General features: G+C 61.3%; 52 protein-coding genes and 1 pseudogene (1 of these 53 running past the window's edge). 18 read left to right on the forward strand and 35 right to left on the reverse strand.

Features of this window, described 5'->3' with window-relative positions:
- Positions 1-1,765: the 3' portion of a SurA N-terminal domain-containing protein gene (locus BLT00_RS00300; protein ID WP_092145413.1), read on the forward strand. The gene continues 107 nt to the left of window position 1, outside the view; the window shows 1,765 of its 1,872 coding nt (coding positions 108-1,872); its start codon lies beyond the left edge, outside the window; its stop codon occupies positions 1,763-1,765.
- Between the two features lie 376 nt (positions 1,766-2,141).
- Positions 2,142-3,020, forward strand: coding sequence for a DUF2242 domain-containing protein (locus tag BLT00_RS00305; RefSeq protein ID WP_092145415.1), 879 nt, complete (start codon positions 2,142-2,144; stop codon positions 3,018-3,020).
- Between the two features lie 303 nt (positions 3,021-3,323).
- On the opposite strand, the gene BLT00_RS00310 is transcribed toward BLT00_RS00305, so the two are convergent.
- From BLT00_RS00310 to BLT00_RS00320, 3 genes are all read right to left on the reverse strand, one after another.
- A complete protein-coding gene (locus tag BLT00_RS00310; protein ID WP_092145417.1) occupies positions 3,324-4,361 on the reverse strand; it encodes an AraC family transcriptional regulator in 1,038 nt (345 codons plus the stop codon).
- Positions 4,362-4,363: 2 nt separating this feature from the next.
- Positions 4,364-5,494 carry a carbon-nitrogen hydrolase family protein gene (locus tag BLT00_RS00315; RefSeq protein ID WP_092145419.1) on the reverse strand — a complete coding sequence of 377 codons (1,131 nt, stop codon included), beginning with the start codon at positions 5,492-5,494 and terminating at the stop codon, positions 4,364-4,366.
- Positions 5,495-5,666: 172 nt separating this feature from the next.
- The gene (locus tag BLT00_RS00320) at positions 5,667-6,884 is read right to left on the reverse strand and encodes a DUF3422 domain-containing protein (protein ID WP_092145421.1); all 1,218 of its coding nucleotides are present in this window, start codon (positions 6,882-6,884) and stop codon (positions 5,667-5,669) included.
- Between the two features lie 240 nt (positions 6,885-7,124).
- Here BLT00_RS00320 and BLT00_RS00325 point away from each other — a divergent pair, with 240 nt between their 5' ends.
- The gene (locus tag BLT00_RS00325) at positions 7,125-9,164 is read left to right on the forward strand and encodes an oxidoreductase (RefSeq protein WP_092145423.1); all 2,040 of its coding nucleotides are present in this window, start codon (positions 7,125-7,127) and stop codon (positions 9,162-9,164) included.
- 133 nt (positions 9,165-9,297) lie between these two features.
- Entirely contained in the window at positions 9,298-10,206 is a 909-nt protein-coding gene (locus BLT00_RS00330; protein WP_092145425.1) for a 1-aminocyclopropane-1-carboxylate deaminase/D-cysteine desulfhydrase, read from the forward strand.
- A gap of 6 nt (positions 10,207-10,212) precedes the next feature.
- On the opposite strand, the gene BLT00_RS00335 is transcribed toward BLT00_RS00330, so the two are convergent.
- The gene (locus BLT00_RS00335) at positions 10,213-10,761 is read right to left on the reverse strand and encodes a cytochrome b (protein WP_063322121.1); all 549 of its coding nucleotides are present in this window, start codon (positions 10,759-10,761) and stop codon (positions 10,213-10,215) included.
- Positions 10,762-10,887: 126 nt separating this feature from the next.
- A complete protein-coding gene (locus tag BLT00_RS00340; protein WP_092145427.1) occupies positions 10,888-12,294 on the reverse strand; it encodes a type VI secretion system Vgr family protein in 1,407 nt (468 codons plus the stop codon).
- A gap of 219 nt (positions 12,295-12,513) precedes the next feature.
- Between BLT00_RS00340 and BLT00_RS00345 the strand changes: the two genes are divergently transcribed.
- Positions 12,514-13,218, forward strand: coding sequence for a YebC/PmpR family DNA-binding transcriptional regulator (locus BLT00_RS00345; RefSeq protein ID WP_003199952.1), 705 nt, complete (start codon positions 12,514-12,516; stop codon positions 13,216-13,218).
- A gap of 209 nt (positions 13,219-13,427) precedes the next feature.
- Here the strand turns inward: BLT00_RS00345 and BLT00_RS00350 are convergent, their stop codons facing one another.
- Positions 13,428-14,741 carry a leucine-rich repeat-containing protein kinase family protein gene (locus BLT00_RS00350; RefSeq protein WP_092145429.1) on the reverse strand — a complete coding sequence of 438 codons (1,314 nt, stop codon included), beginning with the start codon at positions 14,739-14,741 and terminating at the stop codon, positions 13,428-13,430.
- Between the two features lie 320 nt (positions 14,742-15,061).
- Here BLT00_RS00350 and BLT00_RS00360 point away from each other — a divergent pair.
- Positions 15,062-15,253: pseudogene (locus BLT00_RS00360) on the forward strand (IclR family transcriptional regulator); the annotation flags it as partial.
- Between the two features lie 24 nt (positions 15,254-15,277).
- Here the strand turns inward: BLT00_RS00360 and BLT00_RS00365 are convergent.
- Positions 15,278-16,030 carry an anti-sigma factor family protein gene (locus tag BLT00_RS00365; RefSeq protein WP_092145434.1) on the reverse strand — a complete coding sequence of 251 codons (753 nt, stop codon included), beginning with the start codon at positions 16,028-16,030 and terminating at the stop codon, positions 15,278-15,280.
- Positions 16,027-16,533, reverse strand: a complete 507-nt coding sequence (locus tag BLT00_RS00370) for a sigma-70 family RNA polymerase sigma factor (RefSeq protein ID WP_072346608.1) — start codon at positions 16,531-16,533, stop codon at positions 16,027-16,029. The genes BLT00_RS00365 and BLT00_RS00370 overlap by 4 nt, the downstream gene beginning before the upstream one ends.
- Positions 16,534-16,701: 168 nt before the next feature.
- Here BLT00_RS00370 and BLT00_RS00375 point away from each other — a divergent pair, with 168 nt between their 5' ends.
- Both BLT00_RS00375 and BLT00_RS00380 read left to right on the forward strand, forming a co-directional pair.
- Positions 16,702-17,784: a catalase family peroxidase gene (locus BLT00_RS00375; RefSeq protein ID WP_092145436.1), complete on the forward strand. Its 1,083-nt coding sequence runs from the start codon at positions 16,702-16,704 to the stop codon at positions 17,782-17,784.
- The gene (locus BLT00_RS00380) at positions 17,781-18,317 is read left to right on the forward strand and encodes a cytochrome b (protein ID WP_092145438.1); all 537 of its coding nucleotides are present in this window, start codon (positions 17,781-17,783) and stop codon (positions 18,315-18,317) included. The genes BLT00_RS00375 and BLT00_RS00380 overlap by 4 nt, the downstream gene beginning before the upstream one ends.
- A gap of 57 nt (positions 18,318-18,374) precedes the next feature.
- Here BLT00_RS00380 and BLT00_RS00385 read toward each other — a convergent pair whose 3' ends face one another.
- Both BLT00_RS00385 and BLT00_RS00390 read right to left on the reverse strand, forming a co-directional pair.
- Positions 18,375-19,526 carry a M14 family metallopeptidase gene (locus tag BLT00_RS00385; protein WP_063322113.1) on the reverse strand — a complete coding sequence of 384 codons (1,152 nt, stop codon included), beginning with the start codon at positions 19,524-19,526 and terminating at the stop codon, positions 18,375-18,377.
- Between the two features lie 493 nt (positions 19,527-20,019).
- Positions 20,020-20,361: a DUF6124 family protein gene (locus tag BLT00_RS00390; RefSeq protein WP_063322112.1), complete on the reverse strand. Its 342-nt coding sequence runs from the start codon at positions 20,359-20,361 to the stop codon at positions 20,020-20,022.
- 131 nt (positions 20,362-20,492) lie between these two features.
- On the opposite strand from BLT00_RS00390, the gene BLT00_RS00395 reads away from it, so the two are divergent.
- Positions 20,493-21,140, forward strand: a complete 648-nt coding sequence (locus BLT00_RS00395) for a LexA family protein (RefSeq protein ID WP_046064773.1) — start codon at positions 20,493-20,495, stop codon at positions 21,138-21,140.
- Between the two features lie 29 nt (positions 21,141-21,169).
- Here the strand turns inward: BLT00_RS00395 and BLT00_RS00400 are convergent, their stop codons facing one another.
- The 4 genes from BLT00_RS00400 to BLT00_RS00415 form a co-directional block, all read right to left on the reverse strand.
- Entirely contained in the window at positions 21,170-23,119 is a 1,950-nt protein-coding gene (locus BLT00_RS00400; RefSeq protein WP_092145440.1) for an acetyl/propionyl/methylcrotonyl-CoA carboxylase subunit alpha, read from the reverse strand.
- On the reverse strand, positions 23,116-23,934 hold the full coding sequence (locus BLT00_RS00405; protein WP_063322110.1) for a gamma-carboxygeranoyl-CoA hydratase: 819 nt from the start codon (positions 23,932-23,934) through the stop codon (positions 23,116-23,118). Before BLT00_RS00405 ends, BLT00_RS00400 begins: the two co-directional genes overlap by 4 nt.
- A gap of 13 nt (positions 23,935-23,947) precedes the next feature.
- Positions 23,948-25,552 (reverse strand): carboxyl transferase domain-containing protein, encoded by a 1,605-nt coding sequence (locus BLT00_RS00410; protein ID WP_092145442.1) that lies wholly within the window; start codon positions 25,550-25,552, stop codon positions 23,948-23,950.
- A gap of 98 nt (positions 25,553-25,650) precedes the next feature.
- Positions 25,651-26,814 (reverse strand): isovaleryl-CoA dehydrogenase, encoded by a 1,164-nt coding sequence (locus tag BLT00_RS00415; RefSeq protein WP_092145444.1) that lies wholly within the window; start codon positions 26,812-26,814, stop codon positions 25,651-25,653.
- Between the two features lie 198 nt (positions 26,815-27,012).
- On the opposite strand from BLT00_RS00415, the gene BLT00_RS00420 reads away from it, so the two are divergent.
- On the forward strand, positions 27,013-28,710 hold the full coding sequence (locus tag BLT00_RS00420; RefSeq protein ID WP_092145446.1) for an AMP-binding protein: 1,698 nt from the start codon (positions 27,013-27,015) through the stop codon (positions 28,708-28,710).
- A 654-nt stretch (positions 28,711-29,364) separates the two neighbouring features.
- On the opposite strand, the gene BLT00_RS00425 is transcribed toward BLT00_RS00420, so the two are convergent.
- The 3 genes from BLT00_RS00425 to BLT00_RS00435 all read right to left on the reverse strand — a co-directional run bounded on the left by BLT00_RS00425 (position 29,365) and on the right by BLT00_RS00435 (position 31,943).
- Complete coding sequence (locus tag BLT00_RS00425) at positions 29,365-30,264, reverse strand: hydroxymethylglutaryl-CoA lyase (RefSeq protein ID WP_092145448.1); 900 nt, start codon at positions 30,262-30,264, stop codon at positions 29,365-29,367.
- A 151-nt stretch (positions 30,265-30,415) separates the two neighbouring features.
- On the reverse strand, positions 30,416-30,817 hold the full coding sequence (locus BLT00_RS00430; protein WP_072346631.1) for a MerR family transcriptional regulator: 402 nt from the start codon (positions 30,815-30,817) through the stop codon (positions 30,416-30,418).
- Between the two features lie 196 nt (positions 30,818-31,013).
- Positions 31,014-31,943 (reverse strand): LysR family transcriptional regulator, encoded by a 930-nt coding sequence (locus BLT00_RS00435; protein WP_063322104.1) that lies wholly within the window; start codon positions 31,941-31,943, stop codon positions 31,014-31,016.
- A 177-nt stretch (positions 31,944-32,120) separates the two neighbouring features.
- Here BLT00_RS00435 and BLT00_RS00440 point away from each other — a divergent pair, with 177 nt between their 5' ends.
- A complete protein-coding gene (locus BLT00_RS00440) occupies positions 32,121-33,350 on the forward strand; it encodes an acyl-CoA dehydrogenase (RefSeq protein ID WP_072346633.1) in 1,230 nt (409 codons plus the stop codon).
- A 156-nt stretch (positions 33,351-33,506) separates the two neighbouring features.
- On the opposite strand, the gene BLT00_RS00445 is transcribed toward BLT00_RS00440, so the two are convergent.
- The 11 genes from BLT00_RS00445 to BLT00_RS00495 all read right to left on the reverse strand — a co-directional run bounded on the left by BLT00_RS00445 (position 33,507) and on the right by BLT00_RS00495 (position 43,547).
- Complete coding sequence (locus tag BLT00_RS00445) at positions 33,507-34,376, reverse strand: isocitrate lyase/PEP mutase family protein (protein WP_063322102.1); 870 nt, start codon at positions 34,374-34,376, stop codon at positions 33,507-33,509.
- A gap of 177 nt (positions 34,377-34,553) precedes the next feature.
- Positions 34,554-34,745, reverse strand: coding sequence for a hypothetical protein (locus tag BLT00_RS00450; RefSeq protein ID WP_063322101.1), 192 nt, complete (start codon positions 34,743-34,745; stop codon positions 34,554-34,556).
- The gene (locus BLT00_RS00455; RefSeq protein WP_092145450.1) at positions 34,742-35,422 is read right to left on the reverse strand and encodes a transposase; all 681 of its coding nucleotides are present in this window, start codon (positions 35,420-35,422) and stop codon (positions 34,742-34,744) included. The genes BLT00_RS00450 and BLT00_RS00455 overlap by 4 nt, the downstream gene beginning before the upstream one ends.
- Positions 35,419-36,192 carry a hypothetical protein gene (locus tag BLT00_RS00460; RefSeq protein WP_256572732.1) on the reverse strand — a complete coding sequence of 258 codons (774 nt, stop codon included), beginning with the start codon at positions 36,190-36,192 and terminating at the stop codon, positions 35,419-35,421. The genes BLT00_RS00455 and BLT00_RS00460 overlap by 4 nt, the downstream gene beginning before the upstream one ends.
- Before the next feature lie 139 nt (positions 36,193-36,331).
- Positions 36,332-37,366 (reverse strand): arginine N-succinyltransferase, encoded by a 1,035-nt coding sequence (gene astA, locus BLT00_RS00465; protein WP_063322099.1) that lies wholly within the window; start codon positions 37,364-37,366, stop codon positions 36,332-36,334.
- Positions 37,367-37,427: 61 nt separating this feature from the next.
- Positions 37,428-38,444 (reverse strand): arginine N-succinyltransferase, encoded by a 1,017-nt coding sequence (locus tag BLT00_RS00470; protein WP_092145454.1) that lies wholly within the window; start codon positions 38,442-38,444, stop codon positions 37,428-37,430.
- Between the two features lie 110 nt (positions 38,445-38,554).
- Positions 38,555-39,904, reverse strand: a complete 1,350-nt coding sequence (locus tag BLT00_RS00475; protein WP_092145456.1) for an APC family permease — start codon at positions 39,902-39,904, stop codon at positions 38,555-38,557.
- 56 nt (positions 39,905-39,960) lie between these two features.
- The gene (locus BLT00_RS00480; RefSeq protein WP_092145458.1) at positions 39,961-40,713 is read right to left on the reverse strand and encodes an N-formylglutamate amidohydrolase; all 753 of its coding nucleotides are present in this window, start codon (positions 40,711-40,713) and stop codon (positions 39,961-39,963) included.
- Positions 40,697-42,049: a type I glutamate--ammonia ligase gene (locus tag BLT00_RS00485; RefSeq protein ID WP_092145460.1), complete on the reverse strand. Its 1,353-nt coding sequence runs from the start codon at positions 42,047-42,049 to the stop codon at positions 40,697-40,699. The genes BLT00_RS00480 and BLT00_RS00485 overlap by 17 nt, the downstream gene beginning before the upstream one ends.
- Positions 42,046-42,690: a cysteine hydrolase family protein gene (locus BLT00_RS00490; RefSeq protein WP_092145462.1), complete on the reverse strand. Its 645-nt coding sequence runs from the start codon at positions 42,688-42,690 to the stop codon at positions 42,046-42,048. The genes BLT00_RS00485 and BLT00_RS00490 overlap by 4 nt, the downstream gene beginning before the upstream one ends.
- Before the next feature lie 2 nt (positions 42,691-42,692).
- Positions 42,693-43,547, reverse strand: a complete 855-nt coding sequence (locus BLT00_RS00495; RefSeq protein ID WP_057447774.1) for a MurR/RpiR family transcriptional regulator — start codon at positions 43,545-43,547, stop codon at positions 42,693-42,695.
- A gap of 299 nt (positions 43,548-43,846) precedes the next feature.
- Here BLT00_RS00495 and BLT00_RS00500 point away from each other — a divergent pair, with 299 nt between their 5' ends.
- Both BLT00_RS00500 and cobF read left to right on the forward strand, forming a co-directional pair.
- Complete coding sequence (locus BLT00_RS00500) at positions 43,847-44,425, forward strand: histidine phosphatase family protein (RefSeq protein WP_092145464.1); 579 nt, start codon at positions 43,847-43,849, stop codon at positions 44,423-44,425.
- Positions 44,422-45,180, forward strand: a complete 759-nt coding sequence (cobF, locus tag BLT00_RS00505; RefSeq protein WP_092145466.1) for a precorrin-6A synthase (deacetylating) — start codon at positions 44,422-44,424, stop codon at positions 45,178-45,180. Before BLT00_RS00500 ends, cobF begins: the two co-directional genes overlap by 4 nt.
- Before the next feature lie 169 nt (positions 45,181-45,349).
- Here cobF and ftrA read toward each other — a convergent pair whose 3' ends face one another.
- Entirely contained in the window at positions 45,350-46,309 is a 960-nt protein-coding gene (ftrA, locus tag BLT00_RS00510) for a transcriptional regulator FtrA (RefSeq protein WP_092145468.1), read from the reverse strand.
- A gap of 101 nt (positions 46,310-46,410) precedes the next feature.
- Between ftrA and BLT00_RS00515 the strand changes: the two genes are divergently transcribed.
- A complete protein-coding gene (locus BLT00_RS00515) occupies positions 46,411-46,845 on the forward strand; it encodes a rhodanese-like domain-containing protein (protein WP_092145470.1) in 435 nt (144 codons plus the stop codon).
- Between the two features lie 376 nt (positions 46,846-47,221).
- On the opposite strand, the gene BLT00_RS00520 is transcribed toward BLT00_RS00515, so the two are convergent.
- Entirely contained in the window at positions 47,222-47,506 is a 285-nt protein-coding gene (locus BLT00_RS00520) for a fructose-bisphosphate aldolase (protein WP_092145472.1), read from the reverse strand.
- Positions 47,507-48,363: 857 nt separating this feature from the next.
- Here BLT00_RS00520 and BLT00_RS00525 point away from each other — a divergent pair.
- From BLT00_RS00525 to BLT00_RS00535, 3 genes are all read left to right on the forward strand, one after another.
- Entirely contained in the window at positions 48,364-49,143 is a 780-nt protein-coding gene (locus tag BLT00_RS00525) for an ABC transporter substrate-binding protein (RefSeq protein ID WP_014339257.1), read from the forward strand.
- 108 nt (positions 49,144-49,251) lie between these two features.
- Positions 49,252-50,364 (forward strand): succinylglutamate desuccinylase/aspartoacylase family protein, encoded by a 1,113-nt coding sequence (locus BLT00_RS00530; protein ID WP_092145474.1) that lies wholly within the window; start codon positions 49,252-49,254, stop codon positions 50,362-50,364.
- Between the two features lie 64 nt (positions 50,365-50,428).
- Complete coding sequence (locus tag BLT00_RS00535) at positions 50,429-51,145, forward strand: alpha/beta hydrolase (RefSeq protein ID WP_092145476.1); 717 nt, start codon at positions 50,429-50,431, stop codon at positions 51,143-51,145.
- A 137-nt stretch (positions 51,146-51,282) separates the two neighbouring features.
- Here the strand turns inward: BLT00_RS00535 and BLT00_RS00540 are convergent, their stop codons facing one another.
- Together BLT00_RS00540 and BLT00_RS00545 are read right to left on the reverse strand one after the other, a co-directional pair.
- Complete coding sequence (locus tag BLT00_RS00540; protein WP_092145478.1) at positions 51,283-51,870, reverse strand: DcrB/PsbP domain-containing protein; 588 nt, start codon at positions 51,868-51,870, stop codon at positions 51,283-51,285.
- A 139-nt stretch (positions 51,871-52,009) separates the two neighbouring features.
- A complete protein-coding gene (locus BLT00_RS00545; RefSeq protein WP_092145480.1) occupies positions 52,010-52,939 on the reverse strand; it encodes a LysR family transcriptional regulator in 930 nt (309 codons plus the stop codon).
- Positions 52,940-53,081: 142 nt separating this feature from the next.
- Between BLT00_RS00545 and BLT00_RS00550 the strand changes: the two genes are divergently transcribed.
- The gene (locus BLT00_RS00550) at positions 53,082-53,684 is read left to right on the forward strand and encodes an NADPH-dependent F420 reductase (RefSeq protein ID WP_092145707.1); all 603 of its coding nucleotides are present in this window, start codon (positions 53,082-53,084) and stop codon (positions 53,682-53,684) included.
- Positions 53,685-53,743: 59 nt separating this feature from the next.
- Here BLT00_RS00550 and BLT00_RS00555 read toward each other — a convergent pair whose 3' ends face one another.
- From BLT00_RS00555 to BLT00_RS00565, 3 genes are all read right to left on the reverse strand, one after another.
- Positions 53,744-54,028 (reverse strand): hypothetical protein, encoded by a 285-nt coding sequence (locus BLT00_RS00555; RefSeq protein ID WP_063322077.1) that lies wholly within the window; start codon positions 54,026-54,028, stop codon positions 53,744-53,746.
- 238 nt (positions 54,029-54,266) lie between these two features.
- Positions 54,267-55,292 (reverse strand): purine-nucleoside phosphorylase, encoded by a 1,026-nt coding sequence (locus BLT00_RS00560; RefSeq protein WP_092145482.1) that lies wholly within the window; start codon positions 55,290-55,292, stop codon positions 54,267-54,269.
- Between the two features lie 46 nt (positions 55,293-55,338).
- Positions 55,339-56,289: a nucleoside-specific channel-forming protein Tsx gene (locus BLT00_RS00565; protein ID WP_003200049.1), complete on the reverse strand. Its 951-nt coding sequence runs from the start codon at positions 56,287-56,289 to the stop codon at positions 55,339-55,341.
- Positions 56,290-56,357: the final 68 nt, after the last annotated feature.

Consider the following 56,357-nt stretch of genomic DNA (forward strand, 5'->3'; position numbering starts at 1 on the left):
CACCACCAACAGCAATGACGCGGCCAAGGTCAACGGCGAAAAAATCAGCCAGAACGAGCTGAGCCAGGCGGTCGACATGCAACGCCGTCAGCTCATGCAACAGCTGGGCAAGGATTTTGACGCCTCCCTGCTGGACGAAAAAATGCTGCGCGATTCGGCGCTCAAGGGCCTGATCGACCGCAAGTTGCTGCTGCAAGGTGCACACGATGCGAAATTCGCTTTCTCGGAAGCTGCGCTTGATCAAGTCATCCTGCAGACGCCTGAGTTCCAGGTGGATGGTAAATTCAGCGCCGAGCGTTTCGATCAGGTGATCCGCCAGCTGGGTTATAGCCGTATGCAGTTCCGCCAGATGCTGGCTCAGGAAATGCTGATCGGTCAGTTGCGCGCCGGCCTGGCGGGCAGCGGTTTCGTCACAGATGCCCAAGTGCTGGCATTTGCACGCCTGGAAAAACAGACGCGTGATTTCGCCACCTTGAACATCAAGGCCGATCCTGCGTCGGTAAAGCTGACCGACGATGAGGTCAAGGCTTACTACGACCAACACGCCAAGGAATTCATGACGCCTGACCAGGTGGTCATCGATTATCTCGAGCTGAAGAAAGCCTCTTTCTTCGATCAGGTCAGCGTCAAGGACGAAGACCTGCAAGCGGCCTATCAGAAAGAAATCGCCAACCTGTCCGAACAGCGTCGCGCTGCGCACATCCTGATCGAAGTGAACGACAAGGTGACCGAAGCCCAGGCCAAGGCGAAGATCGAAGAGATCCAGGCTCGCTTGGCCAAAGGTGAGTCGTTTGAAGCGTTGGCGAAGGAGTTTTCCCAGGACCCGGGTTCGGCGAACAACGGCGGCGATCTCGGCTATGCCGGCCCAGGTGTCTACGATCCGGAGTTCGAAAAGGCCTTGTACGCCTTGAACAAGGACCAGGTCTCGGCACCGGTCCGTACCGATTTCGGTCTGCACCTGATCAAGCTGCTGGGGGTCGAAGCGCCTGAAGTGCCGACCTTCGCCAGTCTCAAGGACAAACTGACCCGCGAGCTGAAGACTCAGCAGGTGGAGCAGCGTTTCGTGGAGGCGACCAAGCAACTGGAAGATGCCTCGTTCGAAGCGTCCGACCTGGCGCAGCCGGCCCAGGACCTGAAGCTGACCATTCATACATCGGCCCCGTTCGGTCGTGAAGGCGGTGAAGGGATTGCGGCCAATCGCGCCGTGGTCACTGCGGCGTTCAGCCCGGAAGTGCTGGATGAAGGTGCCAACAGCACCGCCATCGAACTGGACCCGGAAACCGTCGTAGTGCTGCGTGCCAAGGAGCACCGCAAGCCTGAGCAACTGCCGCTGGAAAGCGTGGCAGGGCCGATTCGTGCTCAATTGACCAAGGAACATGCCAGCGCAGCGGCCAAGACCCGCGCCGACGAGCTGATCGCCAGCCTGCGCGACGGCAAGACGGCACTGGATAAACCGGTTGACGGCCAAGGCTGGAAAGCCATCGAGGCGGCCACCCGCAACCAGGAAGGCATCGACCCGGCGGTGCTGCAAGCACTGTTCCGCATGCCTAAGCCTGAGTCCAAGGACAAACCGACGTTCACCAGTGTGACCTTGCCTGATGGCAGCCTGATGGTCGTGCGTTTGAATGGCGTGAACGAAGCAGCGGCACCGACTGACGAAGAGAAGGCGGAATATCGCCGCTACCTCGCGTCCCGTGTTGGTCAGCAGGACTTTGCGGCGTATCGCAAGCAGTTGGAGAGCCAGGCGGATATCAAGCGTTTCTAATTGCTTGAGGTTTGGCCAAGCCTGATTGTAATGCTGTTCGCTTTAGAGAAAACGGCGCTTCTCCAGAAATGGGAAGCGCCGTTTTTTTTGGCTTGGGTTTTGGATTTTGGGTGTATGTCCAAATAAAACCACGTCTCTGGAAACGGAATAAAAAACTTCATTGACCGCTGAAGTGAACAGCATTAGCCCGAACCGTCAGTTTTTTGTATCTGCTTGTTGCCTGGAAAGCGGGTGTTCGTCGATCTATCCGGTTGGCGTCTTTTTCCTGCAAACAACCCCCAGTAAACTTGTAACCCCCTTGAAACAAGATTAGCCACGCTGCCGAGCCGCGTTCTGTTGCACAATACGCCCCGGACCGTTTTTCTCAGGATGTTCAATGTTCAAATCATTTCCCATGCGCACCGTCGGGCTTGCACTGTTGCTGGCCGCCGCAGCCGGTTGCTCGTCGAAGAAAGCAGCCATTTACGAGCACGAGAATTTCGACGACTCCGGCACGTTCTCGCGCACTTATCCAGTGAACGACGCGGCGACCTGCGAGGCCGGGCGTCGGGCGTTGCTCAGCCAGGGCTACATCATCACCAGCAGCGATCCGAAGCTGGTCAGCGGTCACAAGAGCTTCCAGCAGACCGGCGACACCCACATGGAAATCAGCTTCAACCTGGTCTGTGCCGAAGACGGCGGTACTGGCCACCGTGCGACGATGTTCGCCAACGCCTTGCAGGACCGTTATGCCCTCAAGAAGATCAACAACTCCGCCAGCCTGGGCGTGGGTGTGTTGGGTTCGGTATCGATGCCGATCGGCTCCTCGGATGATTCGATGGTCAAGGTCGCCAGCGAAACCGTGTCGGCGTCCAAGTTCTATGAGCGCTTCTTTGCCCTGGTGGAGCTGTTCCTGCCTCCCGAGGCGAAGAAAGCGGCTGATAACGCCGAGAAACCGAAAACTGAACTGGGCATTCCGGAAACCAAGGTCGAACCGGCTGCCCTGATGCCTGCTCCAGCGCCTGCTCCAGCGCCTGCGCCGGAGCCGGAGCCGATTGCCCCGGCGCCAGCCACCCCGGTGGAAGAGGCCGCGCCGGCCCCCGTCGAAACCACTCCCACGGTCTCGGAGCCCGTCGCACCGCCGAGCGAGCCAGCGCCGATTGCACCCGAGTCGTTCGAGTCTGCGCCGACGACGCAAACCGTTACACCACCGCCACCACCGTCCAGCTCGTTACCGGCACCGACCGAGCCGATCCAGCCGCTTCCGTCATCCTGAGGTTCAGTGGCAGGGAGTAACGCCCTGTCACTCTTTACACAGTAATTTCCCGACCCTGTGCTACGTTTAATTCATGAAGCCTTTGCTTCATGTTTTATTCATAAAGCAGCTTTATGCTGATGCCAGCGCCATAAGGCATCGGTTTCAATGACAGGGGAAGGACACGTAATGGATGATTATCAGGAAGAGCTGCTGGAATACCAGGCGTATGAACTGGACCCGTTGGAACCCGCCGAAGATGCGACGGAGTTGTAAGGATCGCGACAAGCTACAAATGGTAAGCACCAGCCAGGTTCTTGAAGCTCAAACCCCTCGGTGACTACGACGAAACTCTCCGGGTGTCTGGTTGTTCCAGCGCTTGAAGGCTCGTTGAAATGCCTCGGCTGAGGCGAATCCCAATAGATAAGCGATTTCGCCAAACGCCAGTTCGGTATCGCGTATGTAGGTCATGGCCAGGTCGCGGCGGGTGTCGTTGAGGATGGCGCGAAACTGCGTGCCTTCCTCGGCCAGCTTGCGACGCAGGGTCCAGGTTGGCAGCTTCAGGCGAGCCGCCACTTCTTCCAGGTCGGGTTCCCGGCCGCCGTTGAGCAACGGTCCCAGCAGTTGGATGATGCGCTCGCGCAGGCTGCGGGTGCGGGTCAGTTGTTCCAGTTCCCGTTCACACAATTGAAGCAGATGGTGCCAGGTGCTGGGGCAATGCTGTGGGTTGCGCTGGGCGAGGCTGTCCAGGCCCAGTCGCAGTTGATTCTGTTCGGCGCCAAATTGGATCGGGCAGTCACCGAGCGTGCGGTAGGCCTCCACGTATGCCGGCTCCTCGAATTCGATTTCGATGCGTTCTGGCCGCAGCGCGATGCCGCTGACGCTGGACAGTTGCGCAAGCCAGCCGGCAATGATCGAGTCCACGACAAAGCGGTTGTAGGCGTTATACGGGCTGATGGAATAGAACCGTAGCCAAGCGCCTCGGGCATCTTCATGGAAACTCGATTGGCCGCGATAGTTGGAGCCGTACAGCGGCTCGAAGCGGATCATGCAGCGGGCGGCCTCGCGCACGGTTGGCGCCTGGGCCGCGGTAACGCCCGCCAGCCCGGCCTGGCTCAAGCGGCCGAGTTGGCCCATGCGCAGGCCCAAGGCTGGGTCCTGAGTTTGTTGAATCGCGGCGTGGCCCAGACGCATGTAGCGCGGGATCGACAATCGTGCCCCGGGCTCTGCCAGGCGCGCGGCATCGAGACCGTACTGTTCAAGCAGAGGTTGAGGGTCTTGCCCATGGCTGGCGACGGCGTCAGCCAAGCTATGGACAAAGCCCACAGACAGGTCGCCCAGGCGCATCGGCTGCGGTTTCATGTTCACAACCACAGGTTCAGCAGGCGGGCGCCGCGGGCGTTGCCATCGGGGAAGTGTTGGCCGTTGTGGCTGATGAAACTCTGGCCGGCGCTGCCGTTGTCCCAGAACTGGCCCCGCAGGAACACGCTGACGCCGCCCTGGGCCTGGCTGATGGGCAATTGGCCGGTCAGTGTCAGGCGATGCCAGGCTTGGCCCTCGCTCACTTCACCTGGCTTGAGGCTCACCTCGCTCGGCGTGGACAGGCCTTTATAACCGCTCCAGGGTTTGTCCCATGTGTCGCGACCGAGGATGAAGGCGGGCACCGCAATCAGTTGCGCGCCCTGGTCGTTGAGTTGCCGGTAGTGGAGCGGGTACCAACTGTCGCTGCCGATCAGCACGCCCAGGCGCCCGGCGGGGGTGTCGATGACTTGGACAGCGGTCGGGCGGTCGGCCCCAAGCACGTCGCGCTGTTCAAACACCGGATGTCGTTGGCGTTGTGGCTGGCCGATCGGCCGGCCATCGCTGCCGAACACCAGGCTGCTGTTGTACAGCGCACCGCGACCGATCTTCAGTTCACCGTCACTGACACTGGGCTCGGGAAGCACGATGGAGCCGGCCACCAGGGTGATACCGAACTCCTTGGCCAGCCCACCGAACAGCGCTTGATAGTCATGGGCCATGCGCTCGGCTTTCATGCGCAGGTGGGCATCGTCCAGTCGGCTATCGCCTTGAGCGCTGATCAATGCCTGGATAAACGCCAGCGGATTACTGATCGCCAGCCAGTTCATGGCTTCCTTCAGGCTGCTGGCCTGGTATAACTCGTCTTTTTCGCCGCCGACCATCAACCAGGTGCCGATGTGCTCGGGCAGGACCACCACGGTCTTGGCATTGAGAAAGCCCTGGTCGCGAGCCGTCTGCAGATAGGCTGCCAGTTTGCGATGCAGGCGTTCGGGGCTCTGGTAGTCGGTGGGGAACAGTTCGGGTTGGATGCCCAGCAGGTTACCGCGGTCGGCGGGTGTGCCCTGATCGACCGCCAGGCTGATGCGCAGGTCCGACAGGTAATGACCCGTCGGACGATCCGTCGTCCACAGTGCGTAGGTGATCAGGGCGGCAATCAAGGCCAGGGAAAACAGCAGGTACAGAAATTTGCGCATGGGAGAACAGTCAGCGGCCGTGTGCAGGTTCGTGATTTTTCATCAGGAGCTACGGGGCAGGGTACGGTAAAACAAGGGATTAGCGAAGGGCGGGCGCTGATTTGTACTTGCGCCAGGCCTGCGCCAAGGCGTCCATGGAATCCTTGGACACCCTCCGCGCGAGCAAGGCGCATTAATGACTTTTGGCCTTCCTGATGCGGATCAGAATCAGCATCATGATCAACAGCACTGGTGGCGTCATGCCCAGCAGTGCCTCGCGGGCCGAGAGGCTTGCGCCCAAGGTGTGCAGCCCGCTATAGACCAGTTTGAACAGATTGATCAGGTAGTAGGTGATGGCAATGATCGACAGGCCTTCCACCGCGCGCTGGATCTTTATCTGTGCATCGGCGCGTGCATTGAGGCTGCGCAGGATCTCGGCGTTCTGATCCTCCATTTCGACCTGTACGCGTGCTTGCAACAAGTCACCCAGGTTGGCGACGCTCATGGCTAGTTGCTCGAGGCGCTGTTCGGTGGCTGCGCAATAACGCACCGTGGGTTTGAAACGCCGTTCGATGAACACGCCCAGCCGCTGGCAATCCCCCAGGTGACTTTCACGCAACTCCCCCAGGCGCTCGAACACCAGTTGGGCATAGGCGCGGGTGGCGCTGAAACGGTGGCGATTCTTGACCGTGCTGCTGACAACCTGGCGAGACAGCAGGGCGATGTCCTCCAGCAGGGCCTTGGCATGCACGCCGCTGGCATTGGCGTTGCGTTCGGACAGGCTCACCAGGGTGCGATCGAATTCGTTCAGTTGCGGGTCCAGTGCCTTGGCGGTATTGAGCGACAAGGACGCCATCATGCGATAGGTCTCGATTTCCAGCAGGCGCCGGATCATGCGGCCCTGACGATAAGCGTTGAGCCGTCGGTTGATGAACAGCAGGCGGTTGGTGCCGTCCTCGGTCAGGCGAAAATCGCTCCAGACCACCGCATCGCCACCGCCCACGCAAGAACCGCAGGGGTCCTTGAAACCGTAGCTGGGCAGGTCGAGACCGGCTTCGGCGCGCACCACCACCTGAACGGCATTGATGAGGTGCTGGGAATGGCCTTCGATACCCTGGGCAAGGCATTCGGGCAGCGTTGTCCAGTGCGGTTCGTTGGTGCTGGCGGGAACGACCAGGGTCAGGGTGAAGAACTCGGCGTGGCGCTCCCACTTGAGTGGATGGCCTTCAAGGCGGGTGATGCCTTGTGCGGCCTCTGCTGCGACGGTTTCCGGGCACAGTCGCTCGAGCAGCGCGTTGCACTGGGCATTGTCGCCAAGAAACGCCAGGTGGAAGACGTGGGCCGGCTCGTCGAAGTACAGCGACGGGCGGGCGTGCAACTCGTTGTGCAGCATTTTTCGTTGGGGATGCATGCGAGGGCGACCGTGTTATTAAGGTTATTTTAGGGTTGAGCACCTGGAACAGCGTTGATAGGACTGGTGCATTCCAGCGAGAGTCACGCGCAGCTGATCGGTGCGCTGCACATTTGGATCATTAACTTGTCAGTTACGGTCATTGAGCGCCCGCATCCGGACTCTTACGCTGTGGGTCATGACAGACGCAAGCCGCAGAGCTTGCGCTTTTCCCCGTGATCGCCCGTTGTGGAGTTACCGATGACCGCCTCTCATTACCCGCACCTGCTGGCCCCGCTGGACCTGGGTTTCACCACGTTGCGCAACCGTACCCTGATGGGCTCGATGCACACCGGCCTGGAAGAGAAACCCGGCGGTTTCGAACGCATGGCGGCGTATTTTGCCGAGCGCGCCCGGGGCGGCGTGGGCCTGATGGTCACCGGTGGGATCGGGCCGAATGACGAGGGCGGCGTGTACTCCGGGGCGGCCAAGCTGACCACCGAGGAAGAAGCGCTCAAGCACCAGATCGTGACCCGGGCCGTACACGAGGCCGGTGGCAAGATCTGCATGCAGATTCTCCATGCCGGTCGCTACGCCTACAGCCCCAAGCAGGTCGCACCGAGCGCGATCCAGGCACCGATCAACCCGTTCAAGCCCAAGGAACTGGACGAGGAGGGTATTGAGAAACAGATCAGCGATTTCGTCACCTGTTCGGTCCTGGCCCAGAAGGCCGAATACGACGGCGTCGAGATTATGGGCTCGGAAGGTTATTTCATTAACCAGTTCCTGGCGGCCCACACCAACCACCGTACCGACCGTTGGGGCGGCAGCTATGAAAACCGCATGCGCCTGCCGGTGGAAATCGTGCGTCGGGTGCGTGAGGCAGTAGGCCCGAACTTCATCATCATCTTTCGCCTGTCGATGCTCGATCTGGTGGAAGGTGGCAGTTCGTGGGACGAAATCGTCCAGTTGGCCAAGGCCATCGAGCAGGCCGGCGCAACGATCATCAACACCGGTATCGGTTGGCACGAAGCGCGGATTCCCACCATTGCCACCAAGGTTCCACGGGCGGCGTTCAGCAAGGTCACGGCCAAGCTGCGTGGTTCGGTAAGCATCCCGCTGATCACTACCAATCGCATCAACACCCCGGAAGTGGCCGAGCAGATCCTCGCTGAGGGCGATGCCGATATGGTCTCCATGGCCCGGCCATTCCTGGCCGATCCGGAGTTCGTCAACAAGGCCGCTGCCGGTCGCAGTGACGAAATCAACACCTGCATCGGCTGCAACCAGGCGTGCCTGGACCACACCTTTGGCGGCAAGCTCACCAGTTGCCTGGTCAACCCACGGGCTTGCCATGAAACCGAGCTGAACTACCTGCCGGTGACCCAGGTGAAGAAAATCGCCGTGGTCGGTGCCGGCCCCGCCGGGTTGTCCGCGGCCACGGTGGCGGCCGAGCGTGGGCACCAGGTGACGCTGTTCGATTCGGCCAGTGAAATCGGCGGTCAGTTCAACATTGCCAAGCGCGTGCCGGGCAAGGAAGAGTTCTTCGAAACACTGCGCTACTTCAAGCGCAAATTGCAGACCAGCCATGTCGAGCTGTGCCTCGATACCCGGGTGGATGTGGCGCAATTGGTGGCCGGCGGCTACGACGAGATCATCCTTGCCACCGGCATCGCGCCGCGCGTGCCGGCGATTCCCGGGGTGGAGCATGCCAAGGTGTTGAGCTACCTGGACGTGATCCTCGAGCGCAAGCCGGTGGGCCGTAGCGTCGCGGTGATCGGTGCCGGCGGTATCGGCTTCGACGTGTCGGAGTTCCTGGTGCATCAGGGCGTCGCCACCAGCCAGGATCGTGAGGCGTTCTGGAGGGAGTGGGGCATCGACATCCACCTCGAGGCTCGCGGCGGTGTGGCCGGGATCAAGGCTGAACCCCATGCACCGGCGCGCCAGGTGTTCCTGCTGCAACGCAAGACCTCGAAGGTCGGTGACGGCCTGGGCAAGACCACCGGCTGGATTCACCGTACGGGCCTGAAGAACAAGCAGGTGCAGATGCTCAACAGCGTCGAATACCTGAAGATCGACGATGACGGACTGCACATTCGCATCGGCGAAACCGGCGAGCCGCAAGTGCTGGCCGTGGATAACATCGTGATCTGCGCCGGCCAGGATCCGCTGCGCGAGTTGCAGGAAGGCCTGGAAGCGGCGGGGCAGACCGTCCACCTCATTGGCGGCGCCGACGTGGCAGCGGAACTGGATGCCAAGCGGGCGATCAACCAGGGGTCGCGGTTGGCGGCGCAGTTGTAACTCACACGCTCTGTAGAACCCGGATCCCCTGTGGGAGCGAGCTCGCTCCCACAGGAGGCGGTGAACTCCGATCCTGAAGTCTCTCAACACCGAGCTGTTAAGATGCCGGTATCTTCCCCTCCGGCCCGCCGCAATGCTGCTTCCCGCCCTCGACTGGCATCCCCAACCCCGACTCGAACCCCTTCACCTGGACTGGCTCGCCCGTGCCGGTGTCGAAGTGGCGGTGTTGCGCCTGGACCGGATCGATCCGCTGATCAGCGGCAACAAGTGGTTCAAGCTGGTCCCTCATCTGCGCACCGCCCATGAGGCCGGAGCCGAAGGGGTCATGAGCCTGGGCGGTGCCTATTCCAACCATTTGCATGCGCTGGCGGCGGCCGGCAGGCGCTTCGGCTTTTCCACGGCCGGGCTATTGCGCGGTCATCCCCAGGACACGCCGACGGTGCGCGACCTGAAAGCATTTGGCATGGACCTGCACTGGTTGGGTTATGGCGGATACCGAGAGCGGCACGCAGCGGATTTCTGGGAACCGTGGCAGATTCGCTATCCACATTTGCATCCGGTGCCCGAGGGCGGTTCGGGATTGCCTGGGGCGCAAGGCTGCATGACGTGGGTGGCCAGTGTCCGTGAACAATTGGCGGCGCTGGGATGGGCGGATTATCACGGCTGGTGGTTGGCTTGCGGTACTGGAACATCGCTGGCCGGACTGGTGCTGGCCGAAGCGGGCGAGCGCCCGGTCTACGGCGTGCTGGCCGTGCCTCCGGACCATGGCGTGGCCCGGCAGGTCGAGCGCATCGTGGGAGAAGCCGGGCTTTCCAGCCCGCGTCATGAGTTCTTCGACGGCAGCCGTGGCGGGTTCGCCCGGGTCGATGCCGAACTCACCGAGTTCATCGAAACCACGACGGCCATCGAACTGGAGCCGTTGTACACCGGCAAAGCCTTGATGTTGCTCAAGACGCAAGTCGAGGCCGGACGATTTGCCCCGGATACCCGTCTGGTCTTCGTCCACACCGGCGGTTTGCAAGGCCGCCGGGGGTTCGAGTAACGACGGTCAGCCGCGTTTGGGCATCATCCGCAGCAGCGTGTTGTCCCGTACCACATAGTGGTGGTACAGCCCCGCCAAGGCATGCAGGCCAATCAGCCAATAGCCGATGGTGCCGCCCAGCACGTGCCAGCCTTCCAGTTGCTTGGCGAAATCCTTGTCTTGATTGATGAGCAACGGCAGATCGAAACCGTAGAACATCACCTGGTGCCCTTCGGCGCTGGTGATCAGCCAGCCCAGCAGCGGCATGGCGATCATGAACAGGTACAGCGCCCAATGCATCAGGCGAGCGAGAACGGTTTGCCATGCAGGCGACGCCGGGAAAATCGCCGGAGCCTTACCCATGCTGCGGGCGAACAGGCGTAGCCAGACCAGCAGGAACACCGTCAGGCCGAGCATGAAGTGCGCTTCCTTGATCAGGGTGCGACCGCCACTGCCCTTGGGGAAAATCCCGCGGAACTCGATGCAGGCGTAAACCACGGCCAGCAGAACCAGCATCAGCCAATGCAAGGTGACCGTGACGGTACTGTAGCGGCTTTCTGAGTTTTTCCAGGGCATTGCAGGCCTCTCCAACGATCAGGGTAGAGCGCCGTCTAGAGCGGCGTTATCCGTTTACTGTAAGCCCGTTTCGCTGGGTTTGCTTGAGCCAGATCACTTTTGCCGGCATGAAGCCACAGGGTTGAGTCAGGGAGTCAAATCCGGCGGATTCAGCAGCCAGTCCAACAGCAGCCCTGCATCATGGTCCCCACGGGGCGATTTCGGGGACGTGGCGGTATGGCCTGCGCCGGTATCGACAGCCCCTGGGCACAGCACCGGTCGATCAGGGTCGCCATCGAGAAAACTCACCAGCACTTCGCTGCCGGCCATCAGGCTGGGGCTGCCATCCAGCGTCAGCCGCGACACGGGCAGCGTGATGCCGTCCTGGTCCGGCGCCCATAGGCTGACACTCACCTGGCCACGTTCATCGGCGCTGGCCGGCTGGCCGGTGCTGCCGAGTACATGGGCCAGGTGGTACCCGGGGACGGGGGGCTTGGGGTGCTTGAGGGCTGGCCTGAACGTGGTGGACCAGGGAATGGCGGTGAACCGGTTGCGGTAGTCACGGGCCGACGGTGCGGCGGGCAGGTCCGGCTCCAGGATCGAGAACTGCCGTCCGCGATGCTGGACCTCGGTGATCAACCATTGATCGTTGAAGGTGGAAACCGGGTGTTCGCAGACCTGCACGATGTCGCCGCCGTGCAGGGCCGGTTGGGTACTGTGGCCATGGATTTCCCGTTGCCGGCAGCGCAGCCGTTCAAGGTGGCGGCGACCGGCCTGGTAACGGTGAGCCAAGGCCGGGTTGCCGTGCATGGCTTCGTGATCGAGCCGCTCAAGGGGTTGATTCGCCGCCGAGGCCTCGGCTTCGGGCGGGGCCCGGTCACTGAACCCGACGGGCAGCCCAGGCATCATCGGATGGTGACGCAAATACAAGCGTCTGATGGCCGGCTGCAGGCTGTCGTTCGGGCGCAGGGGCAGCTCGATGGGGCGCGCGGGAAAGCTCTTCGGGTCTTCGGCAAACACCAGGACATGGCCCTGGGGAGCATGTTCGAAGTGGTAATGAATGCCTTCTTCCTCACACAGTCGTTGCAGGAGGGTCAGGTCGCTTTCGTCGTACTGGATGCAAAACGGGCGACACGGATACAGCCCATGGGGCAGTTCGAAACGGTAGCTGTCGACGGGTAGCGCGTGTTCTTCCAGCAGGCGTTGCAGCAGCTGCACCACGCTGAGCCGATGGAAAACCCGGCGCTGTGGGCCTTGCTCCAGTTGCTGGAGGTAGGGAACCAACGTCACACGATAGCCGATACGCCGCGGCGCCAGGGCACTGAGGCTAACGCTGTGGACAATCCCATGGACGCCCGATTCGCCTTCCAGGCGCAGGAAGGCCGGATGCCCCAAGAGCAGTTGGAGATCTATCGGCGGGGCCAGGCCGATCAGTTCGAGGTCAAAGCGGTATGGCTGGTTGAGGGCTTCGCGGCCACTGAACCGCAAGACTTGCAGTTGCAAGCCGCTTTGCGTGAGCGTCAGGCTGAAGGGACTTTCCGTGTCGTTGCGCATCGCAGCTCCTACTGGCAGGGAGAGAGGCGCAGAGGGTACGAAACCGCAGGGGAAAACGGTGCTTGTGAGTCGCTATTTCAGAAACGCCCTACAACACGCTGTGAAAATGTCGATCCGGCAGGGTGAATTTTTTGGTCGATCAGCCGGTTTAGGCCGTATAAACTTGCGCCACAGCGCCGGCCGGCAGATGTCTCGGCGCGTCAGACAAGAGAGTGAGTAATGGGCGCACAGTGGAAGGTTAAACACAAAGAAGCGGCTGCCAACGCCAAGGGAAAGATCTTCGGCAAGCTGGTGAAGGAAATCACCATTGCCGCGCGCAACGGCGCTGATACCGCGACCAACGCGCACTTGCGACTGGTGGTCGAACAGGCGAAGAAGGCCTCGATGCCCCGCGAGACCCTGGAACGTGCGATCAAGAAAGGTTCTGGCCAGCTCGGTGAAACCGTGCAATACCACCGCGTCACCTACGAAGGGTTTGCGCCGCACCAGGTGCCCCTGATCGTTGAGTGTGTGACCGATAACATCAACCGTACTGTTGCCGAAATTCGCGTCGCGTTCCGCAAGGGCCAACTCGGCGCCTCGGGTTCGGTGGCGTGGGACTTCAACCATGTGGGCATGATCGAAGCCGCGCCGGACAGCCCGGACGCCGATCCGGAAATGGCCGCCATCGAGGCCGGTGCCCAGGATTTCGAACCGGGCGAAGAAGGCGCGACGTTGTTTCTCACCGATCCTGCCGACCTCGATGCCGTACAGAAGGCCTTGCCGGAGCAGGGTTTCACCGTATTGTCGGCCAAGCTGGGCTATCAGCCGAAAAACCCGGTCAGTGGCCTGACCGACGAGCAGATGGCTGAAGTAGAAGCCTTCCTCGAAGGCCTCGACAACCACGATGACGTGCAGGACATGTTTGTCGGGTTGGCGGGTTAACCCCACCCTGCTTGGACCAGGGACAGGATGGACATGTGGCGAGGGGATTTATCCCCGCTGGGCCGCGAAGCGGCCCTGAAACCAGACAACTTGGGTATGTCTGGCTGACTCGGCAGAGTTTTGGGGGCTGCTGCGCAGCCCAGCGGGGATAAATCCCCTCGCCACAAAGGTTCGGGCGATCAACCTATGACGTCGATTGAATCAGTGGATTAGAAGCTGGACAACAGCTGCCTGATCTCATCGAACCCCGGCCGCGCCAACACCTCTGGCTGACAGCAACGCACCTGCAGATCCTGTAACGCTGCCAGTTCCTCAGCACTGAGCGTCGGTTCGATCCGCGCCAGCAATTCCCCCAGCAAAATCCCGAAGGCCCGCACCTCGATGCGTTGCAGCGCGCGGGTTTGCAGGTTGTCTGTGGTGGCGTGGAACGACGCCGCGCCAAAGTCCCCCAGCAGGCAATCGCCCTGTTCATCGCACAGAATATTGTGCCCGTAGAGATCCCCATGGGTAATGCCCTGGCGGTGCAGGTGCGCTGCCACCGAGGCGATGCCGTGGGCGATGCGCAAGGCCACCGGGGCGCTCAGGCGCAGTTCATCGGCATACACGTCGCGGCTGCATGACGCCAGGCTCGGCAGCCCGGCGAGGTTACGGTAGCTGGGCTCGATCAGCGCCATCACCAGCCCGGCCTGTTGCTCGGGATGCCCGGCAACCTGACCCAGCACCTCAATCAGGTTCGAGTGGCGACCGGCCGTGATGCAGGCATGCATCTCATGCAGGGGAGAGCCGTCGCTGGTCATCTGGCCCTTGTACAACTTCACTGCGACCTTTCGTGCCGCCTGGCCGGGCGTCTGCCAGAGCGCCTGATGAATCACCCCCGACGCGCCTTCGCCCAGTTGTCGTTGCAGTTCCAGATGCGACCATTCGATAGGCGTCGTGGTATTCAGGGCCGTCGCTTGCGCCTGGGTTTCCAGTGGGTTGCCGGCGTAGGCCAGCCAACTGAGGCTTGGCAACGTGAGCAGCCATTGCGGCAGTTCGGTCAGTTGGTTGGCGGCGATGCGTAGCAGTTCGAGGCGATGACACTGGCCCAGGCTCGCCGGCAACTGCTGCAAACGGTTGCCGGCCAGCATCAGTTTTTGCAGATAGGGGCGTTGGCCCAGTTCATCCGGCAAGCGGCTGACGCAGTTGTCGGTCAGGATCAGCCAGCGCAGCAGTGGCGGCAGTGCGGCGCCCGTGACGCGGTTGATGCGGTTGGCCTTGAAACCGACCATGGTCAGCGCGCTGCAACGGCCCAGGCATTCGGGCAGTTCAGTGAAGCGGTTGTCGGAACAGAACAGTACGCGCAGGCGAGTCAGCCGATGCAGGTCGTCGGGCAGCGTGTCCAACTGATTGCCGCTGAGGTTGAGGATCTCGAGGGAATCGGCCAGGTCGAAGATTTCCCGGGGAAACTCCGTCAAGCCGCAGGCCAGGTCCAGCCGGGTAATGCCGCAGAGCTGGCCGGCGCGTAGTTGGGCGAGGGTGTGCATGGATGGGGTCGCTGTTGATCAAGGGGAGGGCACAAGAACCTGTGGCGAGGGAGCGTGCTCCCGCTGGGCTGCATGGCAGCCCCAAAAGCGGCTATGCAATCAGTCTGACACACATTGGTGTCAGGTTTGAGGGCTGCTTCGCAGCCCAGCGGGAGCAAGCTCCCTCGCCACAGGTTATCTTCAGGCACTAAGCCCGAGATGGCCGCATGATAACTGCAAAATTCGCGCTAGCGCTCGATGCTGCGGTTCCAGCGGGCGTTCCAGGCCGGGCGTTGCTCGTTGACCTGGTCCCAATCCACGGCAATCGCCGTTTTCAGGTATTGCCGATCCTCGACCGTGACGGCCGAGCCCGGGCCGCCTTGAGCGTGGCAACGGTGAGCGACCGCCTGGGGCCCGATCGCCTGCCGATGGTGGTGGACATGTTCAAGCGCGAGGCGGCCCTGATCGGACCGCGGATCAACCCGTTCGACCCGTTGCTGCGCAGGCCTTCGCAGGTGTTTGGGCAGGGTTGAACACTGCCTCAAACCCACCGCTGATCAGAAGTCCAATGTCTGCTTAAGTCTTTGCACCGTCGGCGCATCACTGGGGATGACCATCGCATAGTTGTAGCCCGACCCGGACCAGTATTCGGCTTGCAACTCGCCCTCGCGACGACTGCCCCGCGGCAGGAGGAAGTTTTTCGGGCCGGGTGGGCGCACGTAGAAGCTGATTTTCTGACCGCTCGGGTCCTGATAAACCACCATCGCCGCCGCGCCTTGTTCGGTGCTGAGCAAGCGTCCGCTGACCGGCTTGAAGCCCGCCCCCGACAGGTCTGGCAGCCGGTCAGCCTGGGTGAAGTAACGGTCGAGCCAGCCTTGCATGCTCTGCTCGTCGCCGGTCTGGTAATCGGCCGGAAGGATGCCCTGCTGGGCAATCAACCGGTACGCCTGTAGGGCGTCAGCCATGGGGGCTGCGGCGCCGAGTAGGGTCATTTGTCGCGCCTGCCAGCCGCTGACTCCGCCTACGCCGATGGCCAGCAGCAACACCGCGACGCTGGCCAGGTGGCGGCGGGAGCGATGTTTCAGGTGCTGGCGAATCATGGCCGGGTCGAGATCCGGGTTGGGCGGCTGTTGCAAGGCGCCGCTCAGGGCCGTGCGCAGGTGCTGCGCGTCCTGTTGCCAGGCGCGGACCCGGGCGGCCACTTCCGGCTGGTTGGCCAGGTAGGCCTGCACCAGGCGCTGGTCGGCCTCGCTCAGTTGGCGATCGACGTAGGCGTGCAGGTCGCTGTCGCTGGGGGGCATGCTGATCATTTGAGTATCCGCAGGGTAGGGCGGGTGACTTCGCCGTCGCTGAGTTGGCGCAGGGCCTGGCGAGCGCGGGACAGGCGGGACATTACCGTGCCGGTCGGCACGCCGAGGATGTTGGCGATTTGCTGGTAACTCAAGCCTTCCACCGACACCCAGAGCAACAACGCGCGCTGTTCCGTCGTGAGCTGATCGAAGGCCTGCAACGACGATTGCGCGATCACGCTGCGCTCGGCCGAAGGGTGGGCATCGTCGCGGCCGGTGAAAAACTCCAGCATGCGCGCATACCGTCGTGAGCGGCGATGGCTGTCGAGAAACTGCCGATACAGAATCGAAAACAGCCAGGCCCGCAGATCGCCGTCCGGACGCTTGTCGTTCCATTTGGACAATGCCCGTTCCAGGCACATCTGCACCAGGTCGTCGGCGTTGCTCGGGTTGCGCGTCAGCGACACGGCAAAACGCCGTAGCCTGGGGATGAGCTCGCGCAACTGTTCGTCGAATGCGTTCATAGAGGTGTGGCTTCTGTGGGCAGTCATTGCGCCGGGACTGGAAAGACGACCCGCGAACGAGATTATTCCAGTGCAGGAAAAATAAATACGAGGCGTGGGAATAAACCTGCCGGGCCTTCGTCTGACGGGTCCTTTCCAACAAATGGCCTCGAGGCCTGGAGATTTCTCATGGTTGATCCTTCATCCTCGTCGAGCCGGCCACCCTTGAGTGCCGCTGGCCTGACATTGCGCCTGAGCGGCATCGCCGTGATTGTTGCTGCGTTGGCCGGGGCGTTTGCCTACGTCAATGGCAGCCTCGACCCACAACGCCTGACACCACAGGCATTGGTCAATGTGCTGGAAAAAAACAACGGCGTTCACCCGGGCTTTCGACGCAACCACTCGAAAGGGGTCTGCGTCGCGGGTTACTTCCAAAGCTCGGGCGAGGCCAGCGCCTATTCCAGCGCCCAGGTGTTCTCGCTGCCGCAAACGCCTGTGGTTGGGCGTTTCGCCTTGCCCAGCGGCAATCCCTATGCACCGGACGGCAGCGTGCCGATTCGCAGCCTGGCACTGCGCTTTACCCAGGCCAACGGCCAGCAATGGCGCACCGGCATGAACAGCATGCCGGTGTTTCCGGTGGGTACGCCGCAAGCTTTCTACCAACTCCAGCAAGCCCAGTCGCCGGACCCTGCCACAGGAAAACCGAACCCTGCGGCCGTACCGGCGTTCTTTGCCGCACACCCCGAAGCCGCGCCGTTCCTGCAATGGATCAAGACCGCCAAGCCGTCGACCAGCTATGCCACTGAAACCTACAACGGCATCAACGCGTTCTATCTGATCAACCCCGCCGGGCAGCGTCAGGCGGTGCGCTGGGGCATGGTGCCGATGAGCCAGGATGCTGCGGATGCGACGCCACCCCAGGGGGGCGACTTCCTTGAGCAAGACCTGGTGAAGCGCCTCGCCGCCGGGCCGTTGCGCTGGCAGTTGAACATCACCCTGGCCAACCCGGGTGACCCGGTGAACGATGCCAGCAAGGCCTGGCCCGCTGACCGCAAGGTACTCAATGCCGGCACGTTGGTGCTGGAGCGCACCCAGGCGCAGGACAACGGCGAATGCCGCGACATCAACTATGACCCGCTGATCCTGCCCCAAGGGATCGAAGGTTCCGAAGACCCGCTATTGGTCGCGCGCTCCGCCGCCTATGCCAGTTCCTACTTGCGACGTACCAGCGAAGTGAGCCAGTTGCCCGCCAAACAGGAGTCCCGCCCATGAGCGCCCCTCGTCACTTTGCACCGCTGGCCCGGCTGCTGCACTGGCTGATGGCCGTGATGGTCATCGCCATGCTGTTCATCGGCGCGGGCATGGTCGCCTCGGTGTCCGAACGCCATGAATGGCTGTTGCAGTTGCACAAACCATTGGGTATCGCGATTTTGCTGTTGGTGATTGTGCGCCTGATGGTGCGTTTTACTACCCGCCAACCGCCGCTGCCGGCGGAACTGCCGGCCTGGCAAGTGCTGGCGGCAAACGCCTCGCATGTGCTGTTGTACGCCCTGATGCTGGTCTTGCCGTTGTTGGGCTGGGGCATGATTTCGGCGGCGGGGGACCCGGTGATGCTCGGCGACTCGTTGCAACTGCCTTCGATTCTGCCAGCCCACGCGCAGACGTTCGCACTGCTGCGCAAGGCCCACGGGTACCTGGCTTACCTGTTGTTCGTGACGGTGCTGGTGCATCTGGCGGCGGCGTTGTTTCACGCTTGGGTGCGCCGGGATGAGGTGTTGGACAGTATGTTGCGCGGCAAGGGTTGATGGATTGTGGCCAGGGAGCAAGCTCCCTGGCCGCAGGGGATTGATCAGGTCTTCGGATCAGCGCAATTCGTCGACCATGGCCTCGATGGTGCTCAACACATCCTTGCCCAGCTGCATCGAGCGTTTGCCGGACCAGCCGGTGATCGGGTTCGGGTGATCGTTGTGGTCCTTGAACGGCATCTCCAGGGTCAGGGACAGGCAGTCATATTTCTGGCCGACCGCGTTACAGGCCAGGGTCATGTTGGCCTGGCCCGGTTCGTCGCGGGTGTAGCCGTGAGTGGTCTGGAAGTCTTTGGTCTGATGCTTGAGATGGCTGCGAAAACGCTCTTCAAGTTCGGCAATGCGTGGCGTGTAGCCCGGGTTGCCTTCGCAACCGGCGGTGAAGACGTGGGGAATTTCCTCATCGCCGTGAGCATCGAGGAACAGATCGACGCCGTACTTTTCCATTTGTTGCTGGACGAAAAAGACCTCGGGGCTGATTTCCGGACTGGCGTTCTGCCAGGCGCGGTTGAGGTCCTGGCCCATGGCGTTGGTCCGCAGATGCCCATGGAATGCGCCGTCCGGGTTCATGTTCGGCACCAGGTACAGATCGGCCTTGGCGAGCAACTGGTTCAGTTGCGCATCGTCATGCTGCTGGAGGCGTTCGATCACGCCCTCCATGAACCACTCGGCCATGTGCTCGCCGGGATGTTGCTGGGCGATAATCCAGACTTTGCGCCGGCCTTCGGCACCGCTGCCTTTGCGCAGCAGCTGAATGTCCCGGCCTTCCACGCTTTTACCGACGGCCAAGAGTTCGGTGCCAGCCTTGTGCTGCGCTTGCTCGATCAGCCAATCATGTCGGCCGCGACTGTAGGGTTCGAAGTAGGCGAACCAGACGTTGGTCTGTTCGGTCTCCAGATAAAAGCGCAGGGCGTCGCCTTCAAATTGGGTCGGAATGCGGAACCAATTGACGTGATCGTAGGAGGCAACGGCCTGGTAGCCCGTCCAGGCCTTGTTGTAAGACGATTGACTGGCGTTGAGCAGCCGAAAGGAATATTCCTGGCCGACGTGCAGGCCGCTGGCCTTGAAGTGGAACCATTGGAAATGGGCGCTGCGGGTGTCGGGCCTGATCTTGAGCAACGACTGCAACGGGTTGCTGATGTCGACGACCTCGATGTTGCCGCTGTCGAAATTGGCGCTGATATCAAAGGAAGATTTAGCCACGGTCACGATTCCTGGAGAGGATTTTCATGGCCATTACTGTACACGCAAGACGGGGGGGACCGAGACGCTTTACGTCACGTAAACGAGGGGGCGTCCTCCCTGGACGCCGAGCCAGCTTAGAGAGTCTGCAATTGATTCTCAAGCGCTGGTTGTCGATAGTTTCCGCCTGCGTGGCGGGGCTGCTCTTGCAAACGGGTATTCATTTGCTATCATCGCCGCCATCGAATTGGCAGCACCCAAAAAGACTTCATTAGCCTGAAGCCATAAGCCGAAAAATCGGCAAAAAAAGACCCGGCAAAAAGCCGGGTCAAAAACCGTGATTAGCCTGATGAGGAGATATTCCAGAAGTCCGACCTAAGGTCTTCTGGTCTATCGACTGATCTCGCGACCAGCTGATGCAATAATAATCATTATCATTTGCAAGTCAAATGATTTTATCGCGTCGATGGAAAATTTTTCTCGTCGTCCGCGTTCGCGGCGACATTCCCGAGTGTTACCCCTAGCGAGTCGGGTAGCCATCCAGGGATCGGTCAAGCATCACCTTGACCAGGTCAATCATGTGCACCACCGAAAACGCCAGGTCACGGTTCGAACCGTTCAACTGGTTGGCGGACTCGTGGGCGGTTGCCGCTGCACAGCGCAGCAGGTCGCATGCGTGAACAAGGGCTTCTTCTGCGCTGACGCTGTGATTGACGTCGAAGAAGCGATGTTCTGCCTGTGCCTGCGAAACACCTGGTTTCAAGTAGTAATCGAGGGCGCGCTTGGCCGCCGGGCAATCCTGCAAGGAAGGGAACGTGCTGTCGAAAGGGCTGCCGGGTTGGTTTTTGTTGGGTGTATCCATGGTGATGAAAATCTCCGTGTGTGGGGCTGAACTCCTGAATCCAGAATAGTACTTATCGTAATTGTGACGATAATTTAAATACTACAATTTGTGTTTTGAATGGCCGGAGTCATCCACGTATCGTGCCGCACATGGATAAATGGATAGAGTTGGTCAAGGCCAAGATGAAGGAGCTGCGCATCACGCAAGTGGTGCTTGCAGAACGGTTGGGAATGTCCCAGGGCGGCGTCGGCCATTGGCTGACCAGGCGCCGGCAACCCAGTGTCGAAGACATGAACCGGGTCCTGCGGGAGCTGGGGCTGGAGTTTCTGGAAGTGGCGATGGTGATTCGCGAGCCGGACACTTCCACGGACGAAGGCATGGCCCTGGCGCAGAAGTACAATCCGTACTTCCGCTACCCGGTCAGTGAATGGCACGAGGTTGGCGAGGTTCGCGAAGGCGATCCTGGTGCCTACAGCCAGGCGCGCTACGAGCTGACGGACTACCACGCCCTGGGGGCCGCGTTCTGGCTGGTGGTGGTGGGCGACGCGATGACCGCACCCAGCGGCTTGAGCATTCCCGAGGGCATGTCGATCCTGGTGGATCCGGCCATCGAGGCGGTGCCAGGCAAACTGGTGGTTGCCTGCTTGCCCGGCAGCAGTGACGCGACCTTTCGCAAATTGATCGAAGAGAGCGGGCAGCGTTACCTGGTTCCGCTCAATCCGACTTACCCGAAAAACCTGTACACCGAGCAATGTCGGCTCATCGGTGTGGTGGTGCAGGCCACCATCAGGTTCTGACTGGATCGGCCCTGGGAGCGGGCCGATGCCTATTCTTCGAACGCCACCAGGGCGCTGCCTTCGCTGACCATTTCACCTTCCTGGCAATACAGCGCCTTGATCACCCCGGCCTTGGGCGCACGAATGCTGTGCTCCATTTTCATGGCCTCCAGGACCACCAGTTGAGCTCCGGCTTCCACCGGCTGACCGACACTCACCAAGACCCGCACGATACTGCCGTTCATGGGCGCGGCCAGGCCGCCCTGATGGCTGTGGCTGGCCTCTGCCGCGGCCAACGGGTCGTACAGATCGATCCGATGCAGGTCTCCCGCCCATTGCAGATACAGGCTGTCGCCCTGGCGAATGGCCCGATGGCTGCGGCGCACACCATGGTGCTCGATCGTCAGTCGCTCACCCTTGAGTTCCGCGCAATGGGCTGTGACGTCCAGCGTCAGCGCACGATCCTGGCCTTCACAGCTCAGGTGCAAGGTGGTTTCCCTCGGCAACCCCAGGCGCATCCCGGTGGTGCTGGCCCACGGTGAGCCGGCGTCATCGCCGCGTACGTGCGGTGCCAGGCTCAAGGCGAAGCCTTGAGCGGCTGCAAGCCAGAATGCGTCATCCAATTCGCCCGGCTCTGGCAGCAATTGCGCTTGGTAACGTGGGATAAATCCGGTGTCCAGCTCTGCCGCCGCGAAGGCGGGATGGGCGACGATTCGGCGCAGGAACCCGATGTTGGTTTTCAGCCCGCCAATGGCAAATTCATCGAGCATGCTCAACAGCCGCAAGCGCGCCTGTTCGCGATCCTCACCCCAGGCAATCAGCTTGCCGAGCATCGGGTCGTAGAACGGCGAGATTTCATCACCTTCTTCAACCCCGCTGTCGACCCGCCGACCCGGCCCCTTGGCCGATTCGCGATACAACGCCAGGCGGCCGGTGGCTGGCAGAAAATCGTTGACCGGGTCTTCGGCATACAGCCGCACTTCGATGGCGTGACCGAGCAGCGGCACTTGCGCTTGAGTGATCGGCAAGGGTTCGCCTTGGGCAACGCGGATCTGCCAGGCCACCAGGTCCAGTCCGGTGATCGCTTCGGTGACCGGATGCTCGACCTGCAAGCGGGTGTTCATTTCCATGAAGAAAAACTCGCCCCGCGCATCCAGCAGGAACTCCACCGTGCCGGCCCCGACGTAACCAATCGCCTGGGCTGCGCGCACGGCGGCTTCACCCATGGCCTGGCGCAATTGCGCGGTCAGGCCGGGGGCGGGGGCTTCTTCCACTACTTTCTGGTGGCGGCGCTGGATCGAGCAATCGCGCTCGTTGAGGTACAGGCAGTTGCCGTGTTGGTCGGCAAATACCTGGATTTCCACGTGGCGTGGCTTGAGCAGGTATTTTTCCACCAGCATCCGTGAGTCGCCGAACGAGGACTGCGCTTCACGCTGGGCCGAGGCCAGGGCTTCGGCCAGTTGGCTGACATCCTCGACGACTTTCATGCCCTTGCCGCCACCGCCGGCCGTGGCCTTGAGCAATACCGGGTAGCCGATGCGCTCGGCGGCGTCGCGAAAGGTCTCCAGGTCCTGGGCTTCGCCGTGATAACCGGGCACCAGGGGCACGCCGGCGGTTTCCATCAAAGCCTTGGCCGCCGATTTGCTGCCCATGGCATCGATGGCCGAGGCCGGTGGGCCGAGGAAGATCAGCCCGGCGTTTTCAATCGCCCGGGCGAACCCGGCGTTCTCGGACAGAAAGCCATAGCCGGGGTGGATGGCCTGGGCGCCGCTGGCTTTCGCTGCGGCGATCAGCTTGTCGATTTGCAAGTAGCTGTCGGCGGCCTTGCTGCCGCCCAGGTCGACGCGGATGTCGGCTTCACGGCTGTGGCGGGCGTCGCGGTCGGTGGCGCTGTGGACGGCAACGGTGGTCAGGCCCATGGCTTTGGCGGTGCGCATCACGCGGCAGGCGATTTCACCGCGGTTGGCCACCAGCAACGTGGTGAGGGCAGGGGCGCTCATCGACGCGGCTCCTTGTTATTCGATTCGGCTTGCCAGTTCGGCGCACGCTTTTGCAGGAACGCCCGCAGGCCTTCCTGACCCTCCGGGCTGACGCGGATGCGGGCGATGGCATTTTCGGTGTAGCGCCGCAGCGCCGGGGTAAGGGCGCCGTTGCCGACTTCACGCAGCAGTTCCTTGCTGGCGCGCATGGCCGCCGGGCTGTTGAGCAACAGGTTGTCGATCCACTGTTCGACCTGCTGGTCCAGGACCTCGGCCGGGTAACTTTCCGACAGCAAACCGATTTCTTTCGCACGTTGCCCGTCGAAGCGTTCCGCCGTCAGGGCATAACGACGCGCGGCACGCTCGCCGATGGCTTGCACCACGAACGGGCTGATCACCGCTGGCGCCAGGCCAATGCGCACTTCCGACAGGCAGAACTGTGCTTCATCGGCACCAATGGCCATGTCACAAGCGCTGATAAGCCCCAGTGCGCCACCGAACGCGGCGCCCTGGACGACGGCCAGGGTAGGAATTTTCAGCTTGGCGAGGTTGTACATCAGTTCCGCCAGTTCCCGGGCGTCATCAAGGTTGGTGTGGTAGTCGAGCTCGGCCGATTGTTGCATCCAGGCCAGGTCGGCGCCGGCGCTGAAATGCTTGCCACGGCCGCGGATCAGCAGGAAGCGCAAGTTTGGATCGCTGCTGACGTGGTCCAGGGCCAGGATCAGTTCGCGGATCATTTCGGCGTTGAACGCGTTGTTTTTCGACTCGCGGCTGAGCCACAGGGTGGCAACGCCCCGTGGGTCGCTGTGCAGTTCGAGGGTGTTGAAGTTATCCATGGGCATTCCCCGTTTACATCCGGAACACGCCGAAGCGGCTCGGTTCGATAGGCGCGTTCAGTGACGCGGACAAGGCCAGGCCCAGCACGTCGCGGGTCTGGGCCGGGTCGATGACGCCGTCGTCCCACAGCCTGGCACTGGAATAATAGGGGTGACCCTGTTCTTCGTACTGATCGAGGATCGGTTGCTTGATCTCGGCTTCCTGCTCGGCGCTGAAAGGGTGGCCACTGCGTTCGGCTTGTTCACGCTTGACCTGCACGAGCACGCCGGCCGCCTGTTCGGCGCCCATCACGCCTATCCGCGCGTTCGGCCACATCCACAGAAAACGTGGGTCGTAGGCGCGACCGCACATGCCGTAGTTACCCGCGCCGAAACTGCCGCCAATGATCACGGTGAATTTCGGCACCTTGGCGCACGCCACGGCGGTCACCAGTTTCGCGCCGTGCTTGGCGATACCGCCGGCTTCGTACTTTTGGCCGACCATGAACCCGGTGATGTTCTGTAGGAACAGCAACGGTATGCCGCGCTGACAGGCCAGCTCGATGAAGTGCGCGCCTTTCTGCGCGGCTTCGGCAAACAGAATGCCGTTGTTGGCCAGGATCGCGATCGGGTAGCCATGCAAGTGGGCGAAGCCGCACACCAGCGTCGTGCCGAACAGCGCCTTGAATTCGTCGAACACCGAGCCGTCCACCAGGCGCGCGATCACTTCCCGCACATCGAACGGCTGCTTGGCGTCGGCCGAAACCACGCCGTACAGCTCCTCGCCGGAGTAAAGCGGGGCAATCGGCAGGCGATGCTGCAACTCGCCCTGTTTGCGCCAATTGAGGTTGGCCACGCTGCGGCGAGCCAGGGCCAGGGCATGTTCGTCGCTGTCGGCGTAATGGTCGGCCACGCCGGAGATCTTGCAGTGCACATCGGCGCCGCCCAGGTCTTCGGCGCTGACCACCTCACCGGTGGCAGCTTTCACCAACGGTGGGCCGGCGAGGAAAATCGTCGCCTGCTGGCGGACCATGATCGCCTCGTCCGCCATGGCCGGCACATAGGCGCCACCGGCGGTGCAGGAACCCATGACCACGGCGATCTGCGGGATGCCCTGGGCACTCATGTTGGCCTGGTTGAAGAAGATCCGGCCAAAGTGCTCGCGGTCCGGGAACACCTCGTCCTGGCGCGGCAGATTGGCGCCGCCGGAGTCCACCAGGTAAATGCAGGGCAGGCGATTCTGCTGGGCGATCGTCTGGGCGCGCAGGTGTTTTTTCACCGTCAGCGGGTAGTAGGAACCACCTTTGACCGTCGCGTCGTTGGCGACAATCATGCATTCGACGCCTTCCACGCGTCCGATGCCGGCAATCACACCGGCTGCCGGCACGTCTTCGCCATAGACTGCGTGGGCTGCCAATGGGCTGATTTCCAAAAACGGCGAGCCCGGGTCCAGCAGTCGGTTGATGCGTTCACGGGGCAGTAACTTGCCCCGCGACGTGTGCCTTTCCTGGGCCTTGGGACCGCCGCCTTGGCGAATTTGCGCGAGCAAGGTGCGCAAGGCTTCGACGTGTCCGAGCATCGCATCGCGGTTGGCGATGAACTCCGGCGAGCGCGGGTTGAGCTGAGTGTGCAGAATCATGGGCTACTCCGTAGCAGCTTTGAGCTTCAAGCCACAAGCTGCAAGCAAGAGCGCAGTTCGCTTGCCGCTTGAAGCTTGTCGCTCGTAGCTGACGAAATTCATTTCGTTTCGTTGAACAGTTCGCGGCCGATCAACATCCGACGAATCTCACTGGTGCCAGCACCGATTTCGTACAGCTTGGCGTCACGCAGCAGGCGGCCGGCCGGGAATTCGTTGATGTAGCCATTGCCGCCGAGGATCTGGATGGCGTCGAGGGCCATTTGCGTGGCGCGTTCGGCGCTGTAGAGGATCACCCCGGCGGCGTCCTTGCGGGTGGTTTCGCCGCGCTCGCAGGCCTGCGCCACGGCATACAGATAGGCGCGGCTGGCGTTGAGCTGGGTGTACATGTCGGCGACCTTGCCCTGGATCAGCTGGAATTCGCCAATGCTCTGGCCGAACTGCTTGCGGTCATGGATGTAGGGCACGATCAGGTCCATGCAGGCCTGCATGATCCCGGTCGGGCCGCCAGAGAGCACGACGCGCTCGTAGTCGAGGCCGCTCATCAGCACTTTCACACCGCCATTGAGCGCGCCGAGGATGTTGTCTTCCGGCACTTCGACGTCATCGAAGAACAACTCGCAGGTGTTGGAGCCACGCATGCCGAGCTTGTCGAATTTATTGCTGCGGCTGAAGCCTTTCCAGTCGCGCTCGACGATGAAGGCGGTGATGCCATGGGGACCTTTTTCCAGGTCGGTCTTGGCGTAGATCACGTAGGTGTTGGCATCGGGGCCGTTGGTGATCCAGGTCTTGCTGCCATTGAGCACGTACTTGTCGCCACGCTTGTCGGCCCGCAGTTTCATCGAGACCACGTCGGAGCCGGCGTTCGGCTCGCTCATTGCCAGGGCGCCGATGTGTTCGCCGCTGATCAGCTTGGGCAGGTATTTGGTTTTCTGTTCGTGATTGCCGTTGCGGTTGATCTGGTTCACGCAGAGGTTGGAGTGGGCACCGTAGGAGAGGGCGACCGAGGCCGAACCACGGCTGATTTCTTCCATCGCCACCACGTGGGCCAGGTAGCCCAGGCCAGCGCCGCCGTATTCTTCCGGTACGGTGATACCCAGCAGGCCCATGTCGCCGAACTTGCGCCACATGTCGGCGGGAAACAGGTTGTCGATATCGATTTGCGCTGCTCGCGGCGCCAGTTCAGCCTTGACGAAGGCCTGCACCTGGTCGCGCAACATGTCGATGGTTTCGCCGAGGGCAAAGTTCAGGGATGGGTAGCTCATGGGACACCTTTGGCTTTTTTATCGGGTGCGGAGAGCGGGGGGAATGGCTCTCACCTTTACGTTAACGTAAGCCTGCGACGAGAGGCTGTCAATCGCCCTTTACGTTAACGTCAACTTGAGCCAGAGTAAGTGCCCGCAAAGGCATGTTGTCGCATCAGGTTACCGCTACACCCACTAATAAAGACAAGAGGGGGCGTCATGGATCAACCCGGTTTGCATTCGCAGCTCAGCTACACCCGTGGTTCCGCGGCCAAGGCCTTGTTGGCTCAAACCATCGGCGAGGTTTTCGACCAGACGGTGGCCCGTTATCCGGAGGGCGAGGCGTTGGTGGTTCGCCATCAATCGCTGCGCTATACCTGGCAACAACTGGCCGAGGCTGTCGATCTGCACGCCCGAGCCTTATTGGCGCTAGGCTTGAAAACCGGTGATCGCCTTGGCGTGTGGGCACCCAATTGCGCCCAGTGGTGCATCAGCCAGTTCGCCAGTGCGAAGCTCGGCGTGATTCTGGTCAACATCAATCCGGCCTATCGCGTCTCTGAGCTCGAATACGTGCTCAAACAATCCGGATGCCAATGGCTGGTGTGTGCCGGGGCGTTCAAGACCTCGGACTATCACGCCATGCTGCAAACGCTGGCACCGGAACTGGCAGAGCAACCGATCGGCCAGATGCAGAGCGAGCGCCTGCCGGAGTTGCGCGGCGTGATCAGCCTCGATTCCCAGCCACCGTCAGGCTTCCTGCCTTGGTCGCAACTGGCCGCCCTGGGCGCGGCGGTGACGCCTGGACAACTGGCCGAGCGCCAATCCAGCCTGCACTTCGATCAACCGGTGAATATCCAGTACACCTCCGGCACCACTGGCTTCCCCAAGGGCGCTACCCTCAGTCATCACAACATTCTCAATAACGGTTACATGGTCGGCGAAAGCCTGGGCCTGACGGCTGACGATCGGTTGGTGATCCCGGTGCCGCTCTACCATTGCTTCGGTATGGTCATGGGTAACCTGGGCTGCATGACCCATGGCAGCACCATGATTTACCCCAACGATGCCTTCGACCCGCTGCTGACGCTCAAGGCCGTGGCCGAAGAAAAGGCCACTGCGTTGTATGGTGTGCCCACCATGTTCATCGCCCTGCTGGACCAGCCGCAGCGGGGCGACTTCGACCTGTCCAGCCTGCGCACGGGCATCATGGCCGGGGCCACATGCCCCATCGAAGTGATGCGACGGGTCATCAATGAAATGCACATGGCCGAAGTGCAGATTGCCTACGGCATGACGGAAACCAGCCCGGTGTCATTGCAGACCGGTCCTACCGACGAACTGGAACTGCGCGTAACCACCGTTGGCCGTACCCAGCCGCAACTGGAAAGTAAAATTATCGATGCGGCCGGCAATCTCGTCCCGCGTGGTGCTGTCGGCGAATTATGTACCCGTGGCTACAGCGTGATGCTCGGCTATTGGAACAACCCCAAGGGCACCGCCGATGCCATCGACCCGGATGGCTGGATGCACACCGGCGACTTGGCGACCATGGACGAGCAGGGCTACGTGCGCATTGTCGGGCGCAACAAGGACATGATCATCCGCGGCGGGGAGAATATTTACCCGCGTGAGCTGGAGGAGTTTTTCTTCACTCACCCGGCGGTGGCGGACGTGCAAGTGATCGGCATTCCGTGTTCGCGTTATGGCGAGGAAATCGTTGCGTGGATCAAGTTTCATCCCGGCCACAGTGCCTGCGAACAGGAACTGCAAGCCTGGTGCAAGGAGCGCATCGCCCACTTCAAGACGCCGCGTCATTTCAAATTCGTCGAAGAATTTCCCATGACGGTCACCGGTAAGATCCAGAAATTCCGCATGCGTGAGATCAGCATCGAAGAGCTGCGCGATAAGCAAAGCTAGCCGCAACACTTGCGGGAGCGAGCCTGCTCGCGATGGCGGTGGGATAGTCGACAGATAGGTTGGCTGTGCCGCCGTCATCGCGAGCATGCTCGCATCCACGGGGGAAATGTGAAATCCGGGAAAGCACAAAGGGGAGCCGAAGCTCCCCTTTAATTTTGTCGTCGCGTGCTCTTTTTTATTATTGAGGGGCGGCCTGTTGTTGTTTTTGGCAGCCGTTGCCCTTTACCGCTGTTTTTGGCGATCCCCATCCGGGATCAAGAGCAAACGTATTTTTTTGAGCGCTGATCTGCTTTTTCGCCTTGCGATCCAACCGATTCGGGAGCTACCTGAAGGTAGTTTTATTGTTCTCTGCCCGGTTGCGGGTTGCTCCTGAAAGCACCCTGAAAAGCACATCCTCTCCAAAAAAATCTGTTAGCTGCGTCTCTGCCGTGTTGTTTTTGTTATGCCAGAGTCGTTTCGTCTTGTTTTTATTGGGTTTGCTGCGTTTTTTTATTCTTGTTATGCGAGAGATATAGCAGGTGGCGTGCCAACTTTTAAAACTCTATATAAATCAATGGCTTGAATTTTTTTAGCTGAAAAACCTGGCGCGTCAAACCTGACAAATTGTTTCCGTGTTACTCGTTTCGCCGCCGTTACAAAGCCAGCGGTAACACCTCACTGTGCGCTGCGGGCCTTGGCGACACGCGAACCGCTAGGGCGGCCGAGCACGTCGCAGATCTGCCGACCCGCGGCGATCAGGGCGTCCAGGTCGACACCGGTCTCGATACCCAAGCCATTGAGCAGGTACAGCACGTCCTCGGTGGCAACGTTACCGCTGGCGCCCTTGGCATAAGGGCAGCCGCCCAGGCCGGCGATGGAGCTGTCGAACACCGCGATGCCTTCCAGCAGGCTGGCGTATACGTTGGCCATGGCTTGGCCGTAGGTATCGTGGAAGTGTCCGGCGAGCTTGTCTCGAGGCACCTCGGCGCCCACCACCTCGAACATCCTGCGGGTGGCACCGGCGGTGCCCGTGCCGATGGTGTCACCCAGGGAGACTTCGTAGCAGCCCATGGCATACAGCTCCCGAGCGACCCAAGCCACCTGCTCAGGCTTGACCGCACCTTCATACGGGCAACCCAACACGCAGGACACGTAACCGCGCACACTGACGCCGTGTTGTCTGGCGGCCTCCATGATCGGCTCGAAACGCTCCAGGCTGTCCTTGATGGAGCAGTTGATATTGCGCTGGGAGAATGCTTCGGACGCGGCGGCGAACACCGCCACTTCTTTCACGCCCGCCGCCAGCGCATCTTCAAAACCCCGCAGGTTCGGCGCCAGGGCGCCATAGGTTACATCGGGCTTGCGCTGGATCTGCGCGAACACCTCGGCGGAGCCGGCCATTTGCGGCACCCACTTGGGCGAGACGAAACTGCCGACTTCGATGTAGCCCAGGCCGGCGGCGCTCAAGGCATCCACCAGACGCACCTTGTCGGCGACGCTGATGGGCTGTGCTTCATTCTGCAGCCCGTCACGGGGGCCGACTTCGATCAGGCGTACAAAGGAGGGGAGGGACATGGGGATTGACCTGTAGTGAGTTGCCAATATGTCGAGCGCAATGATGAACCCATTGTGGGAGCGAGCTTGCTCGCGATAGCGGTGGATCAGCTTGCATTGATGTTGAATGTGCCGCCATCGCGAGCAAGCTCGCTCCCACAGGGAGAAAGTGTTACTGGACGATTTCCTCGCCCTTGAGTGTCTGCTCCAGCGCCTGGATGCAGCGTTCTTCGGCGGTGTCGAGTTCCAGCTTCATCTGTTCGATGTCCAGCAATTGCTGTTCGAGCTGTTCCCGGCGCTCGGCGATTTTCGCCAGCATGCTGTGCAGCTGTTTCTGATTGCCGCTGGAGGGGTCGTAGAGTTCGATCAGTTCGCGGCACTCGGCCAGGGAAAAGCCGATGCGCTTGCCGCGCAGGATCAGCTTCAGGCTGACCTTGTCCCGCGGCGAGTAAATGCGCTCCTGGCCCCGTCGTTCCGGGCTCAACAGGCCTTGTTCTTCATAGAAACGGATGGCCCGGGTGGTGATATCCAGCTCGCGGGCGAGGTCGGAGATGCTGTAGGTCTGGCTGCTCATGGACGCGCTCGAAACGAAAGGGGCTGGCGCTAAGCTAAAGGCAGGTTGACGTTCGCGTCAAGCATGGGGCCGGCACTGCATGGCAGGCATGAACCTGTGGGAGCGAGCTTGCTCGCGATAGCGGTAGACCGGCCAATATCAATGGCGACTGATCCGACGCCATCGCGAGTAAGCTCGCTCCCACAATTTTGATCGCCTAAACCTTGTCGAGCTTCTTCTCGTGGGCCGTCACCTGCTGGCACAGCTCGATCATCTGCTCGCGCATCCAGCGGTTGGCCGGGTCCTGGTCGGTGCTTTCGTGCCAGTAGAGGTGGGTTTCCACCGGCGGCACGTCGTTGACTGGTAACAGGAAGGCGTGCAGATCGTGACGACGGGCAAAGCGCTCGGGGACGGTCATGACCATGTCCGTTTGTTGCAGGACCTGGGAGGCCATCAGGTAATGCTGGGAGCGCAGGGCGATCTTGCGCTGGATACCCATCTTGCCGAGGGCCAGGTCGACATAACCCAGCCCGTTGCGGCGGCTGGAAATATGCACGTGGGTCTGGGCCAGGTAATCGTCGAGGCTGATCTTTTCCTTGCCCGCCAGCGGATGGCCCTTGCGCATGGCGCACACGTAGCGATCTTCCATCAACTTGACGTGGCGTACCTGCGGGTCGGTGTTGAGCGGTGCGTCCACGGCGAAGTCGAGGCGGCCGGCGGCCAGCTCCTTGGTGGTTTCACGGCGCTTGGAGAGGAAGCTTTCGATCGCCACGGTAGGTGCCAGGCGACGCAGGCGCTGGAACAGCGGCGGCAGGATCACGCCTTCGGTGAGGTCGGTCATGCTGATGCGGTAGGTCTTGACGGCCTGCAACGGGTTGAAGATCCGGCTTTCCTGCACCGACACCCGCAGCAGCGACAGGGCGTTGCGCACCGGGCCGATGATGTTCTGGGCCATGGGCGTCGGCACCATGCCTTGGGCGGTGCGCACGAAGAGCGGGTCGTTGAAGGTCTCCCGCAGGCGCGCCAGGGCATTGGACACGGCCGGCTGCGTGATGCCGACGATCTGCCCGGCGCGGGTCAGGTTGGCTTCGGTGTAGATCGCATCGAAGACAATGAAAAGGTTGAGATCGACCTTGCTCAGATTCATGGCGCTGCACTCTTATTCTTGGACGTGTTGTGAGGTGCCGGATGGCGATGCGAATCAGTGAAACATATATCGGTGATGAATGTTAATACACGCCGAGAATAGGTTAGGTAAATTTTCGTAGCTGAACTAGCATCGATTTCATGACCTAAAACAACCTCTGCCAAGAAGGTGCTGCTCATGGATTTTGCTTATTCCCCCAAGGTTCAGGCACTGCGTGAACGCGTCACGGCGTTCATGGATGCCTACGTTTACCCGGCTGAAGCCGTGTTCGAGCAGCAAGTGGCCGAAGGCGACCGCTGGCAGCCCACGGCCATCATGGAAGAGCTCAAGGCCAAGGCCAAGGCCGAGGGTTTGTGGAATCTGTTTCTGCCTGAGTCCGAGCTGGGTGCCGGCCTGACCAATCTGGAATACGCGCCGTTGGCAGAGATCATGGGCCGTTCGCTGCTGGGGCCTGAACCGTTCAATTGCTCGGCGCCGGACACCGGCAACATGGAAGTGCTGGTGCGCTACGCCAATGAAGAACAAAAGCAACGCTGGCTCGAGCCACTGCTGCGCGGCGAGATCCGCTCGGCGTTTGCCATGACCGAGCCGGACGTTGCCTCCTCGGACGCCACCAACATGGCCGCTCGTGCCGAGCGCGACGGCGACCAGTGGGTCATCAATGGCAAGAAGTGGTGGACCTCAGGGGCCTGCGACCCGCGCTGCAAGATCCTGATCTTCATGGGCCTGAGCAACCCTGATGCGCCGCGCCATGCCCAGCACTCGATGATCCTGGTGCCGGTGGACACCCCCGGGGTCAAGATCGTCCGGCCGCTGCCGGTGTTCGGCTACGATGATGCGCCTCACGGGCATGCCGAAGTGCTGTTCGAGAACGTGCGCGTGCCGTACGAAAATGTCCTGTTGGGTGAAGGACGCGGCTTTGAAATTGCCCAGGGTCGCCTTGGCCCGGGCCGGATTCATCACTGCATGCGCTCCATCGGCATGGCCGAGCGCGCACTGGAATTGATGTGCAAGCGTGCCGTCAGCCGCACGGCCTTCGGCCAACCGTTGGCACGCCTGGGCGGTAACATCGACAAGATTGCCGACTCACGGATGGAAATCGACATGGCGCGCCTGCTGACGTTGAAGGCGGCGTACATGATGGACACGGTCGGTAATAAAGTGGCGAAGAGCGAAATCGCCCAGATCAAGGTCGTCGCGCCGAACGTGGCCCTGAAGGTCATCGACCGGGCGATCCAGATCCACGGCGGGGCCGGGGTTTCCAACGACTTCCCGCTGGCCTACATGTACGCCATGCAACGCACCCTGCGCCTGGCCGACGGTCCGGATGAAGTCCACCGCGCCGCCATCGGCAAGTTCGAGATTGGCAAGTACGTGCCCAGGGAAATGTTGCGCAGCGGGCGCTGAAGACCTGTTTTACCTTGGCAACGCCATTGCGCTCACCACAAATCCCCCTGTGGGAGCCTGCTCGCGATGGCGTTGGCACATCCAACACTCATGCAAGCTGACCCACCGCTATCGCGAGCTTGCTCGCGATGGCGGCTTCCCGGACAGTGAGTCTTCTTACTCCTTGACGCTCATGTATTCCTCGGCCCAACGGATGTAGTCCTCGGGCTGGGTGTAGGTGTGGGTCAGTTCGGTGGCGCTCAGGTCCGACGCCTGGGTGAAGATCTGCCGCTGTTCCCGCAGGCTGTCGTAGGTGGCCTTGATCGCGGCGAAATAGGCGCCGTGGCCGTCGATGGTCACGCGTACGCCCAATTCGGCCAGGCGCTTGTCGTCGCGTAGCAACGGGTTGCCATAAGTGACAAGCATCAGCGGCACCGTCAGGTTTTCGCTGATTTTTTCCAGGTGCTCGAAGTCTTGCACCCCCACCATGCAAATCCCGTCGGCACCGGCACGCTCATATTGCTGGGTCCGGCTGATGATTTCCTGGACCGGCAAAATCCCCGCGTTGGTCCGGGCGATGATCGCCATTTCCGGATCGACTCGCGCTTCCAGCGCCGCACGAATCTTGCCGACGCCTTCGGCTACGCCGATCAGGTCGGTGGATTTACGCCCGAACTGGGCCGGCAACAAGGTGTCCTCGATGGTCAGCGCCGCGATGCCGGCCCGTTCCAGTTCGACGATGGTGCGCATCACGTTCAGGGCATTGCCATAGCCATGGTCGGCGTCGGCAATCACCGGCAGTTGGGCCACGCGGCCGATGCGGGTGGCCTGTTCGGCAAATTCGCTGAGGGTGATCAGGGCGAAGTCCGGCGCGCCCAATACTTGCAACGACGCCACCGAACCTCCGAGGATGCCTACTTCGAAACCCAGGTCAGCAGCAATGCGCGCCGACATCGGGTCGAACACCGAGGCGGTGTGGTAGCAGGTGTTGGAAGCCAGCAATTGGCGGAAGTTACGACGCAAATCTTGATGGGAAAGCCTGGACATGTGAGTTCCACCAATGGAATGGAAAGGCTTGAGCAAAAGTGTCAACGCCGAAAGATCCAAAGGCTATCACGTGGCAAGCGCAAAGATGATGACGAATGTGTATGGGTGATGCCGTTATGGCATCGAAAAAAGGCTGCCGGCCCGGAAAGGTCGGCAGCCCGGCAAAAAAAGCCCATTTCAAACTATTAAGTCTTCGCTCGGTAGGCTCCAGAATTGCTTGATCTCATGGATGTTTCCGACGTTGAAGCGCGTCGGGAAGCCGGGGAGTGTGCAGTGGATTTCGTTCGTCAGTTGCATCGCGGTATCGACCACATTGGTACCGGCCCGCAGTAATGGGGTTTCATCCCAGTCTTTCATCAGGTTATTCAAGGTTCCTCCTTTCTTCGGTTGCTGAACAGCGAATGACTACCGGCATGGAGCAGTGATAGTGTCTCTGTAAACAACGTGATCTCTTGCGCAGCTACGCCGGGGTAAAGGGGTATGTAATCTTTGTCGAAGCACCATGCTTCGTCGATCTTGTCCAGGCGTTCGGGATGGACAAGCAGGCTGAGTGAGGCGGACATTGAGTTCGGGGCTAGTTGTTTATGGATTTTCCGCAAGGCTGGCATGTACAAGACTTCTCCTGGCGCAAGTTTAAGCCTGCGCTCCTTGCCCAGTCGGGGTCTTTTACCTTTTTGCAACGGTAGATCATCAAGTAGTTCGCGTACAAAGGTGGTGTAGCCATCTCCGCTGTAGCCGACCGCATAAAGTTCAAAGTCGTGACTGTGGTTCAGGTTATAAATGAATGTTTCGCTTTCATCATGAGTCTCTACCGGCGACCAGAATCCCAGGCGAAGGGTGAATGAATCATTTTTGTGCAGTAAAAAGCCATAGGCGTTATAGAGGCTGTTGCGTGTACTAAAACCGTCTCGCCGGAGGGTGGTATAAAGATGATCGCTCAATAGACAACGGTTTTTGGCCAGTTGGCGCAAGTCTGCAATGATCCCGGCTTTGTCTCGCTGCATGTCATAAGTGTTCAGGCGCTCGACAAACGTTTTCAGGTTCATGCCGCCAGCTCCAGTGGACGGAGCAAATTGTCCAGGCGTGCGTCCTTGCGTTTTTTCAGCAACGGGACGTAACTCAACGCGTTTTGTGGGTCAGCCCGATAAAGCATCTGGAAGGCTTTCCACGCCACGGCAGGGTGATAATGGTAGATCAGCTCCCCGGCAACCCTGACCACTCCCGGGTCCTCGATCGTTTCGAGTAATTCGAGGCTCACCAGGTACCGGGCGGCACTGTTGTCGTGAGGCAGCCAGGCTGTTTTGCGCAATGAGACAGGGTCAAATACGCTGATGTCCGCACTGCGGTCGGGGAAGTTGATCCTGCCAATCAATGTCGGCTGTTTTTCGCCCCTTGGAGAATAGTCGAATAAGGTTCGATTGCCATCAATGATCAGCGGATTGCACGGGTCGACGATCGAGGTGTCGGTTTTTTCAAGTTGATGCGTGTTGAGGGTGTATTGCTGGATTTCGAAAGGCTGATCGAGTGCGAATAGAATACTTTGGCCGGGCACCGAGTACAGTTGCGAAGACGCAGTGTTAGATGCAAGTGCCTTGATGCTGATATTACCAATGCTCGTACAATGCAGCGTGATGGTGCCAGTGTGCGGGTTGGTCATGTTCATGATGGCCGCGCGTCGAGACTGTGCCGTAGCAACTTTGTGTTGAACATCCAGGTCGGCGATCAATTGTTTGATTTGCGCGTTCATGTCTAATCTCTTGATTTTCTCCGCTATGTGTTCGAGCGGTAATCGTGTGGCAATCAGATTCTTGATCATGAACATTGTCGTTATAGTGGGGCGGTGCGCGAAAGTATGGGTCTCGAGTAGGTGGGTGGCAATTATGCAATTGTGGAGAAGTATTGCTGATTAACGACATTCTTATGTATTGAATATCCAAGGTTGGGCGGTAACGAGGCTACGCCGCCACCGCTTGTTGCCCCAGCCTGGGCAATGCCACGGCCCGCACCGTATCACCCGGTTGCACTTGCAGGCGTTTGGCGGTGAGGCGATCGACAAGCAGCTTGTGGCCATGCAGGTGTGCGCGAGCGCTGGTGACGCGGCAGTTTTCCAGGCGCCGATTGTGAATCAGCCAGACCGGTGCCTGTGGGTCCGGGGTGCCAATGACCAGGGTCAGCATCTGGCTGTCGCGGACGGTGCGGATCTTCGACACCGGCGCCTCGATCACCGGGCCGCCGTCAAAGATGTCGATGTAACCCTTGTGGCTGAAACCTTCGGCACTGAGGATCTTCAGGGCCGGCTCGGTGTTCGGGTGAGCCTTGCCGATCACCGCCTGGGCCTGCTCGGTGAGCAGGCAGGTGTACAGCGGCTGACGTGGCATCAGTTCGGCGATGAACGACTTGTTGCCCATGCCGGACAACTGATCGGCGTAACTGAAATCCTTCTTGAAAAAATGCCGTCCCAGGCTGTCCCAGAACGGCGAACTGCCTCGTTCGTCGGCATGGCCTCGCAGTTCGGCGATCATTTTTTCGCCGAACAGCTGGGAGAACTCGGCCACGAACAGCAGGCGCGCCAGGGACAGCAGGCGTCCGTTGTGACCGCGACGTTGCTCGGGGTGAAGGAACAACGAGCAGATCTCCGATTGCCCGGACATCTCGTTGTTGAGGAACAGGGTCGGGATCTGCCGCTGGATCCCCAGCTCCGGCGCCGAGCTGACCGTCAGCCCGACCCGATAGTTGTACCAGGGCTCGCGCAGCCCGACCGCGCCGGTCAGGGCGCTGATGCCCACCACCTGCCGATCATCGTCTTCGAGCACGAACAGGTAATCGGCGTCGGCACGTTCGACTTGTCCGGCAAAGGTCCGTTGGGCCCAGCGAATACGATGGGCCAGGCGCTCTTCGTTGGCCGGCAGGCTGGTGAAACCGGGGCCTGCGCAACGGGCCAGGTCCAGCAATGCGGGCAGATCGGTAATGGCGACCGGACGGACAATCATGCTGCAGCTCCTTCATTACGTCGGTCCAAGCGCTGATGCGTGCCACGGGATCGAGTGAGGTTCATAGGGCGACCACCCGGATCCGCTCGCCATCCATGACGCCCAGGGCGGCCAGCATGTCGGGCGACAGGGCCACGGGGCCCTCGTCGTTGACGTCCAGCTCGGCGACGATGGCCCGGTAGTTTCCAAGACGGTCGTTACTCACCAGGTAACGGCCTGTGGCATCGATCTGCAGGCTTTGCCGGGCCGTGGCGCTCCGACTTTGCGTGATGGTACGGACGTTGGCGATACGGGCATGCAAGGTCGGCCCACCGTCGAAGATATCGACGTAGTTGTTGGTCTCGAAACCCTCGCGCGCCAGGATGTCGAAGGCTTCCTGGCCGTCGGGATGCACTCGACCGATGCAGGCCTGGGCCGCTGGCGGCAGCATGGGTACGTAGATCGGGTATTGCGGCATCAGCTCGGCGAGAAAGGTCCGGCTCTGCAAGCCACACAGCCGTTCGGCTTCGACGTAGGGCAGGTCGAAGAAGTGCTGGCCGATGGCGTCCCAGAATGGCGACTGACCGTCCTCGCTGCTGAAACCGACGATTTCGGTGATGACCGATTCGGCGAAGCGCTGGGGATGGGCGGCGATGAACATCAGCCGGGCCCGGGACAGCAGCTCCGATTCCGGCGTGCGCACCCGCTCGGCGTCGATGTGGAAGCCACGCAGCAGCGTCTGCCCGTTGAGGTCCTGGCACAGTGACAGCGCGGGCACGCCATGCTGGATGTTCAGCTCGCGGGACTCGCTGGAAAACGGCCGGTTGCGCAGACTGTAGAACGGTTCGTTGTAACCGGTGCTGGAGAGAATTTCCGAACAACCGACCAGGCGCCTGGATTCCAGGTCCTCCAGGACAAAAAAATAATTCTCCGCGCCAGGGCCCTGCACATCGGCCTCGAACGAGGCGCACGAGTCGAGGATCTTTTCCTCTAGGCGCGCGGTATCGTCCGGCAGCGACGTGACCCCCACCAGGCTGTCACGGGCCAGTTGTTGCAGTTGCGGCAGATCGGTTAATTGAACTGGACGTAAGGCCAGCATGGATTGCACTCCTGTTCCAGAGAGCCCGGTAACCAGCACCGGGCTTGACGATCACTGTCGATGTCCACGCGTTGTAACCACGGTTGGCCGAGTCCTTCGACCACCGGCCCTCACTGACCGGCCGGATCGGGCACGGCGGCAGGGTTGCCGAATTTGTTGAGCACACACAGATAAATCACGCCCGCGGCGATCCAGATCAGGCCGAGCTTCTGCGCAGCCACGCCCATGTTGTACATGATGGCCGCGACGATCACGAAGCCGACCAGTGGGCAAATCAAGTGGCGAATCAGTTGGCCGGACTGCTGGCGGCGCCAGTAGTGGTTGATGACCGTGATGTGCAGCAACATGAAGCCGCTCAGGGCGCCGAAATTGACCAGGGAGGTGAGGGTGTCCACGGCGTCGATGAACAGGTAGCAGATCAACAGCGACAGCACTGCCACCAGGTAAATGCTCAGGTATGGGGTGTTGTGGGTTGGATGGACTTTGGCCAGCACCTTGGGCAACTGGCCGTCCCGGGCCATGCCGAACAACAGGCGCGACACCGCCGCCTGGGAAGTGATCGCCACGGCCACGCCCCAGGCCAGGGCCGTGGCAACCGCGGTCAAGGTGGCCAGCCAACTGCCGGCTGCCAGTTCGGCGATTTCATAGAATGCGGTGTCGGCGGATTTGAAACCCATGCCGGCGGCCAGGTCCGTGGCGATCCAGGTCTGCACCACGAAGATCGCCCCCATCACCAGCAAGGTCACCAGGGCTGCCTTGCCGACGCTGCGGCCCGGATCGCCCTTGATCTCTTCCGCCAGGGTGGAAATGGCGTCGAAGCCCAGGAACGACAATACCGCGATGGACACGGCTTGCATCAGCAGGGCGAAGTTGAAGTGTTCCGGGCTGTACAGCGGCGCCAGGGTCAGTTGGCCGTTACCGGCCCCGCCGTGCAGGGCGTTCCAGGCGTAGAACAGGAAAATCCCCAGCACCACCAGCTGCGCCAGCAGGAAAATGATGTTCATCCGCGCGGTGAAGGTGATGCCCCGCAGGTTGACGAAGGTCGCGCTCACCAGGAACGCCAGGATGAAACCGACCTTGGGGATGTCCGGGTACAAATGGTTCAGCGCCATGGCGGCGTAGACATAGAGCAGCGGTGGGATCAGCAGGTAGTCCAGCAGCATCAGCCAGCCGGCGATGAAGCCGACGTGTGGGTTAAGGCCCCGTTGTGCGTAGGAGTAGACGGAACCGGCCACTGGAAAAGCCCGGGCCATGCTGCCGTAGCTCAACGCGGTGAACAACATTGCCACCATGCCGATGATGTACGCCAGCGGCACCATCCCCGGTGCCTCGGCGTTGACATAGCCATACACGCCGAACGGGGCGATGGGGATCATGAAAATCATCCCGTATACCACCAGGTCTGTCAGCGACAGGCCGCGTTTCAATTCCTGTTTGTAGCCAAATGCCTCAATGCTCATGAGCCGTTCTCCTTCTCAGCTGTGGGTGGATGTCCTTGCGGGTTGCCGCTGTTTTTCTACAGCAATGGGGCCAGGTAAGCGCTCCAGGTCCGTACCGCCTCGGGGCTGCGCAGTTGGTCGTTGCGCACTTCGATCAACACCGAATCCAGGCCGCGGGCATCGCCGTGCACCGGGACGGTCATGTCGGTCAAGGGGTTGATCTTGTAGGGCTGGTTGCCTGCCGCGCGCAGCGAGTGCCGGCTCAGCCCGTCGACGATGCGTTGGGCATAATCCTTGGCTTCGCCGAACAGCACGCCAGCTTCCAGCGCGCGCGGTTGACCATAGAACACCGGGGTGAAGCTGTGGATGCCCACCACGCGCACCGGTCGGTTGGCGGCCAGGCGCTGGTCGATCAACGCCTGTAACCGATCATGGAAGGGGTGAAACAGGCGCTGCTGGCGATATTCGCGAGTGGCTTCGTCCAGGGCATGGTTACCCGGAACCTGGTAGATCTCGCTCTGGGGCGGAATGCTGTCCGGTACGTGCAGCGGACGGTTGAGGTCGATCAACAACCGTGAATAATTGGCCGTCAGCAAGGTCGCGCCAAGGGTTTCGGACAGGCGTTCGGCCAGGGCCAGGGCACCGATGTCCCAGGCGATGTGCTCCTGGGAGGCCGTTTCATCCAGCCCCAGATCGTTCAGCGCCGCGGGAATGAAGCGGCTGGCGTGTTCGCACACCAGCAGCACCGGGTGTTCGGATTCCTCCCGGACCAGTCGGTAGGGCGGCCTGGTGTAGAGGCCCGTTTCAGCACACTCAATAGATTCGTGCATAGTGCTCACAACGCTCGGCAGGTGACAGCGCCTCGGTCAAGGCCAGCTCCTGGGCCTTCAAGGCGAAATAGGTGTCGACCAGCGGGCCGGGCAGGGTCTCGAGCAGCGCCCCGCTGTGGCGCAGGCAGTCCAGTGCCTGGGCCAGGGTTGTCGGCAGGGCGATAATGCCACGGGCACGACGTTGTGCTTCATCCAGCTCATCGGGTATTTGATCGGTGACAGCGTTTAATGCCAGCCGTTGCTGGATGCCCAGTCGCCCGGCAATCAACAGCGCCGCCATCGCCAGGTGCGGCGAGGCGGTGGCGTCCATGGCGCGGAACTCCAGGTTGTACTGGTTCGCCAGCGGTTTGCCGCTCAGGCTCACGGTCGGGCAGATGCGCAGCGCCGCTTCGCGGTTGCGCTGTCCCAGGCACGCATAGGATGCGCTCCAGTGATGAGGTTGCAGGCGCTCGTAGGACACCGGCGTCGGCGCGGTCAGCGCACACAGTGCCGGCAGATAGTGCAACACACCCGCGGCCCAATGCTGGCCGAGGCTGGACAAACCGTTGCTGCTGGCGGCGTCATGCAGCACCGGGTCCGCGCCCAGGTCTTGCAGGCTCAGGTGCAAATGCACGCCGTTGCACACGGCATGTTCCGAAACCTTGGGGGCGAAGCTCACGTCCAGGCCCATTTGCCGGGCGATCTCGCGGGTGATTTCCCGTACGTTCACGGCCCGGTCGGCGGCGGCTACGCCCAACGTCGGGCGGCAGGTGATTTCGTATTGATGCTGGCCGTATTCCGGCAGGAACATTTCCGGCTCGACACCGCCGGCCCGCAGGGCACTGAGCAACCAGCCGGCGAATTCGGCCTGCTGGCGCTGGGCCTGGAGGCTGAAGGCCAGGCAATCAGGCTGCGCAGGCGTGGCAACCAGGTTGAATTCATGCTCGAACGCGGCGAAAACCTGCAAGCCCAGTTCGACGCGATAACGCTCCACTTCGTCCTGCAACAGCGTGCGCGGGCAGGCGCTCCAGGGCCGGCCGTCGGTCTCGCGCACATCGCAATGGATAAAGTCGAGGACGGGCGCCTGGGCGTCGGGACCGTTGTTGACGGTCACCCGGCTAGACAGGTCCGGCACCAGCCGCAGGTCGCCATAAGCACCCCAGGGGTTGGTCGAAGCGATGATGTCCTGGGGCGTCAGTGCACTGTTGGCCGGCACCCAGCCACAGCCAGCGGTGACGTAGTGGGGCAACTCATCACTGGGAAACGAGCGCCCACGGGTCACGCCGATCAGGTCGGTGGTCACCAGGGTCGTCACGGGCAACGGCGCGAGGACGGCGGCAGGATCGAGGCGGCTCATGGCTGCATCTCCTGCAAACGCGCGAGCACGGTGTCGGTATCGGTGATCCAGCAATAGCCCTTGATCGCGTTCAGGCACGCCAGGTGCCGTTGTTCGGTGTAGGTGGCGCAGGCATCTTCCACCAGCGTGACCAGGTAGCCGTGATCGGCGGCGTCACGCACGGCCATGTCGACGCACTGGTCGGTGACGATGCCGGCGACGATCAAGTGTCGGGTCTGCAGGTTGCGCAGCACGTAGTCGATGTTGGTGGAATTGAAAACCCCGGAGGAGGTCTTGGGCAGCACGATTTCGTTTTCCAGCGGCGCCAGTTCGGCAATGATCTGCGCCTCGGGGCTGCCCTTGGGCAGGTGCATGTCCGACAGCTTGTGATCCAGGGAACGGTCGCGGCCATCGGCGGTGAGGCTTTCGATGTGGGTGTGCAACACGTTGTGCTGTGCTTCGCGCATCGCGTTGAGCAAGCGCTGCTGGTTGGGGATGACCTGCTGGCGGGCCCGCTGGATGAAATACTCGGCCTCGCGGGTGTGCAGGTGGGCGTCGAATTGCGGTTCCAGCCAGGCGCGTTGCATGTCCACTAGCAGCAAGGCGGTGTGCTGGCAGGTGAACGGCAAATCCCGGGGCGAGCGGTGGGGGAGCGAGAACATCCTTATTTTTCCTCCAACAGGTGCGTGTTGAATTCCGTGCGCAAGGCATCGATGCCTTCCAGGCGTTCGGCCAGCTCGGGGCATTGCAGGGTCAGGCAGGCAATCAGCGCCTCGACCTGGGCCAGTGCCGGCACCAGGCTGTCGAAGGCCGAGATCGACTCCACCGGGGCGCTGATGATCAGGTCGGCCAGCTCGCGCAATGGCGAAGCGTAGACGTCGCTGAACAGCACGACCCGGGCGTGGCGCTCCTTGGCCGCGCTGGCCACGCGCAGGGCCTGGGCCTGGTAGCGGCGGTAATCGAAGATCAGCACCACATCCTGGCGCTGCACGTCGAATAGCCGGTCAGGCAGTTGGGCGTTGTCTTCCAGGGCAAAACAGCCGGCGCGCAACAGACGCAAATGATTGAGCAGGTAGTGGGCCAGGAAGCTGCTGAAACGCCCGCCGAAGCAATGTACCTGATGGCGGCTGTCGAGCAACCACTGCACGAGAATGCGCACGTCTTCGGGTTGGGTCAGGGCCTGGGTGTCGATGAGGTGGCGTTGACTGGCGGCCAGGTACTGGCTCCAGGTATCGCCTTGCTGCAATTTGGCCCGCGGTTTCAACAGGGTGCGAGGGGAGCGCAGGCGATGGTCCATGTCACTGAGCAGTGCATCCTGGAATTCGGCGTAACCGCCAAACCCGAGTTTTTTCACCAGTCGCACGATAGTCGGGTCGCTGACGCCGGCATGGTCTGCCAGGCGTGACATCGGGCCGAGGCCGTTGCGTGGGTAGTGATCGAGCAGGGCACGTACGACCTTGCGTTCCGACGGCGTCAAAACCAGGCCGGGATCGGTGATCAGGTCTCTGAGAGGTGGCATCCGTGCTCCTTGCCAGGATGGGTGTTGAATTTCTTTCATAACTCCTGAAAACAGTATTTATGTAGCTGGTGCTACATGTCCAGTGGTTTTTACGTTCCGTTTAAAATGCTCCAGTATTGTGCGAAACCCTTGTAGGAGTTGGTCTCGGCTGGGTAGACCGGGTATGTCAGTTGATGCTTCTGGCGATGTCGGACATAACGCCTTTTTGTCTCACTTATTTGATTTCGTATAAGGTGCTGTACAACTAAGTGCGTGAATATCCCGTCCATGCGACTCTCCCGATTGTCTGAGAATCCAGTGTGCAAGCCACTCGTCTGACCTTGATCTGCCACGCCCGCACCGCCGCCCAGAAGCAGGCGCGCTTTGGCCTGGACGAACCGCTGGACGCCGACTGGCTGGCACGCCGCGCGCAGGTCGGGCACCGCTACCGAAATGTCCGGCAACTGCTGTGCGGGCCGGAACTGCGCACGCGCCAGACCGCTGCCTTGTTCGGCGACGAGCCCGAGCAGGACCTGGCCCTGGCCGATTGCGATCTGGGACGTTGGCGCGGGTTGTCCATCGATGACTTGCTCCAGGCTGAACCGCAAGCCCTGCAGAGTTGGCTCGACGATGCCGAGGCGGCTCCCCATGGTGGTGAATCTGTCGCCCAGTTGTGCCGCCGTGTCGGGACTTGGCTGGCCAGTCTGGAAACCCGGCCAGGACATCTGCTGGCCGTCACCCACCCCTTCGTGATCCGCGCAGCCCTGGTGAATGTCTTGGGCTGCCCGGCCGCCACATTCAACCGGATCGACATTGAACCCTTGTCCACCCTCGAATTGCGTTTCAACGGCGTATGGCGATTACGCACCCAGGGACCTGACCAGGAGTCGCCGCGATGAAGACGTTGTCAGTCATTGGCATTGGGGCCGGCGATCCGGATCAGTTGACGATGCAGGCAGTGAAAGCCTTGAGCCGCTTGGACGTGGTCTTCCTCATGGACAAGGGGCCGGCCAAGGACAAACTGTTGGATCTGCGGCGCGAAGTCTGTCGGCGCTACATCGTTGATCGCACCTACCGTTTCGTCGAAGCCTACAGCCCGGAACGCCAACGCGGCGGCCTGGACTACACGGACAGCGTCGAAGCATTGAACCGGGCTAAACAGGCCACCTTCGAACGCTTGATCAATGAAGAACTGTCCGACGGTCAACGGGGTGGTTTTCTGGTGTGGGGCGATCCGGCGTTGTACGACAGTACCCTGCGCATCCTGCAGGCGATCCTCAAGGCGGGCCGCTGCGCCTTCGAGTTCGAGGTGATCCCCGGCATCACCAGCGTCCAGGCCCTGGCCGCCCGGCATAAAGTGCCGTTGAACAGCATTGGCGGTTCGCTGGAAATCACCACCGGACGCCGGTTGGCGGCGGGGCAGGTAGGCGACGCGACGAGTGTGGTGGTGATGCTCGATGCCGAGGACGCTTATCGCCAGGTGAGCGATCCCGATACGCACATCTATTGGGGAGCCTATGTGGGGACGCCGGATGAAATCCTTATCGCTGGCCGCCTGGGGGATGTGGCCGATGACATCGAGCGCACCCGCAAGGCTGCGCGGCAGGCGCATGGGTGGATCATGGATACCTATCTACTGCGCAGACCTCAATGAAGCCGACACTCCACCTGTGGCGAGGGGATTTATCCCCGCTGGGGCGCGAAGCGGCCCCAATAACCCCGACAAAACTTGCCTGACAAACTGAGAGGGCTGCTTCGCAGCCCAACGGGGATAAATCCCCTCGCCACAACAGTGTTCGACAGTCCCATTGACTAGGCTGACTTCACCCCCGCCCAAACCGCTCCCGATACACCGACGGCGCCAACCCCACGACGTTGCGAAACGCCACACGAAAGCTTTCCACCGAGCGGTAGCCACACAGCTGCGCGATGTTGTCGGTGTTGTCCCCGCTGCTTTCCAGCAACTCGCGGGCCCTGGCCAGGCGTTCATGTTGCAGCCAGGTCTTGGGCGACACGCCGCAGGCCTGGGTGAAATGGCGCAGGAAGGTGCGTTCGCTCATGGCCGCCTGGCTGGCCAGTTCGCGCACCCCGAGGGGTTCGTGCAGGCGTTCGCGGGCCCATTGCATGACACTCGACAGGTCACTGCGTGGCGTGCGGCTGACCGGTGAGGGAATGAACTGCGCCTGGCCGCCCGTACGTTGCGGCGACATCACCAACCGGCGTGCCACGGCGTTGGCGACCTGGACGCCATAGTCCCGTGCCACCAGGTGCAGGCAGGCATCGATACCGGCGGCGCTGCCCGCCGAGGTGATGACCTGTCCTGAGTCCACGTACAGCACATCCGGGTCTACTCGCACGGCCGGAAAGCTTGCGGCCAGTTCGTCGGTGTAGCGCCAATGAGTCGTGGCGCCCAGGCCATCGAGCAGCCCGGCGGCAGCGAGTACGAAGGCTCCGGAGCAGATCGACAGCAGGCGCGCACCACGGGCGTGGGCCCTGTGCAGTGCCTCGAGCAACGCCTGGGACGGTGGCTCGCTGCGGTTACGCCAGCCTGGCACGACAATGGTCCGGGCGGTTTCGAGCAGTTCCATGCCGCCATCGGCCAATACCTGAAAGCCGCCCATGGCACGCATCGGGCCGTCATCGACCGCGACGATCCGATGCGTGTACCAGGGGAAATCGAATTCCGGTCGCTCCAATCCGAAGATCTCGACGGCGACACCGAATTCGAACGTGCACAGGCCGTCGTAGGCGAGGATTGCGACCAGACCAGGGGGAGACTGCATTTGGCGGAAAATTCCCACAGAGTGTCTTGTGCGCCACTGTAGCGGTAAGCGCCGAGGGGATAAAGTCTCTTCACGCCTTATCTATCCTGGAGTACACGCCCATGACCAGCCTGGTTCGCGAAGTGCCTGCTGCCCCCTCCGATATCGCCCTGCAGCATTTCAGCCGTCGCCTGACATTCGAAACCGATTGTTCCGACGTTCACGCCAGCCAACAGGCCGGCGATGTCGATTTTGTGCTGGTGGATGTACGCGGACCACTGGCCTACGAACGCGGTCACGTACCCGGGGCGATCAACCTGCCAACCCGCACGCTCACTGCCGAGGCTTTGGCTGCCTACCCTAAGACCACTCTGTTTGTGGTGTATTGCGCTGGTCCGCATTGCAATGGCGCGAACAAGGCGGCGGTGCGTCTGGCGACCTTGGGGTATCCGGTGAAGGAGATGATTGGCGGGGTTATGGGGTGGCTCGATGAGGGCTTTCGTCTGAATGGTTTGGTGGAGCGTGTGGCGGACCAGGCTATCCGTTGTGATTGCTGATTTGGTTTTTATAGTTTGTGTGTATATCCGTTGCTGCGGTAACGGCCACTTAGGGTTCCGCCCTTACGGCGTCTCACTTTTGAGAAGCGCAAAAGTAAGCAAAACGCTTTAGCCCCACCACTCGGTGCCTCGCCTAGGCTCGGCATGCCCGAACGCAGGCATTGCTCCGTGGGCCCGCCGCGAAGGACCATCCATGGTCCAGCGCGGCTACCTCGGCATCCATGCCGAGGTGCCCACTGCGCAATACCTACGTTCGGCCATCGTGGTTAACGGGGCGCCGAGATCAACGTCCGCCGCGAGGCGGCCTTATAGCCGGCCTGGTTTGGGGTGGACGCATTCCTCCTGTGGGAGCGCGCTCGCTCCTACCAGAGGCGCTTTACTGTCCTTCAAGCCCGCGCTGTTCAATTACCCCAAAAACATCCGCCACATCCTGGACCATGATCCGAGCGATGTTGGTGATGGTGTTGAGGTCGGTCTCGGCTGAATCGCGCAGTGTGGTACAGGCCATAAGCGTCAGGTAGTCGAGGGTGGCGTGCAGGCGTTCGCTGACGCAGGCGTGGAGTTCGGGCAATGGGGCGGTGCGGTCGATGAACAGGATAGGGTGGGTGGTGGCGATTGGGGTTAGCGGGGTAAAGCGGTTAGATGATTGATTTGTCGTCATAAGGTTGGGCTCTATCAAGGAAAATGAATTGCCACCTTGTTTGCTGCGAATCAAACGGGTGGCAGTTGCGCGCGGGTTCGCAGACCGAGGAAGAGACCAAACCCGGCAGACCCGAAGATCTCCCACGCGCAACCGCCATAAAACGAACGCGGGCAAGTTTGCCTGAGTTTTCATTCGACGGTGCAAAGTCTCATCCGTTGTTAGGGCTGCGAAACCCTCCCCACTGACCAAAGCCAGCAGGTGAACCGAACTATAGAAGGGGATTTTTGAGGCAACAATCGACCTGTAGGACGCCCACCAACCCCGTGGCGAGGGAGCTTGCTCCCGCTCGGTGGCGCAGCCGCCGTAAAGTCGGGACATGCGGTGGGCCTGACAGAAAGAGAGGACTGCTTCGCAGTCCAGCGGGAGCAAGCTCCCTCGCCACGGAGAGCAGATTCCTACGAGATTTTCAGAAGGCCAGGGGGAGCAATTGATTTCAGAAACGGAACGCGGCGGCATGATGGCTTTCCGGCGAAATTGGCTCGCTGGAAAGTGTCAACCATGTCCCCGCACACCCGTCAACCATGTGTCCGGTCCGTACACGCTTTTTCGAAAGTGACCCGCCGTCAGGGCGGAACCCTAAGTGGCCGTTACCGAAGAAACGGATATACACCCGAACCACAACCTGTCAGGTTTTTCCCAAACCTAATGCTCCCCAGCCAACCCTGATTATTTTCATAACTATTTGTCGCTTCAACACAATTCCCCTCCAGAGCACCCCTCTAGACTCCCGCCCACTTCGGTGCCTCGCTGACCGAACGCTGCCTACGAATCTGCCAATAATTGCCAATAAAAACCCTGCACACTCAGGAGCGAAAATGAAGAAACTAGCCATGTTCGGTGCCCTGGCACTGTCCGTATTGTCCCTGTCGGCCGTGGCCGAAGACGCCAAGCCGATCCGTCTCGGGATCGAAGCCGGTTATCCGCCTTTTTCGATGAAAACCCCCGACGGCAAGCTGACCGGCTTCGATGTCGATATCGGCGACGCCCTCTGCGAGCAGATGAAGGTCAAGTGCACCTGGGTCGAGCAGGAGTTCGATGGCCTGATCCCCGCGCTGAAAGTGAAGAAGATCGATGCGATCCTGTCGTCCATGACCATCACCGACGATCGCAAGAAAAACGTCGATTTCACCATCAAGTACTACCACACCCCGGCGCGGTTCGTAATGAAGGAAGGCTCCGAGGTCAAGGACCCGCTGACCGAGCTCAAGGGCAAGAAAGTCGGTGTGCTGCGTGCCAGCACCCACGACCGTTTCGCCACCGAAGTGCTGGTGCCTGCCGGGATCAACCTGGTGCGCTACGGCTCCCAGCAGGAAGCCAACCTGGACATGGTCGCCGGTCGCCTCGACGCCATGCTGGCCGACTCGGTCAACCTCGACGACGGTTTCCTGAAGACCGATGCCGGCAAAGGCTTTGCCTTCGTGGGCCCGACCTATGAAGACGCGAAATATTTCGGCGGTGGCGCCGGCATTGCGGTGCGCAAGGGCGATAAGGCCCTGGCCGATAAATTCAACGCCGCCATCAGCGAAATCCGCGCCAATGGTACGTACAAGAAGGTGCAGGACAAATACTTCGCCTTTGATGTCTACGGGCATTAATCGGTAGGCGCTGCCGAAGGCTGCGATCTTTTTGAGGCTCAAGGGGCTGAGCAAAGATCGCAGCCTCGTTGCACTCGACAGCTCCACACCTAGTCATTCGGAGATTTCATGCAACGCATCGACCATACCCTGCCATGGAGCCACCTGGGCACTGAGCGCCGGCTCAGTGTGTTTCGTTACGGCCATGGCCCGCGCAAGGTTTATATCCAGGCCAGTCTGCACGCCGACGAACTGCCGGGCATGCGTACTGCCTGGGAGCTGAAGCAGCGGCTCAACGACCTCGAGGCGCAAGGCCTGCTCAAAGGGGTGATCGAGCTGGTGCCGGCGGCCAATCCCATCGGCCTGGATCAACATCTGCAAAGCGCTCACATGGGGCGTTTCGAGTTGGGCAGTGGCAAGAATTTCAACCGCTCTTTCGTGGAGCTCAGTGCACCGGTGGCGCAACGCATCGGTGATCGCCTGGGTGACGACCCGGCCGCCAATATCACCTTGATCCGCCAGACCATGGCCCAGGTTCTCGACGACCTGCCGGCGCCGCCTTCGCAACTTGAAGCGCTGCATCGCCTGCTGCTGCGCCATGCCTGCGACGCCGACATCACCCTGGACCTGCATTGCGATTTCGAGGCTGCGATCCACTTGTATGCCTTGCCGCAACAGTGGCCGCAATGGCGCTCCCTGGCCGCACGCCTGAAGGCCGGGGTCGCGTTGCTGAGTGAAGATTCCGGTGGCAGTTCGTTCGATGAGTCCTGCTCCTCACCCTGGTTGCGCCTGGCCAAAGCCTTTCCTGCGGCGGCGATCCCGGCGGCGAACCTGGCGACGACACTGGAGCTGGGCAGCATGGGTGACACCCGCGTGGAACAGGCCCAGGCCAATTGTGAAGCCATTCTCGGGTTCCTGGCTGAGCAAGGTTTCATTGGCGGGGATTGGCCGCCCGCGCCGGCGCAATGTTGTGAAGGCTTTCCGTTCGAAGGCACTCAATACCTGTTCGCGCCGCACCATGGCGTGGTGAGCTTTCTGCGTGAAGCCGGTGAGTGGGTGGAGCGCGGCGATCCGCTGTTCGAAGTGGTCGATCCATTGAATGATCGGGTCACCATCGTGCGGGCCGGCACCAGTGGCGTGCTGTTTGCCCTGGACCGCGGGCGCTACACCCAGCCGGGTATCTGGCAGGCAAAAGTCGCCGGGCGTGAGCCGATTCGAACGGGGAAATTGAGCAACGACTGATAAGTGCTGTCTACCTCACCGCACGCTTCTTGTCGTGCGGCTATCGAACGATGGAGGAAGATCGATGTTCAAAGCGCTCGCCCTGTTTCTATTGCTGGTCTCGTCCGGGTTGCAGGCCCAACCCTCGCTGCACACGGACTTGCCGCTCAACTACCTGGCCCAAGTCGATGAGCAGGTTCGGAACCGACCGCTGGTGATCTTCCTGCACGGTTCCGGCAGCAACGAACAGGACCTGTTCGCACTCAAGGACGAGTTGCCGCGCGATTACAACTACCTCTCGGTGCGGGCGCCGAAGAGTATGGAACAGGACCGTTATCAGTGGTTCGCGAAACAGGGTGACGGTGCCTACGACGGTGACACCTCGGACTTGAAGGCCAGCGGCCAGGTGCTGCTGGACTTCATCGACAAGGCTCGGGCCAAGTACTCGACCGATCCGAGCAAGGTCTACCTGGTCGGGTTCAGCCAGGGCGCGATGATGAGCTACGAAGTGGCCCTGCGACATCCCGAAGCCGTTGGCGGTATTGCCGCAATGGGTGGGCGGGTCCTGTCGGTGCTGCGGGCGGAACTGACCCCCGATGAACCGCGCCGGACACTGGCGGTGTTCATCGGCCATGGCACGGCAGACCCGATCATTCCCTACCACGATGGCACCGAGGCCAACAGCTTCCTGAAGACCCTGGCGCTGGAACCGGAATTCCATGCCTACCCGGGTGTGGGCCACAGCATCAGCGCCCTGGAAGTGCAGGACCTGCGGGCCTGGCTGGAGCGGCTCAATCCCTGACCAAAATAGAACCCTGTGGGAAATAGATCCCTGTGGGAGCTGAGCTTGCTCGCGATAGCGGTGGGTCAGCTTGCATCAAAGTTGGGTGTACCGACGCCATCGCGAGCAAGCTCGGCTCCCACATGTTCTGGGGGCGCTTATTGACCGCTGGCGATCTGCTTCACCAACGCCTCATGACCGGCCTTGTCACTGGCCCGGGAGATGATTTGCACCACCGCCATGCGCGTGCCGGAGGCAGCCAGCAACGTGGTGTCGAGGGTTGGCCCGCCGCCCTGGGTGGCGCTGGTGTCGATCTGGCGCAGGCCCAGGCCGGTGCCTTTCTGGGTCAGGCTTTTTGCGCTCAGGATCTTGGCGTCCGGCAGCGCTGTGGTTCGCTGTGCAGCGAAGTCTCCCATGGTGGTGTCGAGGAACGCGCCATCGTCGTCCTTCACGTTCGCGCCGTTGAGGATGGTGTTCTCCGCCGCGATCACCACGGTCCGGCTGGTGGCATTGCTGTACATCGTCCCCGTCGCGCCAGCGGTACCCTGGGCGGCCTCTCCGGCGGGCAATGGTGTTGCGATGAACCCCTTGGGCAGGGTGAATACGAACTTGCCACCCAGCATCGAAACCTTCTGCGCCGCTGCATTGCCGGCGGCTTTGGACGAGGCCGCCTGGGCAGGCACCAGGACCAGAGCGGCGATGGCCGTCAGCAGCAGGGCGGCGGCATGTTTACTCAGCAATGACATTGAAACTCTCCACGGTGGTCGCGCTTGGAGGCCGATCATCCCATGGGCGCCGTGCCTGACTCCAGCGCCCGTGGCGAATGGGCCGGTCATTGCGGTGCCGGGGGCGGAGCGCGCTTGATTGGCACCCTCATCCGGGCGCTCAAACCGCTCCGGCACTGAAGCGCCGGGCCAACGACTCGCGCTCGAAGTGCTCGGTGATGAAATCGATAAAGGCGCGGGTCTTGGCCGGCATCAGCGTGCGGCTGGGGTAGTAGAGCGAAATCACCCCCAGGTCCACATACCAATCCGGTAACAGCCGCACCAGTTCGCCGCGCTCCAGCCAGGGCAGGGCGTCGGGCACCACCAGCAGGGCCACGCCCAGGCCGAGCAAGGCGGCCTCACGCATGGCAACGGGGTCATTGAAGATCATGGACTCGTTCAGTTGCACGGCGGATTCGCGCCCGGCGGCGTTGCGCAACACAGTCTGGCGTACCCGGCCAGTACGGCTGGCCCGCAGCACGATGTTGTCCAGGCCGGCCAGGTCTTCGGGTTGCCGGGGCAGGGCGCGCTCGCCCAGATAGGCTGGGCTGGCGACGGCAATCAGGTGAGCGGGCGCCAGGGTGCGCGATACCACCCCGGGCGTCAGTGCGAAGCCGCCTCCGATGGCCGCGTCGAAACCTTCGGCGATCAGGTCGACCGGGCGGTTTTCGAAATGCCAGTCCGGCCGGATCAGCGGGTAGCGAGCCAGCCATTGCGGCATCAACGGCAGTACCTGGCCGATACCGAAACTTGGCGAAAGGCTGACGCGCAAGACGCCGGCCGGTTCGCCGCGCTCCGTGGTCACCGCACCAATGGCCGCCTGCAGGGCGTGCAAGTTGCCACCGATGCTGGCCAGGAAATGTTCTCCCGTTTCGGTCAGAGACAGCTTGCGGGTCGAGCGCTGGAACAACCGCACCCCCAGATTGCGCTCCAGCATCGCCACGTTGCGGCTCACGGCAGCGGGCGTCAGGGCAAGCAACCGCGCGGCCGCCGAAAAACTGCCGGTTTCGGCGCTGCGGACAAAGCATTCGAGGTTGGCGAGGCTTTCCATGGCATGGACCTGATAGTAATGCTTGAAAATGATTCGCCATATTACCGGCTAATCAAGAGGTAATGGCAAGGGCACCATGCACCTCAACGGCGGACATTACCGCCAGGCTTATCCAACCTTGAGGACACAAAACATGAGCAGCATCGACACCATCGGCATCATTGGCGCCGGCGCCATCGGCAGTGCTTTCGCCCGCGCCCTGGCCCGCCAGAACATCAACGTAGTGATTGCCAACAGCCGTGGCCCGCAAAGCCTGGCCGAGCTTGTGGCTGATCTCGGTCCTAGCGTACGCGCCGGCACCGTGGAGGAAGCCGCCGCCCAGCCGATGGTGCTGGTGGCGGTCAACTGGTCGAAGTTGCCCCAGGCGCTGGGCGGTTTGCCGGATTTTGCCGGGCGAATCGTGATCGACGCCAACAACGCGATCGAAGTGCCGGGGTTCAAGGCCGTGGATCTCCAGGGCCGGGCCTCGACCGAGGTGTTCAGCGAGTGGGTGCCGGGCGCACGGGTGGTCAAGGCCTTCAATCATCTGCTGGCGCGCCTGCTGGAGGCAGACCCGACGTCCGAAGGCGGCAAGCGGGTGCTGTTCCTGACCGGTGACGACGCGCAGGCACGGGGTGAAGTCGCGCAGTTGATCGAACGCCTGGGCTTTTTCGGGGTGGACCTGGGCCCCCTGAGTGTCGGCGCGCGCTTGACCCAATTCCCGGGCGGCCCGCTGCCGGTGCTGAATCTGGTCAAGTTCGACTGAGCACTTCGCGATATACGTAAGGACCCGCTCGATCACCGTGGGAACCCGGCCTGGAGCACTCAGTCGGGTTCCACGTCCAATTGCAGGCTGTCGTCGGCCAGGCGCTTCGTACTTCGCACGATGCCGCTCAGGTGCCGGCCCTCGGCGTAGAACGTCACGATCTGGGCCTTGTCCAGGTCGTCCGGCATCGGTGGATGAACGTGCAACACGAACCACACCGGTTTGTCGTCGTCGAGGTGCTTGACCTCGTACTGACAGTTGATGCTTTTGGTATTGCGACCAAGCAGCGTGTCGAGACCGTAGTCAAGGTGAGTGCTGTCGACGGAGGATCGGGCGAGAGGCATCGGCGGTCTCCTGGGTACGCGCGGTTGATGTTCAAATGATCCCGCCCGGGATGGAAAATTCCATTGGGTGATCTGTAGAGATTAGCCCCAACTTCTGCCGTTCTCATTTTCCCTGTGGCGAGGGAGCTTGCTCCCGCTCGGCTGCGAAGCAGCCGCAAAAAGCCGGGGCCGCTACGCGACCCAGCGGGAGCAAGCTCCCTCCGCCACAGGGGGCCATTCCAAACAGGCACTCGTCAGATCAGACGCCAGGCACGCCGTCCTTCCACACCGACCAGTTCTTCACAATGTCCTGCACCAGCGGGTTGCCGGTGCGGAACAGGTTTTCCAGCGCCGGGACGAACGCGCCCTGGTCGGCGTATTTGAGCAGGTTGTCCACTTCGTTGCCGCCGGGCTCGGGGCGGTCGAAATCGGACCCGGCCCGCAGCACGGCCAGCCGGTTGATGTCCACCCGACCTTCGCGGCTGGCGCGGAGCAAGGCCTCGTAGGTGGAGTTGTCTTCCTGTTGGGTGGTGCAGTAGACGCCTTTGTTGTCGGTGAGCAGGCGCGTCCAGACTTCGGCGCGCTCGCTCAGGCGCGTACCGGAGAACCAGGTGTTACCGGCCAGGGTGTCGCAGCGGGTCACCACCGGCGGCTGGTTGGCCGGGGCATACGGATACTTCAAGCGCCAAGCCGCCGATTCCTTGCTTTCCGCCAAGGTTACCTTCTGGCTGAGGGCAAAGGCTTTGGCTTGCAGGGCCGGGTTGAGTTCGAAGACTTCCGTCTTGTAGTCCAGCGGCGGTTTTTCGTTCGGCCCCTTGGTGTTGATGCCCAGGTAGCCGGTAGGCCAGTCCTTGGGCACATCCCGCGAATCCAGCTCCCATTGGGTGCCGAACTCCACCAGGTAATGGGCCCAGGCGGTTGTGCCAAGCGTGCCGTGGTGCGGGTTGATGCCGGCGATCCCGGCCACCAGGAAATAGCTTTTGCGCAGGTCGACGGTCGGGGAGAGCGCCAGGGCCAGGGTCGAAGCCGCCGCGTTGGTCTGGCCCATGCCGGTAATCAGCAGGCAGACTCGTTCGGCATTGCAGCGGATCGTCGGGTATTCGGCGGAAAGTCCCGGCACGCGGATTTCAGTCTTGAGTTCGAGGCGATCGATCCAGTTCTGCGCTTCAGGAGCGAACATGGTGATTAGCATCACTTTGGGTTGAAGTGGCGGTGCGGCCCCGGCGGTCGAGCAGTACAGAGCCGTGCAGGCCAGGCCGATTGAAATAGACAGGCGATTGATCATGTATTCGTGACCTCCATGGATTCGAAGTGGTGCTTCTACAGCTTGCTCAGAATTGATAGCCAACCCCGGCGTAGTATCCCCAGCCATCGGAGCGGGCGCGGAAGTTGCCGTCGCCAAAGTTAAGCTCACTGCCGTCCTGCCAGTTGCCGCCGTTGTGGAAGTAACGGCCCACCAGCGTAAAGCGCAGGTGCGTGAACGAATACAGCAAAACGTTGGTGGCGACCGTCGCGTTGGCGGTGCGGGCGGGGTTGTCCTTGTGCAGGTCCGAACCGAAGTCGAAGTTGGTGAAACCAATGTAAGTCAGGGATGCGCCGTTGCTGAACTGGCTGATCGGCACGATGTATTTGAGCTGGGCGCGGTAGCCGTCCCAGGAATATTCATTGCTGGCGCCATAGTTTTCCCATTGATAACGGCCATAGAAGTTGGCCGACAGGTTGACCCTCGAGTGGGTGTCGATGTCGGTGCCCAGCCCGCTGTACAAGGTGTTCGCGCGATTGGCGCTGTTGCTGCCGTGATCGTAGATCCAGTCGAACGCCACATACCATTCCTTGAACGGCCCGATGGCCAGGCTGCGGCCAGCCAGGTAGTCGATGGAAATACGCGGTTCGTGCTCCATGAACACGGGAGAACCGTGGTCCCACACCCCTTTGTCGTGACTGTTGCCAATGTTGAAAATCTTTGGAATGTCGACGTAGCCATAGAGCTCGAAGGGCCCTTTGCGTCCGAAGTATTCATATTCCAGATAGACATCGTCGACCGGTTGCGGGCCGAAGCTGATGTCCTTGCTGCCGATGAGCGTCAGGTCCTGGTTGTACCAGTCTGACAGGTAGGCGCCTTTTTTCGAGGGGGTGGCCTCGGGGCTGAGGGCTTCGCCCTGGGCGGACGCCTCGGCGGTCTGGGCTTGGGTCGTGGTGCTGAGTAGTCCGGTAACGGCGGTCAGTAGCAGGGCGGCTGCCAATACGCCGGGTGTAGCGCGACACCGGGAAGTGCAGTGCATGGAAAGTCCTTGTTCGTGCGGGCCGAAGCCCGGTTCCGTGGTTAAGAAAAACCATCGATCCGCTGGGT

The organism is Pseudomonas sp. NFACC51 (genome assembly GCF_900103575.1).
Lineage (GTDB): Bacteria > Pseudomonadota > Gammaproteobacteria > Pseudomonadales > Pseudomonadaceae > Aquipseudomonas > Aquipseudomonas fluorescens_Q.

Coding starts and splice junctions, on each gene's coding strand:
- BLT00_RS00305 (WP_092145415.1), top strand. CDS start 2,142: ATGTTCAAATCATTTCCCATGCGCACCGTCGGGCTTGCACTGTTGCTG.
- BLT00_RS00310 (WP_092145417.1), bottom strand. CDS start 4,361: ATGAAACCGCAGCCGATGCGCCTGGGCGACCTGTCTGTGGGCTTTGTC.
- BLT00_RS00315 (WP_092145419.1), bottom strand. CDS start 5,494: ATGCGCAAATTTCTGTACCTGCTGTTTTCCCTGGCCTTGATTGCCGCC.
- BLT00_RS00320 (WP_092145421.1), bottom strand. CDS start 6,884: ATGCATCCCCAACGAAAAATGCTGCACAACGAGTTGCACGCCCGCCCG.
- BLT00_RS00325 (WP_092145423.1), top strand. CDS start 7,125: ATGACCGCCTCTCATTACCCGCACCTGCTGGCCCCGCTGGACCTGGGT.
- BLT00_RS00330 (WP_092145425.1), top strand. CDS start 9,298: ATGCTGCTTCCCGCCCTCGACTGGCATCCCCAACCCCGACTCGAACCC.
- BLT00_RS00335 (WP_063322121.1), bottom strand. CDS start 10,761: ATGCCCTGGAAAAACTCAGAAAGCCGCTACAGTACCGTCACGGTCACC.
- BLT00_RS00340 (WP_092145427.1), bottom strand. CDS start 12,294: ATGCGCAACGACACGGAAAGTCCCTTCAGCCTGACGCTCACGCAAAGC.
- BLT00_RS00345 (WP_003199952.1), top strand. CDS start 12,514: ATGGGCGCACAGTGGAAGGTTAAACACAAAGAAGCGGCTGCCAACGCC.
- BLT00_RS00350 (WP_092145429.1), bottom strand. CDS start 14,741: ATGCACACCCTCGCCCAACTACGCGCCGGCCAGCTCTGCGGCATTACC.
- BLT00_RS00365 (WP_092145434.1), bottom strand. CDS start 16,030: ATGATCAGCATGCCCCCCAGCGACAGCGACCTGCACGCCTACGTCGAT.
- BLT00_RS00370 (WP_072346608.1), bottom strand. CDS start 16,533: ATGAACGCATTCGACGAACAGTTGCGCGAGCTCATCCCCAGGCTACGG.
- BLT00_RS00375 (WP_092145436.1), top strand. CDS start 16,702: ATGGTTGATCCTTCATCCTCGTCGAGCCGGCCACCCTTGAGTGCCGCT.
- BLT00_RS00380 (WP_092145438.1), top strand. CDS start 17,781: ATGAGCGCCCCTCGTCACTTTGCACCGCTGGCCCGGCTGCTGCACTGG.
- BLT00_RS00390 (WP_063322112.1), bottom strand. CDS start 20,361: ATGGATACACCCAACAAAAACCAACCCGGCAGCCCTTTCGACAGCACG.
- BLT00_RS00395 (WP_046064773.1), top strand. CDS start 20,493: ATGGATAAATGGATAGAGTTGGTCAAGGCCAAGATGAAGGAGCTGCGC.
- BLT00_RS00400 (WP_092145440.1), bottom strand. CDS start 23,119: ATGAGCGCCCCTGCCCTCACCACGTTGCTGGTGGCCAACCGCGGTGAA.
- BLT00_RS00405 (WP_063322110.1), bottom strand. CDS start 23,934: ATGGATAACTTCAACACCCTCGAACTGCACAGCGACCCACGGGGCGTT.
- BLT00_RS00410 (WP_092145442.1), bottom strand. CDS start 25,552: ATGATTCTGCACACTCAGCTCAACCCGCGCTCGCCGGAGTTCATCGCC.
- BLT00_RS00415 (WP_092145444.1), bottom strand. CDS start 26,814: ATGAGCTACCCATCCCTGAACTTTGCCCTCGGCGAAACCATCGACATG.
- BLT00_RS00420 (WP_092145446.1), top strand. CDS start 27,013: ATGGATCAACCCGGTTTGCATTCGCAGCTCAGCTACACCCGTGGTTCC.
- BLT00_RS00425 (WP_092145448.1), bottom strand. CDS start 30,264: ATGTCCCTCCCCTCCTTTGTACGCCTGATCGAAGTCGGCCCCCGTGAC.
- BLT00_RS00430 (WP_072346631.1), bottom strand. CDS start 30,817: ATGAGCAGCCAGACCTACAGCATCTCCGACCTCGCCCGCGAGCTGGAT.
- BLT00_RS00435 (WP_063322104.1), bottom strand. CDS start 31,943: ATGAATCTGAGCAAGGTCGATCTCAACCTTTTCATTGTCTTCGATGCG.
- BLT00_RS00440 (WP_072346633.1), top strand. CDS start 32,121: ATGGATTTTGCTTATTCCCCCAAGGTTCAGGCACTGCGTGAACGCGTC.
- BLT00_RS00445 (WP_063322102.1), bottom strand. CDS start 34,376: ATGTCCAGGCTTTCCCATCAAGATTTGCGTCGTAACTTCCGCCAATTG.
- BLT00_RS00455 (WP_092145450.1), bottom strand. CDS start 35,422: ATGAACCTGAAAACGTTTGTCGAGCGCCTGAACACTTATGACATGCAG.
- BLT00_RS00460 (WP_256572732.1), bottom strand. CDS start 36,192: ATGATCAAGAATCTGATTGCCACACGATTACCGCTCGAACACATAGCG.
- astA (WP_063322099.1), bottom strand. CDS start 37,366: ATGATTGTCCGTCCGGTCGCCATTACCGATCTGCCCGCATTGCTGGAC.
- BLT00_RS00470 (WP_092145454.1), bottom strand. CDS start 38,444: ATGCTGGCCTTACGTCCAGTTCAATTAACCGATCTGCCGCAACTGCAA.
- BLT00_RS00475 (WP_092145456.1), bottom strand. CDS start 39,904: ATGAGCATTGAGGCATTTGGCTACAAACAGGAATTGAAACGCGGCCTG.
- BLT00_RS00480 (WP_092145458.1), bottom strand. CDS start 40,713: ATGCACGAATCTATTGAGTGTGCTGAAACGGGCCTCTACACCAGGCCG.
- BLT00_RS00485 (WP_092145460.1), bottom strand. CDS start 42,049: ATGAGCCGCCTCGATCCTGCCGCCGTCCTCGCGCCGTTGCCCGTGACG.
- BLT00_RS00490 (WP_092145462.1), bottom strand. CDS start 42,690: ATGTTCTCGCTCCCCCACCGCTCGCCCCGGGATTTGCCGTTCACCTGC.
- BLT00_RS00495 (WP_057447774.1), bottom strand. CDS start 43,547: ATGCCACCTCTCAGAGACCTGATCACCGATCCCGGCCTGGTTTTGACG.
- cobF (WP_092145466.1), top strand. CDS start 44,422: ATGAAGACGTTGTCAGTCATTGGCATTGGGGCCGGCGATCCGGATCAG.
- ftrA (WP_092145468.1), bottom strand. CDS start 46,309: ATGCAGTCTCCCCCTGGTCTGGTCGCAATCCTCGCCTACGACGGCCTG.
- BLT00_RS00515 (WP_092145470.1), top strand. CDS start 46,411: ATGACCAGCCTGGTTCGCGAAGTGCCTGCTGCCCCCTCCGATATCGCC.
- BLT00_RS00520 (WP_092145472.1), bottom strand. CDS start 47,506: ATGACGACAAATCAATCATCTAACCGCTTTACCCCGCTAACCCCAATC.
- BLT00_RS00525 (WP_014339257.1), top strand. CDS start 48,364: ATGAAGAAACTAGCCATGTTCGGTGCCCTGGCACTGTCCGTATTGTCC.
- BLT00_RS00530 (WP_092145474.1), top strand. CDS start 49,252: ATGCAACGCATCGACCATACCCTGCCATGGAGCCACCTGGGCACTGAG.
- BLT00_RS00535 (WP_092145476.1), top strand. CDS start 50,429: ATGTTCAAAGCGCTCGCCCTGTTTCTATTGCTGGTCTCGTCCGGGTTG.
- BLT00_RS00540 (WP_092145478.1), bottom strand. CDS start 51,870: ATGTCATTGCTGAGTAAACATGCCGCCGCCCTGCTGCTGACGGCCATC.
- BLT00_RS00545 (WP_092145480.1), bottom strand. CDS start 52,939: ATGGAAAGCCTCGCCAACCTCGAATGCTTTGTCCGCAGCGCCGAAACC.
- BLT00_RS00555 (WP_063322077.1), bottom strand. CDS start 54,028: ATGCCTCTCGCCCGATCCTCCGTCGACAGCACTCACCTTGACTACGGT.
- BLT00_RS00560 (WP_092145482.1), bottom strand. CDS start 55,292: ATGATCAATCGCCTGTCTATTTCAATCGGCCTGGCCTGCACGGCTCTG.
- BLT00_RS00565 (WP_003200049.1), bottom strand. CDS start 56,289: ATGCACTGCACTTCCCGGTGTCGCGCTACACCCGGCGTATTGGCAGCC.